Raw genomic sequence first — 52,437 nt, 5'->3', positions numbered from 1 at the left:
GCATGCAGACCTCGAAGACCATCGTGGCCGTCAACAAGGACCCCGAGGCCCCGATCTTCGAGCTCGCCGACTACGGCGTGGTCGGCGACCTCTTCCAGGTGCTGCCGCAGCTCACCGCCGAGGTGAAGGCCCGCAAGGCCTGATCCCGCGGGAAGGTTCGGAGGGCGTGGCGCCGGGTGCTCGGTGCCACGCCCTCCGTCGTTGCCGGTTGTCCGCCCTCCCTCCTCGGAGCCACCCCGTCGTCCCCGTCCGGTCGTCCCCGGAGCACGGCGGGTGGAGCGGCGGCCCGTAGAGTCGGCGCCGGCGCGTGACGCGGAGGCGGGGCGCGCGGATCGAGCGCGTGGCGCACGGGCGCGGCGCGGTGGCGTGGGACGAGGCGAGGACGGTGGCATGGCACTGCTGACGGCACTTCAGGGCGGTTTCGGCGACACGGCGGAGGCGCTGCGGATCGACGGTCGGGCGCTTTCCCGGGAGGACCTGCTGGGCGCGGCGACCGCCGTCGCCGACCGGGTGGCCGGCGCCCCGGCGCTCGCGGTGCTCGCCCGGCCCACCGTCGAGACCGTCACCGCCGTGGTCGGAGGCCTGCTGGCGGGCGTCCCGGTGGTGCCGCTGCCGCCCGACTCGGGGCCCAAGGAGCGCGAGCACATCCTGCGGGACTCGGGCGCGGCACTGCTCGCGCACGCCGTCGGGGAGGCGCTCCCGCAGGGCACCTCGGTGGCGGGGCTGCCGGTCGACCCCGCGCAGCGCTCCGCCACCACCCACGCCGAGCCGGACGCCGCGTCGACCGGCTTCGTGCTCTACACCTCGGGCACCACCGGCGCGCCCAAGGGCGTGGTGATCCGGCGTGAGGCGATCGCCGCGGACCTGGACGCCCTCGCCGCCGCCTGGCAGTGGACCGCCGAGGACATCCTCGTGCACGGCCTGCCGCTGTTCCACGTGCACGGGCTGCTGCTCGGCGTGCTCGGCGCCCTGCGCACCGGCAGCGGCCTGGTGCACACCGGGCGGCCCACCCCGGCGGGGTACGCGGCGGCCGGCGGCAGCCTGTACTTCGGCGTGCCCACCGTCTGGTCGCGGGTGGCGGCGGACCAGGAGGCGGCGGCCCGCCTCGCCGCGGCCCGGCTGCTGGTCTCCGGCAGCGCGCCGCTGCCCGTCCCGGTGTTCGAGAAGCTGGCGGCGCTCACCGGGCACGCCCCGATCGAGCGGTACGGGATGACCGAGTCGCTGATCACCGTCAGCATCCGGGCGGACGGCGAGCGGCGCCCCGGCAGCGTCGGGCTGCCGGTGGACGGGGTCCGCACCCGGCTGGTCGGCGAGGACGGCGCGCCGGTGCCCAGTGACGGGGAGAGCGTCGGCGAACTCCAGGTCTGCGGCCCGACGCTGTTCAGCGGTTACCTCAACCGGCCGGACGCGGACGCCGAGGCGTGGACGGCGGACGGCTGGTTCCGCACCGGCGACGTGGCGGTGATCGGGGCGGACGGCTTCCACCGGATCGTCGGCCGTGCCTCGGTCGACCTGATCAAGAGCGGCGGCTACCGGATCGGCGCGGGCGAGGTGGAGGCCGCGCTGCGCGACCACCCGGCGGTCGCCGACGCGGCGGTGGTCGGCGTGCCGGACGAGGACCTCGGACAGGCGATCGTCGCGTACGTCATTCCGGACGGCGCCGTGACGGGGGACCAGCTGACGGCCTTCGTGGCGGAGCGGCTCTCGGTGCACAAGCGGCCGCGCCGGGTCGTCCTGGTGCCCGAACTGCCCAGGAACGCGCTGGGAAAGGTGCTGAAGAAGCAGCTGCTGGCGGAGGCCGGCGGCCACTGACGAGGGGGGCTTCGGACGCCCCCTCCGATGACGGCCGTTCACCCTGATGCGCCGTCGGTGCTCACCACCGGTGACCCTTCCATTGGCGCACTCCACTGCGCGCAGTGAGCGGACGCGTGCCTAACGTGACACGCAGGCAGAACCGAATCCCCGGGCGGCACGCCGCGGCTTCCGGTCGCAGGACCGGAAGCCGCGGCGTGCCGGACGGGGACTCTGCCGACAAGCACGGCCAGTCCTGGCCGGTCACAGCAATCCGCTGCAGTCCGCAGCGACCCGCAGCAGTGAAGGAAGTCAGCACGATGACCACCGTCAACACCGGCGCGCCGGAGGCCGCCGGCGAACCGACCGGGCAGCAGCACGCTGCCACCGTCCGCACCTCCCGTCCGTCCCGCTCCGCGCGGCTCCGTCGGGGGATAGCCATGGTGGCCGTGATCGCGACCGGCGCGGGCGTGATCGGCCTCGGCGCCGGCGTCAGCCCCGCGGCCGCCGAGCCCGCCCCGGCGCACGCCGGGTGGGACGGCTCCCGGTACTGGTTCAAGAACAGTCAGGGGCAGTGGCGCTGGACGTCGCACTACAGCGTGTACGTGGCCCGCACCGGGGGCGGCTCGCCGTCCGCCGCCAAGGCCACGAGCAAGTCCTCGGGCGGGATCAGGCAGGGCTGGGACGGCTCGCGCTACTGGTTCCGCAACAGCAAGGGCGAGTGGCGTTGGACCTCGCACTACGACATCTACCTGGACCGCACCGGCGGCGGCTCCTCGTCGGATTCCGCGGGCTCGGGCTACTCCGACGACTCGGTGGCGGAGGACCGGAACGTCGAGACCGCCGTGCAGTTCGCCCTCGCCCAGCTGGGCGTACCGTTCCGCCGGGCCGGCAACGGGCCGGACGGCTACGACTGCTCGGGCCTGGTGCAGCAGTCCTTCCGGCGCGGCGGGATCGACCTGCCGCGCGTGGCCAACGACCAGTACGCGGCGACCACGCCGATCGGGGCGAGCCAGCTGCGCCGCGGTGACCTGCTGTTCTGGGCGCCGGACGGAACCGCCCGGGGCATCCAGCACGTGGCGATCTACCTGGGCGAAAACCGGTACGTCGAGGCCGCGCGGCCCGGGACCAACGTCCGGATCTCGGGGATCAGCAGCGGCTACTACCCGGCGTTCATGGGCCGCCCGTAGCGGGGGCGGACGTCCCCCGTCGGGGGCGCCGGGGCCGCCCGGTGCCCCCGACGGGGCTGTGCGGGCGAGGGCCGGGTGCTTCCCGACGGGCGCCGTGCGGGCGCGGCACCTCGCGTGCGTGCTTCGCGACGAGGGGTCAGAGGTCGTCCGGGCGGGGCAGGGCGCCGCGCGCGCCGAGGCCGGTGACGGCGAAGGCCCCGGCGGCGACGGCGGTGGCGACCGCGTCGGGCAGCGCGGCGCCGCGGGCGAGCGCGGCGGCGAGGGCGCCGCAGAACACGTCGCCCGCACCGGTGGTGTCGACCACCCGGACCGCGGGGGCGGGCAGTCGGGTCGACGTGCCGTCCACGGCGACCAGAGCACCCTCGCCGCCGAGGGTGACCACGGCGCCCTCGGCGCGTTCGGCCAGCACCCGGGCGGCCTCGGTGACATCGGTGGCGCCGGTGAGCTGGCGGGCCTCGACGGCGTTCGCGACGACCAGCGGGAGGCGCCCGGAGGGGCCGGCCTTCGGCAGGGCTCCCGCGGGGGCGGTGTTGTGCAGCCAGCGGGTGCCGCCCGAGGGGCCCGCGGCGGGAAGGGCGGCGGCGGTCGCGCGGACGCACTCCGCGGGGACCTCGTTGCTGGTCAGGACCACGTCGACGGGGAGCAGGCGCAGGCGGGTGAGCGCGGCGGTGACCTCCTCCGGGGTGAGCCGGGCGTTGGCGCCGGGCACGACGACGATGCTGTTCTCGCCGGACGGGTCAACCATGACGATCGCCTGACCGGTGGGCGCGTCCGGATGGGTGAGCACGGCGCCCGTCTCGACCTGCGCGCCGTGCAGATCGGCGCGCGCCGCCTCGCCCTCGGCGTCCCGCCCGACCTTGGCGACCAGGTGCGTCGCCGCTCCCAGCCGGGCCGCGGCCACCGCCTGGTTGGCCCCCTTGCCGCCGAAGCCCCGGGTGGCGCCGGTGGCGAGGACCGTCTCACCGGGGGAGGGGAGCACGGGGCAGCGGAGGATGTGGTCGGTGTTGACCGAGCCGATGACGACGACCCGGCCGGCGGGAAGCAGTTTCATCGTTCCTCTGTACGCGGCGGGGCACGGGCGGCGCAAGGAGGCGGGCGGGAACGGGCGGGGACGGGCGGGAACGGGCGAGGGTGGAGCGAACGCGGGGGCGAGCAGGGGGCGCGCGCAGGGGCGCGGGAGCGTACGCGTGGGGGCGTGCGGCGCGTACGAGCGGGGCACGTGCGGCAGGCCGACCCACCGGACGCCCTGTGCCCCAGCCGTGGTGAAGGGGTGCAATTTTGATGTAGACCGGTCTGCATATTTCCTTCCGTGGCCGTCTGACCTGGGCACATGCCGCTGTCACGGGGCGGCCCGGGGCGTGGCGGCGGGCGCACCGGGGAGGCATGGGGAGCGGCGTCACGCGGGTACCACCACGGGTGGCGCTGGTTCGACCTACGGGGGCGCTGCCCGGTGCGAACGGCATCGGGGGAAGTCGAGGGCAGGGGACGTTGTGATCGTCTGGGTCAATGGCACATTCGGGGCGGGCAAGACGAGCGCCTGCCGCGAGCTGGTGGAACTGCTGCCCGGGAGCGTGCTCTTCGATCCCGAGCTGGTGGGCTTCGGCCTGCGCCGGATGCTTCCGGCCGACCGGCTGGCGACGGTGTCCGACTTCCAGGACCTGGCGGCCTGGCGCCGACTCGTCCCCGAGACGGCGGCGGCGCTGCTCGGTGAGGTCGGGGGCCCGCTGGTGGTCCCGATGACCCTGCTCAGGGAGGACTACCGGGACGAGATCTTCGGCGACCTGGCCTCGCACGGGATCGCGGTGCACCACTTCGTGCTGGATCCTGAAGAAACGATCCTGCGCGACCGCATAGCCCACCGCGAGGAGTGTCCGGGCGATCCGGAGGGCAGCGAGCGGGTCCGCGCCTGGTGCCTCGAACACCTGCCCCGCTACCGCGCCGCCCGCCGCTGGCTGGTCGGGGACGCCCGGATGATCGACACCAGTGAGCTATCCCCGCGGGAGACCGCGCACCGGATCGCCGAGCTGGTCCGGGTCGGCGCCGCCCGCTGCCCGATCGTCCAGACCCCGGACCCGACCGGGGACACCGTGGCCTCCGCCGTGCTGTTCTTCGACGAGCAGGACCGCGTGCTGCTGGTCGACCCGGTCTACAAGCCCGACTGGGACTTCCCCGGCGGCGTGGTCGAGCGCGGCGAGGCCCCCACCGACGCCGCCCTGCGGGAGACCGCCGAGGAGCTGGGCCTGCGCCCGGACCCGTCCACGCTGCGCCTGCTCGCCGTCGACTGGGAGCCGCGCACCGGCCCGCGCCGAGGCGGGCTGCGGCTGATGTACGACGGCGGTCTGCTGGACGCGGAGGGCCGGCAGAACCTGCTGCTCCAGCAGGAGGAGCTGCGCAGCTGGCGCTTCGTCACCCTGGACGAGGCCGGCGAGCTGCTGCCCCCGGGGCGCTACCGGCGGCTGGCGGCCGCGCTGGACGCCCGGCGGAGCGGCGAGCTGCGGTACCTGGAGGCGGGGAGCCGGGTGGCCGTCGGGTTGGCGAGCACGGCGGACGCGGCGTAGGCGGCGAGGGAGGCGAGGACGACACGGGAGGCGAGGGAGGCACGGGCGGCGCACGGCCGCCGCCCACACCGTGGCGCGTACGCGGCGATCGGCCGGGACGGGGCACGGTCGGTGGTTCGGGCGGTCCGGGGCACCCCTCCGGTTCGCCTCCCGCCGTGACCGCCGATGCGTCGCGCCCCGGTCGCGGGCGGGAGGATGGGGGCATGCCTTTCACGCTGAGCCATCCCGCCGCCGTCCTGCCCCTGCTGCGCGCCGCCGGTGCGCGCGGGCCCTTGGTGGCGTCGGCGCTCGTCGCCGGGTCGATGGCGCCGGACGTGCCGTTCTTCGCCGAGTCCCTGTTGCCCGGGGTGTACGGCCACGGCGGGCTGACGCACCGCTGGTGGGCGGTACCGACGCTGGACGTGGCGATCGCCGGCGCGCTGGTGGCCGGCTGGCACGGGCTGCTGCGGGGGCCGATGGTGGCGCTGCTGCCCGAGCGCTGGGCGGGCGGCGCCGAGGCGCTGACCGTACGGCGGGCCGGGGGTACCGGAGGCGTCGGCGCGGCCGGAGGCGCGGTCAGTGGCGCGGCGTGGTTCGCGGGCTCGGCGGCGATCGGCGCGGCCACCCACGTCGGCTGGGACGCGTTCACCCACGGGGACCGGCTGGGGGCGCGGCTGCTGCCCGTACTGGACCGGCCGGTGGCCGGCGTCCCGCTGTACGAGGCGCTGCAGTACGGCAGTTCGGCGCTCGCCCTCGCGGCGCTGGGCGGCTGGGCGGTGCGAGCGGTGCGGACCGTCGAGCCGGTGCGGCCGGCCGTGCGGCTCGCGCCCCGGGCCCGGCGGGCGGCCGTCGCGCTGCTGGGCGCGGCGACGGCCGCCGGGGTGGTGCACCGGCTCAGCCCCCTGCGGCGGAACCTGGTGCCGGAGGTCTGCTTCGGCGCGGGGGCCGGGCTCGCGGTGGGAGCGGTCGGATACGCGGCGGTGCTGGCGGCCGCCCGCCGGTTGCGCGGCGCACGGCCCGACGCCGTGGGCGAGGTCCCGAGGGACCTCGCCCCGAAAGTCCGTCAGACGGAGCGCAGTTCGGCGTAGCGGCGGAGGAACAGCGCCTCGGTGAGGGCCATCCGCTCCAGCTCCTGCGGGTCGACGCTCTCGTTGACCGCGTGGATCTGGGTGGTCGGCTCCTCGACGCCGATCAGCACGATCTCGGCCTTCGGGTAGAGCGAGCGCAGCGTGTTGCAGAGCGGGATCGAGCCGCCCTCGCCGGAGGCGACCATCGGGACGCCGAAGGCCTCGGCCATCGCTTCGCCCATCGCCTCGTACGCCGGGCCGCTGGTGTCGGCGCGGAACGGCGAGCCGCTGCCCTGGCGCTCGACGGTGAGCCGGGCGCCGAGCGGGACCTGCGCCTCCAGGTGGGCGATCAGCGCGTCCTGGGCGGCGTGCGGGTCCGACCCCGGCGCGACGCGCACGCTGACCAGCGCCTTCGCGGTGGCCTGGACGGAGGAGGTGGCGCCGATCACCGGCGGGGCGTCGATGCCGAGGACGGTGACGGCCGGGCGGGCCCAGAGGCGGTCCGCGATGGTGCCGGTGCCGGTCAGGGTGACGCCGTCGAGCACCTTGGCGTCGGCGCGGAACTGCTCCTCCGAGTACTGCACGCCGGTCCAGGTCTGGTCGGTGGTCAGGCCGGCCACCGCGACGTCGCCGTTCTCGTCGTGCAGCGAGGCCAGCATCCGGACCAGGCACTGGAGGGCGTCCGGGGCGGCGCCGCCGAAGGCGCCGGAGTGCAGGTTGCCGGCCAGCGTGGTGACCGTGGCCTCGACGACCGTCATGCCGCGCAGCGAGGCGGTCACGGTGGGCAGGCCGGGGGCGAAGTTGCCGGTGTCGCCGATGATGATGGCGTCGGCGGTGAGCAGCTCGGGGTGGGCCTCGGCGTAGCGCTCCAGGCCGCCGGTGCCCTGCTCCTCGGAGCCCTCGACGATGATCTTCAGGCCGACCGGGTAGGCGTCGCCGTGGACCTGACGCAGCGCCCGCAGGGCGGTCAGGTGCATCAGGATGTTGCCCTTGCAGTCGGCGGCGCCGCGCCCGTACCAGCGGCCGTCGCGCTCGGTCAGCTCGAAGGCGGGGCTGAGCCAGCCGTTCTCGTCCAGCGGGGGCTGGACGTCGTAGTGCGAGTAGAGCAGGACGGTCGGTGCGCCCTCGGGGCCGGGCAGCTCGCCGTAGACGGACTGGGTGCCGTCCGGGGTGTCCAGCAACCGGATGTCGGTCAGGCCCTCGGCGGCGAAGGCGTCGGCGACCCAGCGCGCGGCCTTCTCGCACTCCTCCACCGGGAACTGGCGCGGGTCGGCGACCGACGGGAAGGCGACCAGTTCGGCGAGGTCGGTGCGGGCACGGTCCATCAGGGACCGGACGGCGTCGGCCAGGGGCTGTGACATCGGGGCTCCGAGGAGACGGTCCGCCCTGGGGTGGAGCGGGCGGAGGTGGTGGTTTGCGGTAGTGCCGATCATAGGCGGAGCGGAGCGGGGAGTTCCGAGGGTTCGGTGCGGGAACCTTCGGATCCCCGGGCGACCGGGTGGCGCCGGTGCGGGGGCGGCGCGCTCGACGGGCGAGGCCGGACGCATAGGATTGCTCGACGTGACTGACTCCGGAAGCTCCGATTCCCGCAGCCCGCTCGACAGCCCGGCCGAGGACGGTCCGACCGACGAGGCGGCAGCGCCGCTGGACGGCGTCTGGGACGTCGTGGTGGTCGGCGCCGGACCGGCGGGCTCCTCGGCCGCGCACGCCGCCGCGGCCCAGGGCCGCCGGGTGCTGCTGCTCGACAAGGCCGAACACCCCCGGTACAAGACCTGTGGCGGCGGCATCATCGGCCCCTCCCGGGACAGCCTGCCGCCGGACTTCCGGCTGCCGCTGCAGGACCGGGTGCACGCCGTCACCTTCGCCTACGACGGGAAGTACACCCGCACGCGGCGGTCCAAGCGGATGCTGTTCGGCCTGGTCAACCGCGACGAGTTCGACCTGCGCCTGGTGCAGGCGGCCAAGCAGGCCGGCGCGGTGCTGGTCACCGGAGTGACCGTCACCGGTGTCGAGCAGCGCGGCGGCGAGCACCGGACGGCCGTGGTGACGGCCGCCGACGGGCGCACCTTCGAGGCCCGTGCGGTGGTCGGCGCGGACGGCAGTGCCAGCCGGATCGGCCGGCACGTCGGCGTGACCTTCGACCAGATCGACCTCGGCCTGGAGGCGGAGATCCCGGTGCCGGCGCAGGTCGCCGCCGACTGGGCGGGCCGGATCCACCTCGACTGGGGCCCGCTGCCCGGCAGTTACGGCTGGGTGTTCCCGAAGACCGAGACCAGCAGCCTGACCGTCGGCGTCATCTCGGCCCGCGGCGACGGCGAGCGAACCAAGCAGTACCTCGCCGACTACATCCGCCGGCTGGGCCTGTCCGGGTTCACCCCCCAGGTCGAGTCCGGTCACCTCACCCGCTGCCGGGCCGAGGACTCGCCGCTCTCCCGCGGCCGGGTGCTGGTCGCCGGGGACGCGGCCGGACTGCTGGAGCCGTGGACCCGCGAGGGCATCTCGTACGCGCTGCGCTCGGGCCGGCTGGCCGGCGAGTGGGCGGTGAAGATCGCCGAGTCCGGCGACGCGGCGGCGGTGCGGCGCGAGGCGCTGAACTACGCGTTCGCGGTCAAGGCCGGACTGGGCGTGGAGATGCGCGCGGGCAAGCAGCTGCTGGGCGCCTTCGAGCGGCGGCCGTACCTGTTCCACGCGGCGGTCTGCCTGGTGCCGGCGGCCTGGCGGGCCTTCGCCCGGACCACCCAGGGCCACACCTCCTTCTCCCAGGTGCTGCGGCAGTACCGGGCCGCGCGGCGGCTGACGGCGATGGCCTCGCGGTAGGGCGGCCGTCGTGACGCGGGGCCGGTGGCCCTCCGCGGTGCGGGGGCGGGGCCGGCGCCCCTCCCCAGCGCGGGGAGGGGCACCGGCCCCGTTTCCTCGGTGGCGCGGGCGAACTACTTGAGCCCGGTGTCCAGCGCGGACATCAGGGTGCCGGTCGGGGTGTCGCCGGACATCTCCCAGATCATGCCGCCGAGCAGGTTCTTGGACTTGAGGTAGGCGGTCTTCTGCGAGATCGACCAGGCGTCGTCGAAGGACCACCACTGGCCGCCGGCTCCCGTGTAGCCGTACGTCGCAACGGACTTGGGGTCGTGGTAGACCTTGAGGCCGGAGAGGCCGGTGATCAGGTTCTGGTACCCGCGGGTACCGGCCTCGTCGGTGAACTGGCCCGGGGCGGCGCCGTTCGCGGACTGCCAGGCGCCGTTCGCGCCGCCGTCCGCGACGCTCTGCCAGCCGCGCCCGTAGAACGGGAAGCCGATGGTCAGCTTGCGCGGGTTGACCCCGGCGTTCAGGTACGTCTGGACGGCCGTGTCCACGCTGAAGTGGGTGGTGTAGGGGTCGTTCGGGTCCTGGTAGAGGTTGGAGGCGTGGCCGGTGCGGTTCGGCTCCCAGGAGTTGTCGCTGCCCGAGCCGTGGAAGTCGTAGCCCTGGACGTTGGCGATGTCCAGCGAGCCGAAGATCTTCGAGAGGTCCCAGCCGGCGGCGACCTTCGCCGGGTCGGCCGGGGTGAAGGCGGTGAGCAGCTTGTGCGAGCCGCCCGACGCGTCCAGCTGCCGGCGGAATTCGGCCAGCAGCAGGGTCAGGTTGTCCTTGTCGTTGGGGCTCCAGTGGTTGCCGGGGTGGCCGTCGCCGGAGCCGGGCCACTCCCAGTCGAGGTCGATGCCGTCGAAGATGCCGGCGGCCACTGCGTCGCCGCCGGCGCCGTTGTAGACCGGCAGGTTGCCCTTGATCCAGGTGTCGACGCAGGACTTGACGAACTTCTTCCGGGACGCGTCGGTGGCGGCGGCGTCGGAGAAGTACTTGGAGTACGTCCAGCCGCCGAGCGAGACGACCACCTTCAGGTTCGGGTACTTGGCCTTGAGCTTCTTCAACTGGTTCAGGTTGCCGCGGAGTTTGCCCCAGCCGTCGTCGGCCACGCCGTCCACCGACTGGTCGGCGCTCATCGCCCGGCCGTAGTCCGCGTCGGCGTCACCCGCGCCGGTGCCCTGGTCCGGGTCCTGGGGGTTGCCGCTGGTGCCCTTGGTGACGCCCGCCATGCAGGTCAGGTTGACCGGATCGATGTTCTCGAAGGCGTAGTTGATGACGTCGAGCTTGGCGGCGGCGCCCGAGGTGTCCAGGTTCTTGACGAAGTACTGGCGGCCGTAGATGCCCCACTGGACGAAGTAGCCGACCCGGGCGTACGTCCCCGCGCCGACCAGGTCCGAGGTGGTCACGGTGAGCGGGGCGGACGCGGGTGAGGCGTTGTCGGCGGCGTCCCGGGCCTTCACGGTGAACGTGTAGGTGGTGGACGGCGAGAGGCTGCCGACGGTGGCGCCGAGCGTGCTGCCGGTGACCGTGGCCGCCAGCGTGCCGCCCTGGTAGACGTCGTACGCGGCGACCCGGACGTTGTCGGTGGCGGCGTTCCAGGCGAGCTTCACGTCCGTCGAACCGACCGCGGTCGCACGGAGGTTGGCCGGTGCGGTGGGCGGCGAGGTGTCGGTGGACGGGTCGAAGGTGGAGGCGGTGACGGACGTGCTGGGCGGGCCGGTGTTGCCGCGGCTGTCCTTGGCCCGGACGGTCAGGGTGTACGAGGTGGCCGGGGCGAGGCCGGTGACCAGGACGCCGGTGGACGGGCTGGAGGCGAGCACGGTGCTGCCGCTCAGCACGTCGTAGGAGGCGACCGGGAAGTCCCCTCCGGTGGCGGCCGCCCAGCTCAGCGCGAGCGTGTGCGCGGTGGACTCGGTGACCGTCGGGGCTCCTGGTGCGGTCGGTGGGACGTCCGCGGTGCCGTCGCACTTGTCGCCGTTGATCCGGCAGTTGAGCGGGGTCGAAACCGGTCCGTTGCCGACGAACCAGAAGCTGTACGGCTCGGTGGTGCTGTGGGCGTTGACGGTGGAGTTGTAGAACGCGGCCGTGGCGGTGACGTGCCGGCCGTTGACGGCGGCGGTGCCGTTGTAGCTGTTGCCGATGGTGACGCCGGCCGGGAGGTCGAACTCCAGGGTCCAGCCGCTCACCGCGGTCGCGTTGTCGTTGTGGACGATGTAGGTGCCCTGCCACCAGGAGCCGTTGTCGGCGGTGGTGAAGGTGGCGGTGAGCTTTCCGGCGGCGTTCGCCGGGGCGGCCAGCGCGGTGAGCGCGGCCAGGGGCAGGAGCAGGACGGAGAGCAGTGCCAGCAGTCTGCTGCGCACGCGCGGGCGCCCGGCCCGGGATCGAGCGGACATGGTTCTCCCTGTGGCTGTGGGGGTTGAACAGGGTGATGTAGAACCTTGGTTGATCCGTGTGCGATCGATGCCTGCGCCGTGGGGAGGCGAGGCATGGGAACTGTAGGAGGACTGGACCAATGCGTCAACAGGTCTGTACCACTTGGGGCTGCTCTGCCGTGATCCGCCGGGGCCGCACCTCCCGGATCCAGGTGATGGGCGGCCCTCAGCGCACCACTTCGGGCAGCTCGCGCAGGAACGGGCGGTCAGCCGCGGGGAGCAGGGTCACCGGACCACCCGAACGAAGCACCACGTCCAGGACGGCATCCGGATCGGCGGCGTAACCGCCGCTGGCCCAGGCCGCGTTGGCCTCCACCACGGCCCAACGGCCGTCCTCCGTACGCCCGACGTCGACCACGGTGGCACTGGGCAGGGGCGCGTCCGACGCCGATGCGGCCAGGACGTCGGCGGTGAACGCGAGCACCTCGACGGCGTCCCGGTCGGGTGCCCCGGTGGTCTCCAGCGGGGCGACGGACAGCCCGCCGTCCACCGCGTAGCGCGAGCCGGTCCGCACCGCGCCGTCCAGCACGAACAGCCGGTACTCCGCCACGAACCGCACCACCTCGCTCACCAGCGCCGGCGTGTCACCGTCCAGGACACCGGGCCCCGGCAGCGCGTCGCCGTCGGGGTAGACCCGGGCGGCGAACAGCTTGTCCGCCGGCGGCTTGACGAAGGCCGGGTGACGCAACCGGCGGGCCTCGGCCAGGGTGGTGGAGACGACCCGGCGTCCGGTCAGGTCGTGCGGCAGCCGGGTCAGCCAGTCCGCGGCGGGTTCCAGCAGGCCGAGGCCGAGCTCCCGTCCGACGGCGTCGCCGAACAGCGGCCCGCTGTACACGTGCACCGCCGAGCCGAGCAACTCGGGCGGTGTCCGCCAGGACCTCGCGGTGCATGCCCGAAGGCCCCGGCGTCCGGCGGCGTTGCGCAGCTGGAGGCCCGTTTCGTTGATGCGCGGCGCGAGCAGCAGGACGGGATCGGCGATGGTCACGGCGACGATGCTGCCCTGGAAACGGTGCCCGTCACCACCGGATTTCGACGGGGTGGCGGACGGGCGGCTCCGGAGGGCCGACAGTCGGCTCTGGCCGAGGGGCGGGTGGGCGTGCCAGAGTCGTCCGGGCGTCGTCCGGGCACCTCCCGGACCGCACCCGCAGTCCGACCCACCCTCAGCCGGAAGGCAGGCCCCGCCGATGACCAGCGCAGCGCCCCTCGTCCACGTGAGCACCGCCGACGCCGTCACCACGCTCACCCTCGACTCGCCGCACAACCGCAACGCGCTCTCCACCCGGCTGATGGCCGAGCTGCACGCCGGGCTGGCCTCCGCCGCGGCCGACCCGGAGGTCCGCGCGGTGGTGCTCGGGCACGCCGGCAAGGTGTTCTGCGCGGGCGCCGACCTCTCCGAGGCGACCGGCGCGGACCCGACGGTCGGCCCGCGCGGCCTGGTCGAGCTCCAGCGGGCGATCGTGGACTGTGCGAAGCCGGTGATCGCCGTGATCCAGGGGCACGTCCGGGCCGGTGGTATGGGCCTGGTCGGCGCGGCGGACCTCGCCATCGCCGGACCGGCCTCCACCTTCGCCTTCACCGAGGTGCGGCTCGGCCTCGCGCCCGCCGTCATCTCACTGCCGCTGCGCCCGAAGCTGGACCCGCGTGCCGCCTCCCGGTACTACCTCACCGGCGAGGTCTTCGACTCCGCCGAGGCCGCCCGGATCGGGCTGATCACCAGCGCCACCGACTCCGTCGAGTCCACCGAGGTGGCGCTGAAGGGCGTGCTGGACGCGCTGCGTCTGGGCTCCCCGCAGGGCCTGGCGGAGTCGAAGCGGCTGGCCAATGCCGAGGTGGTGCGCTCCTTCGAGCGGGACGCGGACGAGCTGGTGGAGCTGTCGGCGCGGCTCTTCGGCTCGGAGGAGGCGCAGGAGGGGATGCGGTCGTTCCTGGAGAAGCGGCCCGCGCGCTGGGTGCGCTGACGGCAGGGCGCCCGGGGGCGCTCGCTCGCCCGGGGGCGGCGCCGCCCCCGGGCGTCACGGATGTTCGCGCGCGTCACCGTCACAGGCGTTCGCGCGCGTCATGGGCGTTCGCGTGCGGCGGCGTCACGACCAGCGGATCGCCGCCGCCTCCTTCCAGAGGTCGAGCAGCTCCTGGTCGCCGATCGCCTTGGTCTCCCCGGCCCGCTCGGCGGACAGCCGGTTCCACAGCAGCAGGTGGAGCTCGCGGGCCGGGCCGGTGAGGGTCAGGTCGGCCGGCTCGGAGCTCTCGCCGGTCGTGACGGTCGGCGGCTCCTGGGTGATCGTCAGCCGCCAGGAGCCGGCCGCGTCGGTGGCTCGGACCTGGAGGGTGCGCGGCCGGTCGCTGCGCAGCGCGGAGCGGCTGCGGGTCATGAAGCCGCGCACCAGTTCGTCGATGCCGTCCACGGCGAGGGCGGTGTCCACGACCGGGCCGGGCACCCCGGCGGCCGCGTCGGCGTCAAAGCGGTGGATGGCGGTCTCATGTGCCTGGCGCCGGGCCCAGAAGGCCAGCGGGCTGGGCGCGGGCAGGAAGCTCCAGCACTCGACGTCGGCCGGCGCCGAGGTGAGCACGTCCACCACGGTGGCGTGGCTCTCGCGGTACCAGTCGAGCAGCGCGGCGTCCGAGGGCATCGGCCCGATGGCGGCCTGCGCGTCCGCCTCGTCCAGCGGCGCCCGCAGGCCCCGGGAGGGAATGGTCGCGGCCCAGCGGTGGACGTAGCCGAGGTGCCGCAGCAGGTCCGCCAACCGCCACTCCGGGCAGGTCGGCACGGGGGCGGACAGCTCGGTACGGGCTGCGGCCTCGGCGAGCCGGGCGCCTTCGAGGCGCAGCGCGTCGATGTGCTCGGTGATTTCCATGGACGGAGTCTTCCACCGCGATCGGCCGCCACTCGCGGATTTCGGACAGTTCTTCGAGGTGCCTCCCGGCGAACGGGAGGATGCTACGGGCCGGTAACGTGAGCGCATGCCGATAACCCGCTCCCTCGTCTCAGCCGTCCGGACCGGTGGCCGCCGTGCCGCCGGACGCCTCGTTCACCGGGGCTGGCGCTGGGTGCAGCGGACCGGCGCCGTCACCAACCGCAACCCCGGTCCGTACCGGTTCGGCGAGCTGGGGGACGGCACGACGCTCAGCTTCCCGCTCGGGGCGGTGTTCAACGAGCAGTGGATCACCATCGGGCCGTTCTCGATCATCGGCGAGCGGGTCACCATCAGCGCCGGGTTCCTGCCCGGGCTCGACCTCGGGCCGGAGCCGATCGTGCGGATCGGCGGCGGCTGCGTGATCGGCCGGGACAGCCACATCGTCGGCCACCAGTCGATCGTCATCGGCGACGACGTGTGGACCGGGCCGGGCGTGTACATCAGCGACCAGGCGCACGAGTACCGGGACACCGAGCTGCCGATCGGCAAGCAGTGGCCGCGCAACGAACCGGTGGAGATCGGCGCGGGCAGCTGGATCGGCACCGGCTCGGTGATCCTGCCGGGGGCGCGGATCGGCCGCAACGTGGTGGTCGCGGCGGGGGCCGTGGTGCGTGGCGAGGTGCCCGACCACAGCGTGGTCGCCGGGGCGCCGGCCAAGGTGGTGCGCCGCTGGACCGAGGCCGAGGGCTGGCAGCCGCCGCTGCGCCACGACGCTCCGCAGCCGGTGCCGGACGGCGTGACAGCGGAGCAGCTGCGCGCCCTGGTCGGCTGGGACCTGCGGCTGCCGGGGGAGCAGGGCTGAGGGCGTGCGCGGGGGAGCCGGGCTGATGCTGCCCGTCGGGCACGAGGCCCGCGTTGCCCCGTAGGTGCGGTGCCGTGAGGCGGCGGACGGCCTGGACTACCCTGCGAGGGAGGACTGTTCGGCCGTCCGGGCGGCGATGGCGGCGGTGATCCGCGGGACGTCCGCGGGGCGTGTCGGATCCAGACCGGTCAGCGCGGCGATCCGGCGCAGCCGGTAGTCGACGGTGTTCGGGTGCAGGTGCAGGGCGCTCGCGGTGTGCCGGCGGTTCAGGCCTCCGGCCAGGTGGGTGCGCAGGGTGATGAGCAACTCCCCGCTGTCGGCGAGTGGTTCGAGCAGTGCGGCGAGCCGCGAGCGGGCCTGGCTGGCCCGGGTGAGCTGGTACTCCAGGAGGATGTCGTCCAGCCGGTGCAGCCCAGGAGGGCGTCCGAACGCCCGTGCCACGTCCAGGACTTCGTAGGCCAGGGCGGCGGCGCCGGGCACCTCGACGGGTGCGGCGGAGGCGGCCCCGGCCAGGACGGGTGCACCGGCCGCCCGGGCCGCCGCGGCGAGGGTGGTGGCGAGCAGCGGCCAGGGTGCCGCGTCGGTGTCGTCCTGACCCGGACCGGATGACGGCCCGAACGGGATGAGTGCCAGGCCGCCCGTGGAGGTGAGCGCGGTGAGTGCCGACTGCCGGGTGCGGTGGTCGAGTTCGGCCTCGAACCGGCGGAGCTTGCGGCGGGCGGCGATGCCCGGGTCGACCTCGGGGGAACGCTCGTCGGGGTGGTCGGCGATGGACAGGCAGAGCACGGCGTACCCAGTGGGCAGCCGGAGCCCGGCGCGGCCGGCGGCCTCGTCGGCGGGGGTGCCCGCGAGGAGTGCGCCGAGCAGGGAGTGCCGGGCCGCGCCGCGCCGGTCGGCGGCCGGCCGCCGGCCGTCGAGATAGCCCGCCCCGGCGGCGGTGGCCGCCTGGCGGAGCTGGTCGAGCAGCAGCCGGTTGAGGACGAGCAGGTCGGCGGCGTCGCCGTCCCGGGCGTACCGGGTGGCGAACTCCCAGCAGACCTCCAGGCCGAGGTGGTGGGCGAGCAGTACGGCGTCCAGCGGCAGGCCTTCCTCCGCGCGCCGGGCGGCGGCCTCCCGGACGGCGGTGAACTCGTCGGCGGGGGCGGGGATCCCGGTCCGCACGGTGAGGGCGAGGGCACGGACGCGACGCTCGGTGTCCCGGGTCAGCTCGCCGGTGAGCTGCTCGCGGGGCATCCGGCGGTAGGCCGGTACCCGCTCCACCAGGGCGGCGACCACGGTCTCGGCCAGCTCCCGTGCGCCGCCGAGCAGTCGCTGGTCGGCCGGGATCCCGCCGATCACCGGGATGCGCCAGTCCGGCGGCCGGTCGGAGGTGTCCGGGGACGTGCAGTGGGGCGCGTTGTGACCGGTCACAGAGAACACCGTCCAGGTCTGGGGAACGCCCAAGGGCCGGGCCGGAGGGGCGACCGCATGATGGAGCCCTCGGGTTACCTGTTGGTAACAAACTTCCGCTGTGGAGGCAACAGTTGAGAACCCCACTTCTCCGCTTCTCCGCAACTCCCGTGCGTGGCAGGGCCGGCGGTGCGCTGGGCACCCTGCTGCTGGCGGGGGCGCTGCTGGTCGGTGCGACGGCTTCGCCGGCGAGCGCCGCCGCGGCCCCTTCGAAGGCCGCCACGGCCGGGGCCGTCGCGCCTGCTGAGGTCGTCGCGCCTGCTGAGGTCGCCGCGTTCGTCGAGTCTGCCGGGTCCGCCGGAGCCGCTGCCGGGTCCGCCGAACTGCCGCCCGACGGTGACACGGTGGCCTCGCCGCCCGGGGCCAACGACTGGACCTGTCGGCCGAGCACCGCGCACCCCGATCCGGTCGTCCTGGTGCACGGCACCTTCGCCAACCGCTACGAGAACTGGCTGGCGCTCTCCCCGCTGCTGAAGAGCCTCGGGTACTGCGTCTTCGCCCTCGACTACGGGACCATCCCCGGCATCACCTCCAGCGGCAGCGGACTGCTGCTGCCGATCGGCGGCCTCGGGCCGGTCCCGGAGTCGGCGGCCCAACTCGCCCGGTTCGTGGACCTGGTGCGGAACGCGACCGGTGCGGCCAAGGTCGACATCGTCGGGCACTCCCAGGGCGGCATGATGCCGAACTACTACCTCAAGTTCCTCGGCGGCGCCTCCAAGGTCGGCAGGATGGTCGGGCTGGCGCCGTCCAACCACGGTACGACGCTCAGCGGGATCACCAACCTGGTGCCGTACTTCCCGGGCGTCGCGGACCTGATCTACACGGTCTGCCAGGCCTGTCGGGACCAGGCGGTGGGCTCCGACTTCAACAAGCTGATGGCCTCCCGGCCGGACACCGTGCCGGGTGTGAGCTACACCGTGGTCTCGACGGTCCTCGACGAGGTCGTCACCCCGTGGCGGACCCAGTTCCTGAGCGGCCCCGCCGTCGACAACGAGGTGGTGCAGGAGCACTGCCCGGTCTCGCTGGTGGAGCACGTCGGGATCGCGTTCTCGCCGACGGCGCTGCACCTGGTGACCAACGCCCTGGATCCGGGGCACGCCACGCCGGTGTTCTGCGGCTGAGTCCCGCGGCGGACCGGTGACGGCGCTCCTGCCTCCTGGCGTCACGGGAGGCGGGAGCGCCGTCTCGCGCCGGTGCGCGGGTACGTGGGCTGGTCGGCCGGTCCGCGTGGCCCGCGGTCAGAGGGCGGGGCTGAAGGTGACGACGGCGGTGGTGCCGATCGGGTGCAGCTCGTACGTGCCCGGGGTGTGGAGCAACGCGGCGTCGTAGCGGGTGAGTTCGGTGCCGTCGACGGAGGCCGTGCCGGCGAGGCAGACCAGGAGGCCGGTGCTCCGGGCCGGGACGTCGACCGTGGTGGCCGTGGCGGTCAGGTCCACCGCGGCCTCGACCCGCCCGCGGCGCGTCATCACGTTGAAGTCCACCACCGGGCCGGCCGGCAGTCGGCAGTCGGTGGTGGCGTCGCCGGAGAAGGCGAACGGCCGGAACGGCTCGTCCACCAGGCGCTCGGTGCCGTCGACGGTGAGTGCCATGCCGGGGCCCTCGACCAGGGTGATCACCCGGTCGATGCCGGGAAACGGGGAGAACGGCCCGGCCGAGGCGACGTCCGCGAGGCTGACCCGCCAGTCGAAGGTGTCCAGCCCGGCTCCGGCGGGGAACCCGGCGACCTCCCTGGTCACCCCGCCGCCGTTGAGCCACGCCGTCGCCGGGCGCTCGCTCGCCCGCAGTACCTGGAAGCCTTCGCTGCTCGTCATGGCCCCGCATCCTGTCACACGGCGGATGAGGGACAACGGATGACAGCTGACAGATTTCATCAGCTGTCATCTGTCATGTGTCAGCTGTTATCCGTCATCCGTTATCCGTCGGCTGTCATCTGTCACCTGCCGCCCGTCACCCGCCGCCCGACCGACAGCGGCAGGAGCGCCGCCACCGTGGCCGCGAGCGCGACGGTCGTGAGGGCCAGCGGCAGTCCGGCCGCGTCGGCGAGGAAGCCGATCACCACCGGGCCGATCAGCATCCCCCCGTAGCCGAGCGAGGAAGCGAAGGCGACGCCCTGGGGCCCGCCGGCCTCGCCGGCCCGGGCGATGGCGAGCGGGAAGAGGTTGGCCAGCCCGAGGCCGACCAGGACGAACCCGCAGATCGCGACCGGCACCACCGGCGCCAGGGCGGCGATCAGCATGCCGACCGCCGCCGTCAGCCCGCCGAGCAACATCAGCCGGTTCTGGCCGAGCCTGATGGACAGCCAGGTGCCGCCGACGCGCCCGCCGGCCATCGCGAACGCGTAGGCGCCGTATCCGGTGGCGGCCACCACGGAACTCGCACGGACGTCGTCGGTGAGGTGGAGCGTGGTCCAGTCGGCGACCGCCCCCTCGCCGTATGCGGTGCAGAGCGCGGTGAGGCCCAGCAGCAGGACGAGCAGCCGGGTGCGCGTGCGGGCCGAGCCGGCGTCCGCCGTCGCGGTGCCGGACGGCTCCGCGGGGCGGCCCGTACCGCTCGTACTGCCCGCACTGCCCGCACTGCCCGCACGGCCACTCCGGCTCGGCGCCACCGGTGCCGCCGCCGGGCTGCGCAACAGGACGATGCCCGCGCCGACGGTGACGGCCATGCCCAGCGCGGCGCTGAGCGCGAGCGCCCAGGCGGTGCTCAGCGGCCCGGCGAGCAGTCCGCTGACTCCGGTGCCGACCAGTCCGCCGAAGCTGTACCCGGCGTGGAAGCTGGGCATCACCGGCCGCCGCAGCTGCGCGACCAGGTCGACGGCGGCGCTGTTCATCGCGACGTTGGCACCGCCGTACCCCGCGCCGAACAGCAGCAGCACCCCGCCGAGCGCGGTGACCGAGTGGGCGTGGGCGGGCAGCGGTACGGCGAGGCTGAGCAGGGCGAGCGAGCCGACGGTGACCGGGCGCGAGCCGTACCGCAGGCAGAGCCGACCGATCATCGGCATGGTGAGGACGGCGCCGATGGACAGGCAGAGCAGGGCGAGCCCGAGGGCGCTGTGCGAGGCGTCGACCTGTCGTCGGACGTCCGGGATGCGGACGACCCAGGCGGCGAAGAGGAAGCCGTCGATGGCGAAGAACGCGGTGAGGGCGACCCGGGCGGGGCCCCAGGGGCTGTCGGTCACCGGGGGTGTGCTGCGAGACTGGGAAGAGGGATGATGGTTCGGGCGAGTGAGTGAACCGATTTTGTTTCGAAGCGACACAAAGTCACAATAGGGGCGTGCAGCTCTCACCATCAAGCCCGAGGCCCGGCGCCGGGGCCGACTCCGACGCGCAGCGCGACAGTCACCGCCGCGCGGCGCCCGACCGGGGTCGGACGCTGCTGGGCCCCGCGCTCTCCCTGATCCACACCGGCCAGACGCCGACCCGCTCGGCGCTCACCCGCGCACTGGACGTCACCCGGGCCACCGCCGGTGCGGTCACCGCCGAACTGGAGGCGCTCGGCCTGATCACCGTCGACTCGCGCCCGGCCGGCGGAGGCCGTGGCCGCCCCTCGCACCGGCTCGCGATCGACCCGCAGGGCCCGGTCGTGGTCGCCGGGCAGATCCACGCCGACGGACTGAGCGTCACCCTGGCCGGCCTCGGCGGACTGCTCGACCCGCCCGTCCACCTGCCGCTGCCCGCCGCCACCGACCCGGTCCGGATGCTGCGCGCCGTCGCCGTGGCCGGCGCCGAACTCGCCCGGGCGACCGACCGGCGCTGTCTGGGCGCCGCCCTCGCGCTGCCCAACCCGGTCACCGAGCCGGACGGCGCTGCCCTCGCCGCGCTGCACTTCGCCTGGCCCAGCGGCACCCCGGTCGCCGACCTGTACGACGTCGAGGTCGGGCGCGCCGACCACGGTCCCAGGGCGATGCGTCCGCTGCCCACCGCGATCGCCAACGACGCCAACCTGGCCGCGCTCGCCGAGTACCGGCACGGTGCCGGGCGAGGCGCCCGCCACCTGCTCTTCGTCACTTCCGGCCACCGTGGCGTCGGTGGCGCGCTGGTCATCGACGGTCACCTGCACACCGGCAGCGCCGGTCTGGCCCTAGAGGTCGGCCACCTCACCGTCGACCCGCAGGGCCGGCCGTGCATGTGCGGCAACCGGGGCTGCCTCAACTCCGAGACCGACCCCGACGCGCTGTTCGCCGCCGCCGGACTCACCCCGGAGCCGGGGCGCCCGCTGCTCGACCAGGCGCGCGAGCTGTGCCAGGCGGCCGCGACGGACGACCGGGCGAGGGCGGCGGTGGAACACGTCATCGACCGGCTCGGGCTCGGCCTGGCGGGCGTCGCCAACATCCTCAATCCCGACCGGGTGGTGCTCAGCGGACTCCACCTCCATCTCCTGGAGGCCGCGCCCGACCGGCTGCGGTCGGTGGTCGCCGAGCGCAGCCTGTGGGGGCGCAGCGGCCGGGTGCCGATCGTCGGCGCGGAGCTGGCGCACGGCGCGCTGGCGGGCGCGGCCGAGCTGGGCTGGGGGCCCTACCTGGCGGACCCGCAGTCGGTGCCGGTCCTGCCCTGACGGCGGGGATAAGCGGAAGCTGGGTTGCCAGAAATGGTCACTTATCGTGATTCTCGTACACTCGTAGTGAGCAATGGGGGGTCACCACGAGGGAGACAGCGACCATGAGCACCCAGCCCGGCACTCAGCTCGGGATCAGGCCCGGCGCCGAGCCCGGCACCGAGCCGACCGTCGACGTCGACCGCTCCGACCCGGAGTACCGCGCCTGGCTCAAGGAGGCGGTGCGCAAGGTCCAGGCCGATGCCAACCGCTCCGCCGACACCCACCTGCTGCGGTTCCCACTGCCCGCGGAGTGGGGGATCGACCTCTACCTCAAGGACGAGTCCACCCATCCCACCGGCTCGCTGAAGCACCGCCTGGCCCGCTCGCTCTTCCTCTACGGGCTCTGCAACGGCTGGATCCGTCCCGGCAAGCCGGTGATCGAGGCCTCCAGCGGCTCCACCGCCGTCTCCGAGGCGTACTTCGCCCAGCTCGTCGGGGTGCCGTTCATCGCCGTGATGGCCAAGAGCACCAGCCAGGCCAAGATCGACCTGATCCAGTTCCACGGCGGCGAGTGTCACCTGGTCGAGCGATCGGACGAGGTGTACGAGGCCTCCGCCCGACTCGCCGAGGAGACCGGCGGGCACTACATGGACCAGTTCACCTATGCCGAGCGGGCCACCGACTGGCGCGGCAACAACAACATCGCCGAGTCGGTCTTCGCCCAGCTGCGCCTGGAGCCGAACCCCGAGCCGGCCTGGATCGTGGCCACGGCCGGTACCGGCGGCACCTCGGCGACCATCGCCCGGTACGTCCACTACATGCAGTACGACACCCGGATCTGCGTCGCCGACCCGGAGAACTCCTGCTTCTTCGACGGCTGGGTGCACCACGATCCGGACGCCCTCTGCGAGAGCGGCTCGCGGATCGAGGGCATCGGACGGCCGCGGATGGAGCCGAGCTTCGTCCCGGGGGCGATCGACCGGATGATGAAGGTGCCGGATGCCGCGTCGATCGCCGCCGTACGGGTGCTGGAGCAGGTGCTCGGCAAGAAGGCCGGGGCCTCCACCGGGACGGGCCTGTGGAGTGCGCTGCGGATCGTCGCCGAGATGCGGGAGGCCGGGCGGACGGGCAGCGTGGTCGGCTTGATCTGCGACCCGGGGGACCGCTACCTGGACAAGTACTACTCCGACGACTGGCTGGCGGCCGAGCGGATCGACATCGCGCCGTACCGGGCGGCGCTGGAGTCCTTCCTCGCGGGCGGTGCCTGGACGGGCTGACTCCGGCGGCGCACAGGCGAACAGCCGGGGGCGGACGGATCACAGAGGACAGCTGACAGATGATGAAATCTGTCAGCTGCCCTCTGCTATCTGTCGTCTGTCGTCTGTTCGCCCTCAGTCGTCAGCCCTCAGCCCTCACCGCCGGATCACCGCCCGACCGCCCGCGAGGTCGATCCCCGTACGCTTCGGCGCGCCGTCGTGCTCGTCGTCCCGCAGCACCAGTTCGACCCGCCGCTGCTCCAACTGCACCCGCTTGCTCGGATAGAGCAGCGCGTGCAGTTCCTCCGTCGCGGTCGCACCCGCGCCGCGTCCGCCGCCCGGTTCGACCGCCGGGCGGGCGCGCAGCCGGCGCACCACCGCGCCGAGGAAGAACACCACGACCAGTCCGGCCGGCAGCAGCAACCCGCCCGCCGCGCCCGTCAGCAGCACACCCATGTCCACCTCAACGGCCCGGCGTGGCCGACGAGTTCCCTTGCCGCGCTGCTCCCCCTGCCGCGCCGCTCCCCCCGCCGCTACGGAAGCGACGCCGCTACGGAAGCGACGCCGTCGGCAGGTCGGCCGGGACGAGTAGCTGGAGCTCCTCCGTGGACGGGTTCGCGAGGTGGGCGACCCGTACCGCGTGCCGCTCGACCATGGTCTCGAAGACCTGCCGCGCGGTGCGCCCGTTGCCGAAGTTGGGCCCGCGCTCCAGCCCGCCGAAGTGTTCCAGCAGTGCCTTCTCCGTCTCCTCGGAGAGCGCGTACTCGTGTTCGGCGCACTGTGCCCGGGCGATCTCCAGGAGCTCGTCCGCCGTGTAGTCGGGGAACCCGATGGTGCGGGAGAAGCGGGACGAGACACCGGGGTTGGCGGAGAGGAAGCGCTCCATCTCGGCGGTGTAGCCGGCCACGATGACGACCACCTCGTCCCGGTGGTCCTCCATCAGCTTGACCAGGGTGTCGATCGCCTCGCGCCCGAAGTCCCGCGCCCCGTCCTCGGGCGCGAGCGCGTACGCCTCGTCGATGAAGAGCACCCCGCCGCGGGCCCGGTCGAAGGCGGCGGCCGTGCGGATCGCGGTGGAGCCGATGTGCTCGCCGACCAGGTCCACCCGGGCCACCTCGACCAGGTGCCCGCGCTGGAGCACGCCGAGCGAGGCGAGGATCTCGCCGTAGAGCCGGGCGACGGTGGTCTTGCCGGTGCCCGGTGCCCCGGTGAAGACCAGGTGTCGGCGCAGCGAGGGCGCCTTGAGCCCGGCCTGGCGTCGGCGCCGGCCGACCGAGATCAGGTCGATCAGGGTGCGCACCTCCTGTTTCACCGTGGCCAGTCCGACCAGGGAGTCCAGCTCGGCGAGCGCTTCCTCGGCCGGCCGGCAGTCCGGGATCGGTGCGATCGCCGCCGAGCCGCTCGCCGCGGGTGCTGCCAACACCGCGGCTGCCGCCGATAGTTGGGCCGTCCGGGGCGCCGGCACCTCGGGAGATCCGAAGGGTGCCCCCAGCCCCGGGCCGCGTCCGGACGCCGGCCCGGACCCGAGCCCGGGACCCGGTCCCGGCCCTGCCCCGCCACCGGGGGCGGCGGGAGCGGCCGGCACCGGAGCGGCCGCGACGTCGTCCGAGATGCACCCCTCGGTGACCGGCCCCGGCTCGGAGAACTCGAACCCGGCCCGCTGGTTGTGCTCAGCCCGGCACCGGGTGAGCTGGGTCCGGCAACCGTCGATGATGTGGAAGCCGAAGCCCTTGCCCTGGGAGACTCGGCAGTCCTCGAAGGTGCCCCGCCCCTGCGCCGAGACGTACACCCCGGCGTCCGTGCTGGCCCGTACGGTGCAGTCGCGGAGCACCGGGTCGGCGCCCTTGGTGACGATCACGCCGGTGGCCACGTCGGAGATCTCGCAGTCGGTGAGCAGTCCGCCGCTGCCGTGGTCGCGGAACCAAAGCCCGGTGCCCGCCTCCTGCACCCGGCAGGAGGCGAGGGCGACGGTGGCCCCGCCGCTGACCGAGACCGCCGAGCTGCGGATCCGGCTGAACGAGCAGCCCTCGGCGGTGGCGGCGGAGTCACGGTCGAGGACGAACAGGGCGTCCGGCAGGTCGTGCAGCGAGCAGTCGGTGAGGGTGAGCCGGGCGCCGTCGCTGACCCACAGCGCGGGATACTCGCCGGTCGAGCCGTGGATCTGGCAGGACTCGGCGACGGCCTCGGTGCCCTGGTCCCAGATCGACAGGGCCCCGCGCCCGAAGTCCCGGACGGTGCTGTTGGCGAGGCTCAGCCGGGCGCGTCCGCGCAGGTCGGCGCCGTTCTCCGGCAGGTCGTGCACCCGGCAGCCGGTGAGCACCAGCTCGGCCTCGCCGTCCAGGGTCAGCCCGTTGCCGGTGACCCGGTGGATCTCGCAGTCGATCAGTCGCCCGCCGGCCTGCGCCTCGGCCTGTACGCCGCTGCCGCGGATCTCGTAGATCTCGCAGCCGGTCAGCTCGGCGGCGCTGCCGGGGTCGGAGAGCAGGACGCCTGCGCCGGAGGCGTGGTGGACGCGGCAGCGGTCCAGGACGGCGGTGGCCCCGCCGAGGACGGCCAGTCCGGCCTGGCCGGCGGCGGCGACCTCGCAGTCCTCGAAGGCGGCGGCGGTGTCCGCGCCGCGCAGCCGCAGTCCGAGCCCGCCCGGGTTGGCGACCACGCAGCCGCGCAGGGTCGGCCGGGCGCCGCCGGTGACCTCGATCCCCGTGGCCGAGCGGGTCTCGATCCGGCAGCCGCTGAAGGAGGGTCGCGCCTCCGGCCCGGTGACCAGGACGGCGGGGGTGGAGCTGTCGCCGCCCTCGACGACCAGGTCGCGCACGGTCGCGGCGGCGGTCACGGTGAGCGCCACCCCGGAGGGCGGGTCGATCCGGACCGTCCCCGGGCCCTGGGCCGGGACGATCGTCACGGGCTTGTCCAGGACGACGTTCTCCCGGAAGGTGCCCGGACGAACGGTCACGGTGTCGCCCGGTTCGGCGGCGGCCAGGGCCTCCGCGAGCGTGTCGTACTCGCCCGCGCGGCGACGCCAGCGGGATGCGCTGTCCTGGGTGACCCGGACCCTGTGCTCAGCCATGACGGTCTGTCGTCCCCACCTTCGTCGAGCCGGCGATCAACGGGCCGAACGCGCGGGGGTGCGCGGGCCGCCCGCCCACCGTAGCGCGCCCAGGTGGGTGGTCCGGCCGCCCGCGGTCGCGCGGACACCGGTAGCGTTCAGCGCCGCCACAGGTTCCGACCACTTGTTTCAACGAGCGCGCACAGCGGTGGTTCCGCCCGGGACGCGCCGGTTCCGGAGCGCGGGGCGCGCCTGGCGTCGGTCGGCGGATGCCCCGCCCCGCCGAGCGGCCCGGGAAGTCGGCACGGGCGGTCGGTACGCGAGGTCGGTGCGGCGGACGGTGCGGCGGTCGGCACGGGCCACTCCGCCGAAGCCGAACCGGTTACGGTTCGCCCTCCCGGAGAAGTCTCCCGGTGCCGGTCGCCCGCCGCCCGGGTGTTCGCCGCCCCCCCCACGCACTCAGCCCCCGTTCACGCACTCAGCGCCCGCCCACGCTCAGCCCCCGCCCACGGTCAGCGCCCGTCGGCCGGCCAGTGCGCCCCGGCCTCCAGCACCTCGACCGCGTCGCCCACCCGCAGCGTGCCGAGCTCGTCGCCCTCGACGCCGGCCGGTCGCTCGGGGATCAGGTTCTGTCCGAACGAGGCCTTGCGCAGCAGCCGGTGGTGGCGGGCCAGGGTGCGCAGCGGTTCCTTGCCCCGCCGCTCGCCGGTCTCCTGGTCGGTGGTGGTGACCACGCAGCGGCCGCAGGGCTTGACCACCTTGAAGGTGACCGTGCCGATCCGGATCCGGCTCCAGGTGTCCTCGGCCCACGGCTCGGCGCCGCCGACCACCACGTTCGGGCGGAAGCGCTCCATCGGCAGGGTCTCGTGGCCGTCCGGGTTCTCCGCGGTGATCAGCTCGTTGAGCCGGTCCAGCGACGCGGTGGTGGTGAGCAGCAGCGGGAATCCGTCGGCCATCGAGACGATGTCGCCGGGCCCGCCGTACTCGGGGTCGACGGGCCGGGCGCGCGGGTCGTCCAGGTGCACCAGGCGGTAGTCGCCGAGGTGCTCGGCGATCCACTGGTGCGTCTCCTTGTCGGCCTCGGCGGCGCGGAAACGGGTGCCCCAGACCTCGACGTCGGCGAGCGGGTCGCCGGCCGCGGCGGTGGGGGCGGCGACCTCGATCCGGGAGCCGTCGGGGGTGGTCAGGGAGAGGGCGCCTTCGGGCAGCACTCCCGCGCGGACCTGCCCGAGGGCCGGGTTCTCGCGCTGGCTGACGAACCGTCCGGTCGTGTCGGCGAGCATCCAGCGGCGGTCTCCGGCCAGGCCCCAGGGGTGGACCACGGCGGTGTCCGGGCTCAGGCGGTACATCGACTTGACGGGGTAGACATGGAGTCCGGTGAGCTGCATCCCCCCATCCTGCCAGCCGGTCCCGGCCCGCCGGGAAGGGCCCCGTACGCGCACGGACCGCCCGGACGCCGTGGGGGCGTTCCGGGCGGTCCGTGGATGACCCGTTTCTCCGTTCGCCCGGCGCGCGGGGCGCCGGGTGGTGCTCAGGTGGTGCGGGTGTGGGCCGTGTGGGGGACGGCCTCGGGGAGGTGGTTCAGTAGCCCTGGCCCTGCGGCTGGTAGCCGCCCTGGAACTGGCCGGGCTCGCCGTACTGGCCCGGGCGCTGCGGCTGCATCGGGCGGACCGGCGCCATGGCGGGGCGCAGCTGGGCGCCACCGAAGGACTGGTCGCCGCCCTGGCCCTGGGGGCCGGGGCCCGCGGCGCTCGGCCCGCCGAAGGACTGCTGGCCGCCGAAGCCCTGCGGACCGGCGGGCTGTCCCTGGGCGAAGCCACCCTGGCCGCCGGCCGGCTGCGCACCGAAGGTCTGTGGGCCGCCCTGGGCGCCGATGAAGGTGTTCTGGCCGCCGAAGCTCTGGCCGCCGGTCGGCTGGTAGCCACCGCCGGTGGCCTGGGCGAAGGCCGGGGCGCTGGGCTGCGGTCGCTGGTACGGCTGGGGCGCGCCGTAGCCGGGGACCGGCGGCTGGGGGGCGGCGTACGCCGGCGCGGGCTGCGCGGGGATGTACGCCGTGGCGGGGCCGGCGGAGGGACCGCTGCTCGGGCCGGGACCCAGGGCGAGGCGGGCGGGCGGCAGCGCGGGGAGGTTGCTGCCGGCACTCTCGTACCCGTTGCCGTACCGGTTCTCGTAGGACTGGCCGAGGCCGGATCCGTAACCGGACGACAGTGCCGGCGGCAGGGCGGCCGGCACGTTGATGGGCGCGATCTGGGGGACGCCGCGCTCAGCCACGAGGCTGTCGTAGATCGGCGTGCCGGAGGAGAAGGACGGAGAGGGGTAGCCGACTCCGTCGTAGGAGCGGGGCGAGGTCATGGGCCATACGGTAAGCCCACAACGAGCCTGCTGAGGAGAGCGGGAGGGGGAGCAGTTCGAGTGTTTACACAGTCTTCGCTCGCACAAAGGTTTCGAAAGTCGTAAAGACGGACATTCCGGCGTCCGGTTCCGGACAACCTTGGCGCCCCGTCAGTGGTCGAACGGTGGCCGGACGGAGTCCCCGGAAGCCCTTGTGGTGACCGGCCGGTGGACGGTCGGGGGTCCCGCGGAGAAACTTTTCCCGGACGGGGCGTGCGCGGGCGCATTCGAGCCCCCGCCACGGGGGCGGCGAGGGCTCGTGAATGTTTCGGGAATAAAGTCCCCGTCAGTTCTCCGGGCGTTCGCTCACAGGCCTGCGACCTGCGCTCTCGGCCCGGTGCTGACCTGCGCTCTCGGCTCGATGTCGCCCGATGGCGCCGGTCAGTGCGACTGCAGCGCCTGGGCCTGTGCGGGCAGGCCCGGCTTGCCGACCTCGGAGGTGCAGAAGGAGCACCGGGTCGCGGCGGCCGGGATCGAGCTCAGGCACTCCGGGCAGTCCACCTTCGCGGCCGGCGCCGGCTTGGCCGATTCGAAGCGGGCCTGGAGCTTGCCGACGGGCAGCACCACGACGAAGTAGATGACCGCCGCGGTCAGCACGAAGCCGATGACGGCGTTGACGAAGACACCGTACGGGAACCGGGCGCCGGCCACCTCGAAGGTCTTCTGGGTGAAGTCGCCGACGGCACCGGACGCGACGCCGACCAGCGGGGTGAGGAAGGCGCTGACGAACCCGGTGACGACGGCGGTGAAGGACGCGCCGATCACGATGCCGACCGCGAGGTCCACCACGTTCCCGCGCAGCAGGAAGCTGCGGAATCCCTTGAACACCGGGTGACTCCAAATCCGTACGAAGAAGGGGGAGATGGGGCGGCACGGCGGGTGCCGCCCCCGGCTGGACATCCTGCCGAGCGGCCCGGGCCGAGGTCCAACCGCGTTCACCCGAACCGGGTAACCGCCGCAGGGCCCGGCGCCGACTGGCCGGGCTGGGCGGGGGCGCTCCGCGTACCGGCCTTTCGGCGGTCGAACGTCCGGTCCAACTGTGCGGCACGACACCGCATTTGACAGGGGCATACGCATGACGGAGGCGGCGCCGACCCGGCGCGACGGGGTGAACCGGAGCGCGGCAGGGGGCGAGACGGGGCGCACAGCGGTCGCATCCGGCGCACGACGGAGGCCCTGTGGCGCACATCGGGTGTACAAGCGCGGGCGGATGGGCCACCATCAGGTTGCGCGAAGGGGATGTACCGGACGGAGCACTGTGCCAAGGTCGGTCCATGCCCGACCATTTGTCGGCCGATCCGGCCGGAAACCGTCCGCGTGTCCTGCACCTGATCAGCGACTCACGCCGTGGCGGCGCACAGAACTTCGCCCGTGACCTCCACCGGGAACTGATCCGTCGGGGGCAGTCCTCCGCACTGTGCGCTCTCGCCCCGCACCTGGCCGTCCACTGCGGCCCCCTCGAGTCGGGGCGGGACTCCTCAGGCCCGGGCCCCGGCTCCGTCGGCCGGGACGCCGATCCCTCGGGCCAGGGTCCCGACTCCGCCGGCCTGGACGCCGATTCCGCGTCCCGGGCCTCCGGCTCCGCGGGCCGGGGCCCCGTCGACTGCGCTGCCGCCGGGTTGCGCTCCGCCGCCGTGCTGGGCCCCGGCCGGCTGCACCCGAGCACCCTGCGGGCGCTGCGCGCCGCCTCCCGCGCCGCCGACGTGGTGCTCGCCCACGGCTCGGACACCCTGGCCGCCTGTGCCCTCGCCCTGGCAGGGACCCGTACGCCCTTCGTCTACGTCTCGGTCGGCCACCCGCGCTACTGGACCGCCAACCGGTTGCGCCGGGTGCGCGGTGGCGCTCTGATGCACCGCGCGGCTGCCGTCACCACCCTCACCGACGAGGCGCGCGTCGTTCTGGAAGAGCAGTTCCGGCTGCCCGAGGGCAAGGTTCACGTGATCCACAACTCCCGTGCCGCAGAGAGCTATCCGCCCGCCGACGGCCGGGACGACCGGCGTGCCGCGCGGCACGAGCTGGGCCTGCCGGCCGACGTGTTGCTGGTCGCCTGGATCGGGGCGATATCCCCCGAGAAGCGGCTCGACCTCGCCCTCGACGTGCTCGACCGGCTGCCCGACGTCCGGCTCGCCATCGCCGGCGACGGACCGCTGCGCGAGACGCTGGCCCGCCACCCGGCCGCCGCCCGTGCCCACTTCCTCGGCCCGCTGTCCGACCCGGCCCCGCTCTACCGCGCCGCCGACGCGCTGCTGCTGACCAGCGACAGCGAGGGCGTGCCCGGTGCGCTGATCGAGGCGGCACTGGCCGGGGTCCCCGCCGTGGCCACGGACGTCGGCTGGGTGCGCGAGGTGGTCCGCGACGGTGCGACCGGTGCGGTGGTCGCCCCCGGGGACCCGCTCGCCCTCGCCGAGGCGCTGGGCAAGGTGCTGGCGGTCAACCGGGCGGGCCTGGGTGCGGCGGCCCGGGCGCACGCCCTGGAGCACTTCGAGCTGGGGGCCGTCGTGGACGCCTGGCAGCAGCTGGTCGCCGAGGTGTGGACGGCGGGCGCGGAGGCGGCCCGCTGACCCTGTCGGCCCTGTCGGCCCTGTCGGCCCTGTCGGCCCTGTCGGCCTTGTCGGGTGGTCCGGCCCGTCAATGGGCGAGGGCTCGGATACGCCGTTAGGGCGAATCCGGCCCTGCGTGCGCCGCAGCAACCGGTCGGTAGCGACCCTTCACCAGCACACTGCCCGATGTGAACTCGAAGTCGCTGCTGCGGTCCACCGTCCTGCTCGCCGTCGCCGTCGGGATTGCCGCGTCCCCCGTCCAGGCCGGCGCGATGACCCACCAACCCCCGGTAGAGGGAGCCAAGTTCGTCAAACTCGACCACTCCCAGCCCGTGCGCGAGAGCGCCCGGACCGAGGCGGTCGAATTCTTCTGGTACGACTGCAGCCACTCCCAGGCGCTCGAACAGCCCTTGCAGGCCTGGGCGGAGAAGCACAGCGCCGATGTCGCCTTGCGCCGGATCCCGGCCATCTGGCCCGGCAGCCAGGACGAGGCCGCGCAACGCGGCCACGCCCGGCTCTACTACGCGCTGGATCGGCTCGGCCTGGTGGGCCGCCTCCAGACCGGCGCGTTCCGGGCCGTGCACACCGAGGGCCTCGACCTCACCACCGAGTCCGCCGCCACCGCTTGGGCGGTGCGCAACGGCGTCGACGCCCAGGCGTTCGGCCGCGCCTACCGCTCCGCCGCAGTGAGCCGGTCGGTCAACGAGGCAGCCGCCGCCTTCACCCGCTACGGCGTCAACGAGCTGCCGACGGTCATCGTCCAGGGCGAGTACCGCACCTCGCCGACCCAGGCCGGCGGAGTCGAGGCGATCCCCGAGGTGCTCGACCACCTGGTGCAGCAGGAGCAGGAACACCGCCACTGAGCCCCGTGCTCCCGGTCACCGCGGTGACATCGGATCGACCATCCCATGTGCCGTGTCCGGCAGGCGATTTGCCGGACAAGCGTCGTTCCGGACCACTCGGCTGGCGTTCGATAGCCGGTGTGAGCGAGCTGACGAACCCGCACGTCCACCACCGCCACGTGGCATCGACGGTCTGCGCTTCTGCCACCGCGAAACCGGCCCGGGGCCGAGCTGCACCCCTTCGGCGCCGGGCACCTCGCGTCGGAGGGGGAGCTGCCCGAAATCGCCCCACTGATCGACGACTTCCTCCCGCGGATCCGGAAGCAGCCGATCGCTGCAGGGGCCGTTTGAGGGTGACGCGGATTCGGCCGTGTCAGTCGCGGCGCAGCAGGTAGGTGACGAAGCCGAGCGTCCCCCGGTAGCCGTGCAGCCACTCGGTGCGGTGCCGGTCCGCGGCTTCGCGGGCGGTCGCCGCGTCCGGGTGGTCCGGGTGGTCCAGCGCCCACTCGGCCAGCGAACCCGTCCAGGAGAACTCGTAGTCGTCCCACTCCTGTTCGGTGCTGACATGACCGAACACCGGTGTCCAGCCGTCCGCGAGGACCCGGTCGGTGGTCGTCGCCAGATCCACGAAGTCCTCGCGGGTCGCGCCCAGCCCGTCCAGTGCCGCCTGCGACGGCTCGCGCTGCCAGAACCCGTCACCTACCAGCAACCGGCCACCCGGGGCCAGGAGTTCGCGGGCTGCGGCGAGCGTCGGCAGCAGGCCGTCGAACGCGTGGGTGGCGCCGACGCACAGCACCAGGTCGAACGGCTCCCTCGCGGTGAACTCCCGTACGTCCAGGTGGTGCAGGCCGATCCGGCGGACCGCACCGAGCGCGGTCGCGGTCTCCCGGGCCCGGGTCAGCGCCGCCGCGTCCAGGTCCACGCCCACCGCCCGCCAGCCCGGGTGGGCGGCCAGCGTCCGGAGTAGCCAGGCGCCCTCACCGCAGCCCAGGTCCAGGGCCCGGCCCTGCTCCGTCCCGGCCGTGGCGCGGTCCAGCAGCCGGGCCACGGACTCGTCCGCCAACGGGGCCGCGATCGGGTGTCGGGCATGGGCGAGGCGGGAGATCTGCTGACGGTCCATTCGAACAGTATGGAACGGGGCGGGCCCACCGTGCAGGGGGTTTCGGCGCAGGAGGTTCCGGCGCAGGAGGATTCGGTGTAGGAGGTTTCCGTGTACGGGGCTCCTCAGGCCCGGGAGTACGTCCGGCCCTTCCACGCCGCACCCCGGCCGCGCCAGTGCTGCACTGCCGAGTCCACCGTCATCAGCAGGTACAGCCCCGCGGTGAACGGCAACAGCAGCACGGCCGCGGCCGGCTGCCCGTAGTACCGAACCATCGGTAGGTACGTGCCCGCCATCAGTGCCCACGCCGCCCCGCCCGCGGCCGCCACCGCCGGCACCTCCGCCACCAGGCCGGCCACCGTCGCCACCGGCGGCACCAGATAGACCAGCGCCAGCCCCAACACCGTCCCGAGCAGCAGTGGAGGCGAGTGCCTGAGCTGGGCGTAGGCGCTGCGCGAGACCATCCGCCAGAGCTGTTCCAGCCGCGGGTACGGGCGCACGCTGTCCACGTCGTCGGCCAGGCCCAGCCAGGTCCGGCCGCCGGTGGACTTCACCGCGCGGGCCAGCGACACGTCGTCGATCACCGCGCCCCGGATCGCGGCCACGCCGCCCGCCCGCTCCAGCGCCTCGCGCCGCACCAGTGAGCAGCCGCCGGCCGCGGCCGCCGTCCGGGAAGCCGGGCGGTTGCTCCGGCGGAACGGGTACAGCTGGGCGAAGAAGTACACGAAGGCCGGCACGATCAGCCGCTCCCAGCCGGTCTCCACCCGCAGGCGGGCCATCTGCGACACCAGGTCCAGCCCGTTGCTCTCGGCGGCGGACACCAGTTCGGCCAGCGAATCCGGGCCGTGCGCGATGTCGGCGTCCGTCAGCAGCAGGTACTCGACGTCCGGACCGGCCAGCGCCACGCCGTGCCGCAACGCCCACAGCTTGCCGGTCCAGCCCGGCGGCAGCGGGGGAGGGGTGGTGACGGTCAGCTCCAGCCCGTCGATCGTCCGCAGCTCCGCCGCCAGTGCGCCGGTGCCGTCCGAACTGTGGTCGTCCACCAGGATCACCCGGGCCCGCCCCGGGTACTTCTGCGCGAGCAGCGTCGGCAGACTCACGGGAAGCACCGAGGCCTCGTCCCGGGCCGGCACCACGATCGCCGCCTGCGGCCAGCGGACCGGCGGGCGGCGCGGCGGCAGTCGCACGTCGGTGCGCCAGAACGAACCGTGGCAGCACGCCAGCCAGAGCCAGACCAGCAGGGAGAACGCGGCGATCCACAGCAGGACGGTCACCCCGGCAGTCTGCCGCAGAACCGGGCCCGGCGGGCGGATCGACTAAAGTCTTGACCCGTGAAGATCGCACTGATGGACTCCGGAATCGGCCTGCTGGCCGCCGCCGCCGCCCTTCGGAAGCTGCGCCCGGACGTGGATCTGGTGCTCTCTTCCAACCCGGCCTCGATGCCGTGGGGGCCGCGTACGCCGGAAGAGGTCACGGAGCTGGCCCTCGGCTGCTGCCGGGCCGCCGCCGCGCTCGAACCCGACGCGCTGGTGATCGCCTGCAACACCGCCTCCGTGCACGCGCTCACCGCACTGCGGGCCGAGCTCGAGCCCGGGCTCCCGGTGATCGGCACCGTCCCGGCGATCAAGCCCGCCGCCGCGCAGGGCGGCCGGGTCGCCATCTGGGCCACCCCGGCCACCACCGGCAGCGCCTACCAGCGCGGGCTGATCCGCGACTTCGGCGGTTCGGCGGACGTCACCGAGGTCGCCTGCCCCGGACTCGCGGACGCGGTCGAACACGGCGACGACGAGGCCATCACCGCCGCCATCGCCGATGCCGCCGCCCGGACGCCGGTCGGGACCGACGTCATCGTGCTCGGCTGCACCCACTACGAACTCGTCGACGAGCGCATCCGCGCCGCGGTCGCCCCGACCGCCTCGCCGGGGCTCACCCTTCTCGGCTCCGCGGGTGCCGTGGCCGCCCAGGCCCTGCGTCGCGTCGCCGACCCCACGCGGACGGGCACCGGCACGCTCACCGTCCTCCACGCCGGAGCCCCCGCCAACCTCCCCCCGGCCGCCACCCTCTACCCCCAGGGCAACGCCCTCGCCACACTCATCGGCTGACCCCGAGCAGCCGTCGACCAGCGCGTGAGAAGTCGGCCCGGCCGACTTCTCACGCTTCGCTCGCTCGTCTCTGCGTGTAGAGCGAGGGTGGGTGCAGGCGCCTCTCCTCTGCCGGCGCGCACGGGAAGTCGACGTGGCCGACTTCTGGCGCGCCGACGATCCCGGCTTCCGGACAGCGCGCGAGCGGCCGACCCGGTCGACGTCCCGCACCGCACCCGGATGCGACCGCAGCGCAGCACGCCTCCTCTCAGTGCGCGGAAAGTCGGCCCTGTCGACTTCCTGCGCAGCGACCGGCCGAGTCTATGCGCATAGAATTCGCCCTCGAGTGAGCGTGCATGAGAAGTCGACCCGCCCGACTCCCTGTGCAGTGTCGGGGTGGCCGGGGCTCCGGTGCCCGTTCGCTGGGGTCTTCTGATTGCCGGCCCGGGTCCTCTCGCTACACGGGAAGTCGATCTGGCCGACCTTCCGCGCGGTGGCGGCTGCGGGCTTGGCTCGGGTTGCTGCGCGTGGGGCGGGTGTCGGGTGATCTATGCGCATAGAGTCGCGCTGCGCGTGAGGCCCGTGGCGTGGCGCGCATGGGAAGTCGGCTCCGTCGACTTCCTGTTCCGTGTTGCGGCGCTGTGGCTTCACATCTTGCCCTCCCGAGGCCTTGCGATCGCCCGCCCCGGATGCTTACGGCGTGCAGGAAGTCGATCCGGTCGACTTCCTGTGTGGCGTGGGGGTCGCCAGGGTTTCGCTGCCTGGTCGCTTGGGGCTTGGGAGGCCGCCGGTCCGGACGCTCCCGCTGTGCGAGAAGTCGATGTGGCCGACTTCCTGGGCCAGGGGTGGCCGGGGGTGCCAGCGGTCCCGTCGCCGAGTTCCTCTGATTGCCGGCCCGGGCGCTCTCGCTGCGTGGGACATCGATCCGGCCGACTTCTCGTGCTGGGGCTGTTGTGCGCGGGGTGGGCGCCGGGGCGGGCACCGGGGTGGTGGATCTACGCGCATGGATTCGCGCTGGATGATGGGCGGCTGGCGTGCCGTGCGCGAGAAGTCGGCCGGGCCGACTTCTCGCGGTGAGGGATGTCTGCCTGCGGGGGAAGCTCGTGGAGTTGGCTTTTTGTTCGGGAGGGGACGTGGGCTGGGTCGGCAATTTCTGGGGGCGGGTGCGTGAGAAGTCGATCTGGTCGACTTCTCACGCGGGGCGATGGTCTGGATTGAAAGCCGGCGTGGCTGATTCTTGGTGCGCGCAGGAAGTCGATCTGGCCGACTTCCTGCGCGCAGGTGGTGCCTGCTGCCCCCGCTAGGCGACGGCTTGGCGGCGCCAGCGGCGGTAGGCGGGTTCCAGGCCGGAGAGGATGGTGTCGAAGCGGCGGGTACTGGTGGTGGAGTCGACCTGGAGGCGACTGATCTGGAGGGGATGGGAGGGGAGCCGGGGGCCCAGGCGGTGGTCGGAGAGGAAGCCGAGGCGGTAGCCGAGCTCCTGCAGGACGGTCTCGGCACGGACGTCGTGGCCGCCGTCCGGGTAGGCGAAGGCGATCGGTTGCTCGCCCAGCCAGCGGGTGAGGGCCTCGTGCGCGCCGGTGATCTCGGTGCGCACGGTGTCGTCGTCGCAGCGCCCGAGGCACGGGTGCCCCTGGGTGTGGTTGCCGATGGCGACGCCCCCGTCCCGCAGGGCGAGCAGGTCGGCGGGGGTCAGCTGCTCCTGGCGGGGAGGCCGACGGTCGGCGCTGACCCGCAGCTCGTGCAGGCTGCGCCGACGGTCCGGGTCCGGCATGGCCTTGAGTCGCCGGAGCAGCTGGGACGGGTGCCCGCATTCGAGCGAGCGGGCCCGGCCCCCGTGCCGGGCCAGGAAGTCGGCCTCGTGCCACCAGAACGGCCGCTCGGTACCGATGAGCTCGGAGATGACGAACGCGGTGGCCGGAATGCCCCGGGCGTCGAGGGCCGGCAGGGCGTGGGTGAGCACGCTTCGGTCGGCGTCGTCGAACGTGACCAGGACGCTCCGGGGTGGTAGCGGCCGCCGCTCGGTCACGGCCTGGAGGACCGCGCCGAGCGAGACGGGTGTGGCGAGCCGCTGGAGGCGGTCGAGCTGGGCGCCGAAGGAGCGGTGGTCGGTCACCCCGTGGTAGGCGAGCACGGCGAGCCGCTGGGCCGCCCGGGCCCGGAACAGCGGCTGGACGGGGGCGAACCGCAGCCATTCGCCCCGAGCGTCCTGCTGTTCCGTGTCGACGGCCGCCCGGTAACGGCCCCCGCCGTCCCGGTGCCCGCTGTCCCGGTGCCCGCCATGCCGTTGCTCGCCATGGCGGTGTTCGCCGTGAAGATGCCCGTCGTGAAGATGCCCGTCGTGAAGGTGCCCGCCGTGCAGGCGGTCGGCGGCCGGGCAGTCGGCGGGCCGGCCGGTATCTCGCCGGTCCGTGGGTCGGACGACGGGCGGGGGCAGCGCGCGTACGCCGGGTGCCGGCCGGGCGCGGGCCACGGAGGTCGGTGTAATGGACTGGGACTGCGGCACGGTTCCCCCTCGTTCGCCGAGCGGCGTGGCGGTACCGCCGGAGGACGGAGCCCGGCCTCCGACTCCAGGGGCGGCGGCTCCGCTCCTGGATATTCCTGTTCTCGGTGGGGGTTCACGCCCGCCCTCGAACGGCTCCTGGATCACTCAATGCCATTGAGACCGCTGCACCGGACGGATGGTTGTACCGGGGGGACGAGGATTTTTCGTGGACTGATTGTGGAGCCGGAATGCCCGCGCCGACGTCTCGATCACACTCCGTGGCAACCCCGCCGAGGTCCTGACCAGCCCCGATCCGCCGGTCGCACAGCGTGTTCGGGTCTTCACTCCCTGCGGGCTGCCGCCCGCGCCGCCCCGGGGTACCTTGGGCTCATGGCAGATGCGGACCGTGACCCCTTCCATCTCCACGGGGCCTCCCGAATGGCTCGCGCGTGCAGCGGCGGAGCCCTGGTCACCCACCAGCTCCCGCTGACTGTGGTGGGCCTGGCCTGCCTGGCGCTCGGCATCGTCGTGGCCGTGTTCGTTCCGGACAGTGACGGGCCGGCCTGGGCGATGGCGGTGGCCGGCTGCCTGGCGGCCGGCGTCCTGCTGCTCGGCCGGATCGCCTTCGGCGTGTTCCGCGACAGGCGCCGCGCCGCGCTCTGACGGCTCCGGCCGGTATGCCGGCGGTACGGCGGGCGGGTTCCGTCCGGGCGTTGCCCCCACCCGATATGTCGATCGCTCTCGGCATTTCGAAAGGGCGGATCGAGCGAAATTGGTCAGACCGACTGAATATCGTCCAGTCGGACAATCTTGACCCTCTTCTTTCACCATTTCCGGACAGCGGGTTCATCTCGCCTCTACTGTGAATGCGTTCTTCCGGCTCGACTCGAAGCGCCGCAGGAGGGGGAGCGATGGGCGGCAGACCGGATCGTGCCGTGGCCACCTCATGAGGCGCGTCGGCGACCTCGCCGTCATCGCCCTGGCCGCGATCGCCGCACTGCCGCTGGCCCTGCTGATCGCCGTCCTGCTCCGCTGCACCACCGGCGGCCCGGTCCTCCAACGGCAGACCCGGACCGGCCGGTACGGCCGCGAGTTCCAGATCCTGCGCTTCCGGACCGGCGGGGACGGCCGGCTCACCGCCCTGCTGCGCCGCACCGGCCTGGACGAGCTGCCGCGGCTGTGGAACGTGGCACGCGGCGACATGGGGGTGATAGGCCCCCGGCCGGCCGGCCCCGACCAGGTCGTGGGCTGCTCCGGCCGGGAGCGGGACCGGCTCTCGGTGCGGCCCGGCCTCACGGGCTGGGCCCAGCTGCACGCCCTGAGCCGCGCCCGGACGCCCCGCCCGCTCAGCCGTCCCGAGTGGGCCGAACTCGACCTCTGGTACGTCGAGCACCGCTCGCTCGGGCTCGACCTGCACATCCTCGGGCTCACCGTGCTCGCCCTGCTGCGGTCCGACGCGGGCCGGGAGCACCGGGTCGGTCCGGACCTGCGCCGATAGGCTGCGGCCCATGGCTATCCCTCCCTTCCTCGCCGAACTCCGCGCCGTCGTGGGCAACCGTCCGCTCTGGCTCAGCGCCGTCGTCGCCGTCGTGCTGGACGACCGCGACCGGGTGCTGCTCGCCCGGCGGGTCGACGACGGCCGGTGGGCGCCGGTCGGCGGCATCCTCGACCCCGGCGAGCAGCCCGCCGACGGCGTGGTGCGCGAGTGCGAGGAGGAGACCGGGGTGGTGGTCGTGCCCGAGCTGCTCGCCTCCGTCACGGTCTCGCCGCCGGTCACGTACCCGAACGGCGATGTGACGCAGTACCTGGTGCTGACCTTCCGCTGCCGCGCGGTCGGCGGCGAGGCGCGGGTGAACGGCGACGAGTCGTTCGAGGTCGGCTGGTTCGGGCTGGACGAACTGCCGCCCATGATCGAGACCGAGCAGGAGCGGCTGCGCCACGCACTGGAGTGCGAGGGCCCGGCGGTCTTCACCTGGGAGGGCAAGGAGCGCCCCTGAGCCCGGGCGGCACGTCTGCCGCGCCCACCCCGCCGACCGAACCCGCGGAACCCACCACGCCCGCCGCACCCGCCGCACCCGCCGCAACCCTGCCCCGGCGAGGTCAGCCCTTGTGCTGCCGGTAGGCCTCCTCTGCCGCGTCCAGCACCGCCGCCAGGTCCCCGCCGGCCGTGGCGGTCGTGGTGGCGGCCACCGCGCCCTCGACGAACGGGGCGTTGGCGAACCTGACCGGGAACGGCAGTCCGTGCTCGTCCGCGTCGGCCAGCAGCGCGCGGACGGTGGTGACCGCCCCGCCCAGGTCGGCGAGCACCACCACCCCGTGGCCCTGGTCCACCCGGCGGGTCGCGGCGGCCACCAGGACGGCACTGATGCCCGGCCCGTCCGACGGGTCGCCGCCGGTCGCCGCGACCGGCGCGGGGGAGTCGGATCCGGTCAACGCGAGCGCGAGGGAGCGTACGGCGGTGGCCAGTTCCTGGCTGTGCGAGACCAGGACGATCCCGACCCGCCCGTGCACGGGGGGCCGGGCCGGGGTCGGCCGGGGCAACGGGGTGGGCGAGGGAGGCGTACGGGGAGCCGGGGGATGGGCCGAGGGGGCGTCGGAGATGGGGATGACGTCGGCGCGAGTGCCGTCCCGGCGGCTCATCGGCTGCTCCCTTGAGCGGATCGGTGGGTGGATCGGCGGACGGATCGTTCGAGTGGCGCGGGCAGGCAAGGCGGTCGGGCAGGCAAGGCGGTCGGGCAGCGCGGCACGGCACGGCGGTGCCGCGGTGGGGCGCCGAGGCGGGGTGACGCCGCCGCCGATGGCTCCAAGGACTCCCGAATCCCGGACTCCTGGACCCCCGGACCCGCCGACGCCCGGCCGGCTCGCCCACCCGTGCCGCCCGTGCCACCCGCGCCGCCCGGGCCGGAGGAGCCGGAGAGGCCGCAGAGGCGGTCGTGCGGCGCCCTGGCAGCACTCTGGCAGCTGCCCGCCGCCCCCGCCGGTCGGGACACGCCTCAACCCGTTCTCCAGCGGTCCGCGTCCCGGCCTGGAGGAGTCCTCGTCAACCCGCTGACCGGGGCCCGGCGGTGTGGCTAGGCTGGCCCGGGAAAGTCGTCGGGAGGAGATCGGTCAGTGGGATCCAGCAGCGGGACGAACACGGAGTCCGGCGTGGCGCAGCCGGAGTTGGCGCCGAACGGGAAGCCCAAGGTGGACTTCACCGGGGCGGAGTGGCTGTGCAGCAGCCAGGGCGTCGGGGACGTGCAGATCGCCTTCGTGGACGGCTACATCGGGATGCGGGACGGCCGCCAGGAGGACGGGCCGGTCCTGGTCTTCACGCCGGGCGAGTGGCGGGCCTTCGTGCTCGGCGCCCGGGACGGCGAGTTCGACCTCACCTGAGGCGGCGCGCCGGGCGATTCACCACGGGAGCGGGCCCCCGGTCGGCGGGGTCCGCTCCGCAGGCGATCTTTCGGGTCCGAACATCACAAGTGATGATCTATTGAGCGTGCCCCGTCAGAATTTCTGTTGACTGTTAGACAAACGCAGCTCAGAGTATGAGCACGGGCAGACGCCGTGCCCACCGCCCCCACGCGGCCAGACACGGCGCCTGCTGTGCGGCCCGGCAGTACTGCCAGGCCATCCTCCCAGTCATCCCCTGCGCACCGGGGTGCGTCGGCCGGTCCCGGCCCCACGAGGGGCCGGCAGTCGCCGGGAGGCTGGCGCCGAAGCCGAGAGCGACTCGGATGACGGCACCGATGCTCGGGACCCGCACGCCCCCACGCGGCGGCGTCCCGAGCAGATCCACGGGAGCGACGGGCCGGGGCCCCGCGGATCTGGCTTGTGATGCATGGAACTGTTGGCTTGTGTGTTTGTGCTGTCTGCGATGACGAAGATGACGAAGCTGGGTGCTCGGCAGTTCGGCACGACAAGTGCACAGTGAGGGAAACGCGTGTAGGGCCGCGTTGCGACATGCCGTCCCCCCGAAGGGTGAAACCCAGAACGGCTGTCGTGCTGAACCGAACGTAGCCCGGACGGTTGCTCAGAGTCAACATTGGTCTCTGAGCGTCGATCTCCCGCTCGTCCCCCGGCGGCGCCCGACCCACCTCGCGAGCGCGGTCTGCCGGACACGTACGATGTTCCCATGTCTTTTCTCCGCCGTCGCTCCGGACAGCCCGCCGGCCCGGACTTCGACGTGCTCGCGATGGACCCGGGCGACTGGCCCGGCGACTTCGGTGCGGCCATGATGACCGGCCCGGACGGCTCCTGCCAGGGGATTTTCCTGCGCTACGACCTGTTCGGCGGCAGAGGCCCGGCGATGTTCATCGGCAACCTCCCCGAGGGTTCGCCCGCCCGGGAGACCGGTGACGACGTGCCCTTCGAGGTGCGGCAGCTGCTCGCGGCGCTGGAGAACGACGAGCCGGTCGAGTTCGTCTCGGCCGAGGACTTCCCGGTGATGCTCGGGGACGACCTGCTGATCGTGAAGAAGGTCAAGGTCAGCGAGGAACGCGTGTTCTGCGCCCAGTTCGGCCGCAGCGACGGCGTCCTGGTCACCATCGCGTCCTGGGACCGACCGATTTCGGACGACCTGTATCAGCTGCTGAAGCCGCTGCCCGCGGACATGTTCCAGCAGGGTTGATCCCGGCGGGGGCGACCGGCTCCGCCCGGGGGAGCGACGCTGCTTGACGTTATCGATCAACGGTTCGTACAGTCGCGAACATGCCGTGCCCTCTTCCGCTGCTGACCCGTCGCAGGCATCTGGACCTGCGGCGCACCGCCAGCGCGGCGTGTCCGGGCCGCTGAGGGGGCTTCGTCCCCCGGCGGAGGGCGGTCGACCGGGTGTCCGGTCGGCGCCGACACCAGGGGGCGGGCCTTGAGCCGACCTTCGGGGCCGCCAATCGGTACCGCGCGCCCGTGCGGCGTGCCGCCCGCATTCGCCGAGCCCACGCTGCCGCCCGGAGGCACCGCATCATGACGACCCGCGCCGCCAACCGTTCGAGCGTCGATCGTACGTCCGAGGGCGCTTCCGCCGGGCGCCGCTCCCGCCCCGCCCCGCCGACGGCGGATTCCGACCGGTCCGATTCCGGCCATCTCGAATCCACCGGTTCCACGCCTGCCGGCTCCACCGGTTCCGCTCCTTCGGCCGCCTCCGCCGCCTCCGCCGGTCCCGCCGGCCCGGTGCGCACCGGTTCCGCGGGCCCCGAGCCCGACCGCACCGGCATCGAGGCCGCCCTCGCCGGGCTGCCCCGGGTGGTCGACCTGCTGGCCGCCCGCGCCGAGGAGCACGACCGCGACGCGACCTTCCCCTATCAGGGGATCGAGGCCGTCCACGAGGCCGGGCTGCTCACCCTCACCGTCTCCGCGCGGTACGGCGGTCCGGGCGGAACGCTCGCCGACACCGTCCGGGTGCTGTCCCAACTGGGCCGCGGAGACGCCTCGGTGGCCGTGGTCACCGCCTTCACCCTGCTCCAGCACGCCGAACAGGCCCGCCGCGCCGACTGGCCGGCGGCCGGATACCGGCGGCTGCTCACCGAGTCCCGGCGCGGCCCGGCGCTGGTCAACACCCTGCGGGCGGAGCCCGGTGCCGTCGCGGGCGGGCTGCCCGACACGGTCGCCCGACGGGACGGCGACGGCTGGCTGTTGACGGGCCGGAAGACGTACTGCACCGGTGCCGAGGCGCTCGCCTGGATGGCGGTCACCGCGCGGACCGACGAGGAGGAGCCGAGGGTCGGTACCTTCCTGGTCCGCGGCGAGAGCGAGGGCCTGGAGATCGATCCGACCTGGGACCAGCTCGGCCTGCGGGCCAGTGCCAGCCACGACGTCGTGCTGGACGGGGTCCGGGTGCCGGCCGACCTCGCGCTCGGTCTGACCGGCGGCCGCCGGACGGCCCGTCAGGATGCCGACGCGGAGGCCGAACTCTCGCTGGCCTGGCACGACCTGGCGCTGTCCGCGGTGGCGATCGGCGTCGCCCGGGCCGCCGAGGCCTGGCTGATCCGCTTCCTCAACCAGCGCACTCCGGCCAATCTGACCGAGCCGCTCGGCACCCTGCCCCGCTACCGGACCGCCCTCGGCGAGATCGAGGCCCAGCTGATCGGCGCCGAGGAACTGGTCGAGGGCCTGGCCTCCCGGGTGGACCGGGGCGAGCCGGAGGCGGTCGCCCGGACCGGGCCGTCCCACCTGCTGGCCACCCGGGCCGCGACGGCGGTGGTCCAGCAGGCCGTCACCCTCACCGGCAATCCCGGACTGAGTCGGCGTCACCCGCTGGAGCGCTACCTGCGGGACGTGCTCAGCAGCCGGGTGCACCTGGCCGCTGACGAGACCGTCCTGGAGGCCGTCGGCCAGGCCGCCCTGGAACGGGGCTCCCGGACGTAGGCCCCGTCCTTCCGGGCGGCGCTCCGGTGGCGCCGCCCGTCGGTGAGCGACCCCGACGTTCCCCGGCGACGAGCGACCCCGACGCCGCGGCCCGAACCGGCCCGAACCGAACCGGCCCGAACCGATCGACCGGACGGGCCGGGCCGCGGCGCCGAACTCCCGTCGCTCAGCGGGTCCCGACCGCGGCGCGGACGGCGCGGCGGGCGAGCGCCGCGTCGTCGTAGAGCCGGCGGATCATGATCCGCTGCTCCTCGCCGGCGCCCGGCACGTCGTACAGCCGGATCTCCCGCATGAGCACCAGCACCAGGTTCACCAGGAAGGCGTCCCGGGCCATCGTGCCGCCGCTCTGGGCGAGTTGGCTGATCTGGCGGCGTGCCGCGGTGTCCCCGGACAGGACGCTCCAGAGCACCGCCAGGTCGTAGCCGGGCAGGTACCAGCCGGCCTGCTCCCAGTCGACCAGCACCGGGCCGGACGGCGCCAGCAGCATGTTGCTGAGCAGGGCGTCGCCGTGGCAGAGCTGGAGCGGGGTGTGGCCGAGGCCGTGCAGCAGGCCGCGCAGGTCGCCGGCGTCCCGGTCGGTGAGCTGGCCCACCGAGTGGTAGCGGGCGATCTCCAACTGGTAGTCCAGGCGCGGCTGGAAGACGTCGGTCGGCGGCCGCCACAGGTTCAGCGTGCGGACCGCGGTGAGCAGCGCCCGCACCTCGCCCGGGGTGGGCGCGTTGACCGGGTGGCGCTCGCGGGCGGCCGGGCGCCCGGGCACGCGCTCCATGACCAGCACGCACCGGTCGTGGTCGGCCGCCACCAGCCGGGGCAGCCGCACCGGCGGGCGGTGCCGGACGAACGCCCGGTAGACCGCCACCTCGTGGTGGAAGTCGGCCACCAACTGCTCGAAGTACGCACTCCGCACCGCCTGCGGCGCCAGGCACTTGGCGACCACCGGAGCCCGCCCGATGGTGCCCGCCACCAGGATGTGGCGGCTGCCCTCACGCAGGACCTGGCGCGGGGTGAACGCGGGACATATCCGCGAGATGCCGGCGAGCGCCGCGCGGACCGCCGGGGTCTGGAGCGCGGAGGGGTCGATCCGCTCGGGGCCGCCGCCGGGCGGGCCGAGCCGCCGGGCCCGCAGCACCTGGCCGTCGGCCTGCCGGGCCAGCGGCATCCGGCCACCGGCCGGCAGGGCGGTCTCGGGGGCGCGCAGCCCCAGCGCGGTACGGCCGGCGGGGCCCGGCGCCGTGCGGCCGGTCGGGACGACCCGGGGGTCCGTGACCCTGCCCTCGGCGCCGCGCGGGGCCGCAGGACGGCTCGCCGGTGGCACCGCCCTGGGGCCGGTGCGGCCGGCGGCTGCGGCGGGGGGGCGCAGCGCGGGGCGGGTCGCGGTGGGTGTGGGGGTCGTCGCTGAGGAGTACATGGGCTGAGGGTGGTCCCTTCCGGTCCGTCGGCGGGTGCTGCCCCGCGGGGGCGGGGGAGGGCCGGTGCCGTGTGCTTCCTGGCGTGACGGCGGCCCTGCGGGTGGTGCGGTGCGTCGTGCGGTGCGGTGGGTGGTGCACGGGCGCCGGGCACGGACGCGGGGTCAGGGACCCCTGTTCGGCGGTGCTCCGGCCGTCCGCACCCTGGGGAATGCGGTCGGCCGGACTGCCGTGGCCGTGCCCGGCGCTCCCGCGCCACCCGGCCGCGCCACCCCCTCGGGTGAGGGCGGGGAGCGCCCCGTGCCACCGTCGGGGGACAGCCCCGACGCTGGTGGGACGCCGCCCGACCCGGGGGGCGAGGTGGCGCACCTCTACAACACACCCGTCGGGCACTGGCTTAGTAGTCTGGCGGGCCCTGGCGAACGGTGGCGAATGCTCGCCCGGCACTTGCCAGAGCCTCTAGCCTCGGATCAGCCGAGGAACCTGGGGGCTTCGTTGAGCAGGGAACCCAACACCCGACTGGCCGATCTGTTCGTCCTGACCGGATGGTCGAAGGGCGAGCTGGCGCGGCTGGTCAACCGTCGGGGTGCCGCGATGGGTCAGCTGCAGCTGTCCACCGACACGTCGAGGGTACGGCGTTGGATCGAGCAGGGGGAGATCCCGCGCGATCCGGTGCCGAGGGTGCTGGCGGCCGTGTTCACGGAGCGGCTCGGACGTGTCGTCACCACTGAGGACCTCGGTCTGGAACGACACCGGCCCACCAGGTCCGGAGCGGACACGTCCGGAGCAGTGCCGTGGTCGCCGGATCGAACAGCCGCGGTCCTCACCGAGTTCACGGGAATGGACCTCATGCTGAACCGACGTGGATTGGTGGGCGCCGGAGCCGCGCTCACGGCAGGGGCGGTCATCGCCGACTCGCTGAAGGGCTGGCTGGGAGGGGACGCGGTCGCGTACGCGGCCTCCGTCCCCGGGCCGCGACAGGTGGTCACCGGGAGCGGCGTGCACCCGGTGGTGGACGTGTACGACGCGGGCCCGGTCGGGCTCGACGAGGTGGAGTCGCTGGAACACTCGGTGAAGGTGTTCCGGGCCTGGGACGCCGCCCGCGGCGGAGGCCTGCAGCGCAAGGCGGTGGTCGGTCAACTGAACGAGGTCGGTGGGCTGTTGACGCACCGGCACGCGTCCGCGGTGGAGCAGCGGCTGTGGCTGGTCGCGGCCAATCTGGCGGTGCTGGCGGGCTGGATGTCGCACGACGTGGGCCTGGAGCCCACCGCCCAGAAGTACTTCATGATGGCGGCGGAGGCGGCCAAGGAGGCCGGCGACCGGCCGCGGGCGGGTGAGGCGATCTCCCGGGCCGCGCGGCAGATGGTGCACCTGGGCCGGGCCGACGACGCGCTCGACCTGATGGCGGCGGCCAAGGCCGCCGGCGGGCGGCCGATGCCCAGAACGCGCGCCATGCTCAACACCGTCGAGGCGTGGGCGCACGCCTCGCTCGGGCACTCCCAGGAGACCTACCGGCTGCTCGGGGAGGCCGAGGACCTGTTCGGCGAGGAGGCGCCGGAGCCGCCGCCCTCGTGGATGCAGGTGTTCGACGAAGCCGAACTGCGCGGTATGCAGGCCCTGGTGCTGCGCACGCTGTCCGAGCACGACCGGGCGGCCGCCGCCGAGGCCCGCAGGCACGCGGAGCGGGTGATCAGCCTGCGGGAGGGCACCGGGCAGCTGCGTTCGGCGCTGTTCGACCGGATCACCCTCGCCTCGGTGCACCTGATCACCGGCGAGCCGGACGCGGCGCAGTTCCAGGCCAAGGCGGTGCTGAACCTGATCGGCCAGAACTCCTCGCACCGGACCTGGGACCGACTGCGGGAGATGTACCGGCTGACCGCGCAGTACCGGGGGTTGCCGGCGGTGGACGAACTGCGGGAGGAGCTGGGCCGGGAGCTGCGGGCGGCGGACGCCAAGAACCGGCGGCGGCTGACCTGACGGGCGCCGGGGCCGCCCCTGAGGGGGTGCGGGCGTCAGGCCGTGGGTTCAGGTTGGTGGGCGCCGGGCCGGGCCGCCGGGCCGTGGGTTCAGAGTGGTGCGCGCCGGACCGGGCCGCGGGGTCGTCGGTTCAGAGCGGCGGGGCCGGGCGGAGCAGCATGTGCAGTGCGACGACGGTGCCGTCCGTGCCGAGGACGGGTTCGCTCGCGCACTCGACACCGTCGTGCCGTCCGTCGGGACGGCGGACCCGCAGGGTGCCGGCGGCGTGGCGGCCGTGCACCAGGGCGTCGGTCATCATCCGCCGCAGCAGCGGCCGGTCGGTTTCGGGGAGGCGGTCGGGCAGCCGGTCGAGGCTGAGCGGACCGTGTTCCGGGTCGCAGCGGAGGAGGAGGTAGGTCTCCGGGCTCCAGTGGATCCCGTCGGTGAGCAGGTCCCATGCGGCGGAGCCGATCAGGCCGCCGCCGATTCCGCCGTGGTCGCGGCCGCTGCCGAGGTAGCGGCCGGACGGCTCCTGCGCCGTGCCGTCCACTCTGCCGTCCGTTCCGCGGTCGGCGTCGCCCGTGCCGTCGCTGCCGTCCCCGCCCGCGGTGCCGGGCACGTCGGCCGTGGCGCCGGTCACCGTGCCGCTCCCGCCCGTCGGGGTGCCGCCCACCGCGGCGGCGCCCGGCGGGCGGGTGGCGCCTAAGGGCATGTTCATGGCAGACCCATCGCTCGGTACGGCCCGCGGGGAGCGGGCCGTTCGGACAGTGAGAAGACTGTCGCACAGCGTCGTCACCCTTGTGGGCGATTTGGACAGAATGCAGGCAAGATTCCGCTGGCATATGCCACTGTGGCCGGAGCCTTCGTCGCCCTGTGTGCGGACGGGGGCCCGAGGCGGTAACCTTCGGTGATTCCGGCGCCCGGGCGCCCACCGCAGTACCGACCAGAGACCCCCGGCGACGGAAATCCCGTTGCCACTACGACCGCCGCAACGGATGCTGACCTCATGTTCGAGCCAGTGATAGCACCCAGTGCCAGCCTCCTAGGCCTCCTTCAGCGAGGCCGTGGTGACGGGCAGCTCCACGCGCTGGCCGCCGACCGTGCCGAGGCCATCGCCGCGCTGGAGGAGTGCGTCACCAGGGACCCGCGAGCCGACTGGCAGGTCGAGAGCCGGTCCCTCTACTACGCCCGCATCTACATGGACCTGGAAGCCCCCCTGGAGGGCATCGAGGACCACCTCCACTCCGCCGAGGACCTGGTCACCGACGACGAGAGCCGCACCGGCCTCGCCCTTTCCGTCCTGGGCCACCTCGCCGCGTACGGCCGGCGCGACGCGCTGCTGATGCTGCGCGAGTACGCCGCCACCGGTGCCAACTGGGCCTGGGCCCTCGACGAGCTCGCCCTGCGCGACGACGACCGCGGCCTGCTGCTTCTCGGCACCGCCGTGCTGGACCGCTTCGCGCCGGGCCCCGAGGGCGACGCCGAGCTGCGGGAGTTCATCCGCAACGCGTACGAGCCCCGGCCCTGGCGGCTGTGGGCGGCCTACCACCCCAGAGTGGCCGCGGCCAGTGAACAGTCACCCTTCGACCTGTGGCAACGCCAGATCAACCGCAGCGGCGTCACCCCCGGCTGGTCCACCGCCGACGTACTGGCCTGGGCCGACCAGGGCGAGCTCGGCGGCCTCGGGGCCGGGGCCTTCCTCGGCCGGCCCGACGACCGCCCGGAGCCCGCACGCGGCACCGACGCGCCCTCCGGCCCCGACGCGGTGGACCGCCGTGCCGCCGCGGCCGCCCGCTGCCTGACCGCCGTGGTCCGGCCCGAGGACCGCCCGCTGCTGCTGGAAGCGGCCCGCGACGGCCTGCCCGGCGCCCGCCGGGCCGCCCTGCGCCACCTGGTCGAGCAGCGCGACCCGGCCGCCGTCGAGCTGATCGAGGCCGCCGCCGCGGACGTGGACGACCGGATCGTCCGGGCCGCCCTGGAACTGCTCGGCCGGATGCGCGGCCCCGAGGTGCTGGCGCACGCCCGCCGCTGGGCCGACCCGGCCACCGGTGGCGCCGACAGCGCGCTCGGCGAGGCCGCCGTCCAGCTGCTCGCCGACGCCGGGGAGCCGGCCGACGCGCCGCTGGTGGTGGCCGGGCTGCGCCGCTGGGTCTCCGTGCGCGGGGTCGGCGGTACCGGCCTCGGGTCGCTGGTGGACGGTGCGGGGCGGCTGGCCGCCGCCGACGCCGTACCGGTCCTGCGCCACATCTACGGGGAGGCCGCCTCCTCCGAACTGCGCGGACGCGCCGCCCAGGCGCTGGCCGCGACCGACGTGCACTTCCCCGAGGGGCCCGCCGTGGAGTGCCTCTGGGACTGCGAGGAGTCCACGCGCGAGCTCGCCGCGCACCACGTCGCCACCACGGGCGACGCGCGTGTGCTGGAGCGGCTGCGCAGGCTCGCCGCCGACCCGGCCGAGGAGGCCGAGGTCCACGCCGCCGTACGCGGCAGACTGACCGCCGCCCGGGAGTTCGGGCGTTAGGGCTTGTCCGCCGGACAGGCCCTGGGGGTCTGCCGTCGACAGGCCCGGGTCCTCGACGTTCAGTGGGCCGGGACACCGCACAGGTGTCCCGGCCCACTCGTTTTCGCCGGTCCGCGTTTCTGAAACCGGGTTCTCGTTCGACCGGTTTCCGGTCCGACCCGGTCCGACCCGGTCCGCTCGACCCGGGTCCGGTTCGGCCCGGTTCCGCATCCGTCCGGTGCTACTTCACCGCGCCCGCGTCCGGAGTCAGGACACCGCCGATGACCAGTCCGATGATCAGGACGCCGAGCAGGACCCGGTAGACCACGAAGGGCATGAAGCTGTGGCTCGAGATGTACTTCAGGAACCAGGCGATCGCCGCGTAGCCGACCACGAAGGCGATCAGGGTGGCCAGGATGGTCGGCCCCCAGGCCGGTGCCGGACCCTCGCCGATCTTGAACAGCTCCAGCGCACCCGAGGCGAGCACCGCGGGGATGGCCAGCAGGAACGAGTAGCGGGCCGCCGCCTCCCGGCTGTAGCCGAGCAGCAGGCCCGCGCTGATGGTGCCGCCGGAGCGGGACACGCCCGGGATCAGCGCCAGCGCCTGGGCGAGGCCGTAGATGCCCGCGTGCGGCAGCGTGAGGTCGGTGATCGGCCGGGCGTGGCGGACGGCCCGGGTGCGGTCGGCGAAGGCGAGGATCAGGCCGAAGACGATCAGTGTGGTGCCGATGATCCGCAGGTCGCGCAGGTGGGTCTCGATGGTGTCCTGGAACAGCTTGCCCAGGATGCCGATCGGCAGGGTGCCGATGATCACGAACCAGCCCATCCGCGCGTCCGGGTCCGATCGCAGCGCCGGCCGGAACAGGGACAGGGCCCAGGTCTTGATGATCGAGGCGATGTCCCGGCGGAAGTAGATCAGCACCGCCGTCTCGGTGCCGAGCTGGGTGACGGCGGTGAAGGCCGCACCCGGGTCGTCCCAGCCCAGCAGGGCGGAGAAGACCCGCAGGTGGGCGCTGGAGGAGATCGGCAGGAACTCGGTGAGCCCCTGGATCAGGCCGAGGACGGCCCCATGGAACCATTCGATCACCGGGCACCCGCCGGGGATATGCGTCGGGCGTGGGGTATGGGCGGCATGGGCGGGTCCTTGCGGGTCGGAAGGGCGGGCGGGGCCGCCGTGACCCGTCCGGCCCGCGGGCCGCGCGCGAGCCCGGCGCGCGGCTGATGGTACGGGGTGAAGGTGACGGTTCTTTGTTCACCCTTTGTTCCGGCTTTGCGCACAGGCCCACCGCCGGTCCCCCGCGGGTCGGGAACCGGCTCCGCCGGCCGGGCACCGGCCCGGGACGGAGCCTAGGGCACCGGCCGCGCCCGGGCCCAGGTGCGGTCCGCGGTCAGGTAACGCTCGACCACCAGGTCGGCCTCCGCGAGCGCCTGCTCGAACGCCTCCGTGCTGAGCGGGCGGGACAGGAAGGTCTGCGTCCAGGTGCCGTCCGGGAACACGTACTCGAAGCGTACGGAGTCGACGCCGTCACCGACCGGCGTGGCCGAGACCAGCCGGGCCCGCGCGTCCGGGCCGATCACGCTCTCCCGCGGCACGTTCCGGTGCCAGTCCTCGCCCTCGCGCTGCACCAGCACGCAGCCGTCCTCGGTGACGTGCCGGCGGCAGGTCTCCAGCAGGCTCCGGCGGACCGTCACATCACCGGCGTGCACCAGGAAGGAGGCGAGCATGACGACGTCGAAGCGCTCGCCGAGGTCCAGCTCCTCGATCGGGCTGCGCACCGTGCGGACGTCCGCGCGGACCCGGGCCAGCATGTCGGGGGACTCGTCCACGGCCGTCACGGTGAAGCCGCGGTCGGTCAGCGGGTGCGTCATCCGGCCGACGCCGCAGCCGAGTTCGAGGATGCGCGCGCCGGGCGGCACCGCGGCCTCGATCACGTCCGGGGCGTCGCCCACGGGGAGCCGGCTCCACACCTCCACGGCGCAGCCGTCCGGGCTGATCGCGCCCTCGCCCGTTCCGTCGTAACCCGCGCGTCGTTCGTCCGCTGCCATGCCGTTCATCGGATCACGGACGGGCGTGCGGGGGAAGAGGGCGCTGGAAAGGGATTGGCAGATACCCCATGGGGGTATATGTTCGACAGCGACGGAGCGAGGGAAGCGGCGCCGAACAGGGCGCCGGGGTACGTGGAGGACGACATGGCACACCCCGCGCAGCACGAGCACCATGAGCACGCCGACCGGCAGCAGGCCGCTCACGAGCACCACGGGCACGACGAGCAGCACGGACACGATGGGCACCACGGGCGCGACCACGGCGGCCACCACGACCACCGGGCGCACGGCGGCCACCACCAGGGCCACGGCGGTGGCGGAGCCGACTGGCGGACGGCCGCGCAGGCGACCCTGCACTGCCTCACCGGGTGCGCCATCGGAGAGATCCTGGGCATGGTGCTCGGCACCGCCTTCGGCCTGCACAACGGCGCGACCGTGGTGCTCTCGATCCTGCTGGCCTTCGTCTTCGGCTACGCGCTGACCATGCGCGGCGTGCTGAAGGCCGGCCTCGACGTCGGCGCCGCGGTCAAGGTCGCGCTGGCCGCCGACACCGTGTCGATCCTGGTCATGGAGCTGATCGACAACACCGTGATGGTCACCGTCCCGGGGGCGATGGACGCGGGACTCGGCGACCTGTTGTTCTGGGTGGCGCTGGCGGGTTCGCTGGCCCTGGCGTTCGCGCTGACCGTCCCGGTCAACAAGTGGATGATCGGCCGGGGGCGCGGCCATGCCGTGGTGCACGCCTACCACCAGCACTGATCCCGTCCGGGGCACCGGAACCTCTCGCCTGCGGCCCGCGCCGACCGTCGAACGGTCGGGTCCGACGCGACCGCGTCCACCCCCACATCCGCGCCCACCGCCCGCTCGTCGGCCAGCAGCGTGGTCGGCAGCAG

At 74.0% G+C, this 52,437-nt stretch carries 44 protein-coding genes and 1 pseudogene; 24 read left to right on the top strand and 21 right to left on the bottom strand.

From position 1 onward, the window contains the following. The 3 genes and pseudogenes from ABZ449_RS30200 to ABZ449_RS30190 all read left to right on the top strand — a co-directional run. Positions 1–143, top strand: a pseudogene (locus ABZ449_RS30200) (electron transfer flavoprotein subunit alpha/FixB family protein); the annotation flags it as partial. A gap of 247 nt (positions 144–390) precedes the next feature. Beyond that, entirely contained in the window at positions 391–1,812 is a 1,422-nt protein-coding gene (locus ABZ449_RS30195) for an acyl-CoA synthetase (RefSeq protein WP_360352516.1), read from the top strand. A 299-nt stretch (positions 1,813–2,111) separates the two neighbouring features. After that, positions 2,112–2,981, top strand: a complete 870-nt coding sequence (locus ABZ449_RS30190; RefSeq protein ID WP_360352514.1) for a C40 family peptidase — start codon at positions 2,112–2,114, stop codon at positions 2,979–2,981. Positions 2,982–3,117: 136 nt separating this feature from the next. On the opposite strand, the gene ABZ449_RS30185 is transcribed toward ABZ449_RS30190, so the two are convergent. Then, positions 3,118–4,032, bottom strand: a complete 915-nt coding sequence (locus ABZ449_RS30185) for a PfkB family carbohydrate kinase (protein ID WP_360352512.1) — start codon at positions 4,030–4,032, stop codon at positions 3,118–3,120. Between the two features lie 439 nt (positions 4,033–4,471). Between ABZ449_RS30185 and ABZ449_RS30180 the strand changes: the two genes are divergently transcribed. Beyond that, the gene (locus ABZ449_RS30180; protein ID WP_360352510.1) at positions 4,472–5,539 is read left to right on the top strand and encodes an NUDIX domain-containing protein; all 1,068 of its coding nucleotides are present in this window, start codon (positions 4,472–4,474) and stop codon (positions 5,537–5,539) included. 203 nt (positions 5,540–5,742) lie between these two features. After that, the gene (locus tag ABZ449_RS30175; RefSeq protein ID WP_360352508.1) at positions 5,743–6,606 is read left to right on the top strand and encodes a DUF4184 family protein; all 864 of its coding nucleotides are present in this window, start codon (positions 5,743–5,745) and stop codon (positions 6,604–6,606) included. Here ABZ449_RS30175 and ABZ449_RS30170 read toward each other — a convergent pair. Beyond that, positions 6,582–7,946, bottom strand: a complete 1,365-nt coding sequence (locus ABZ449_RS30170) for a dipeptidase (protein ID WP_360352506.1) — start codon at positions 7,944–7,946, stop codon at positions 6,582–6,584. The genes ABZ449_RS30175 and ABZ449_RS30170 overlap by 25 nt on opposite strands. Positions 7,947–8,229: 283 nt before the next feature. Between ABZ449_RS30170 and ABZ449_RS30165 the strand changes: the two genes are divergently transcribed. Then, positions 8,230–9,402: a geranylgeranyl reductase family protein gene (locus ABZ449_RS30165; protein WP_360352526.1), complete on the top strand. Its 1,173-nt coding sequence runs from the start codon at positions 8,230–8,232 to the stop codon at positions 9,400–9,402. Positions 9,403–9,515: 113 nt separating this feature from the next. Here ABZ449_RS30165 and ABZ449_RS30160 read toward each other — a convergent pair whose 3' ends face one another. After that, positions 9,516–11,819, bottom strand: coding sequence for a glycosyl hydrolase family 18 protein (locus ABZ449_RS30160; RefSeq protein WP_360352504.1), 2,304 nt, complete (start codon positions 11,817–11,819; stop codon positions 9,516–9,518). Between the two features lie 205 nt (positions 11,820–12,024). Beyond that, on the bottom strand, positions 12,025–12,843 hold the full coding sequence (locus tag ABZ449_RS30155; protein ID WP_360352502.1) for an ATP-grasp domain-containing protein: 819 nt from the start codon (positions 12,841–12,843) through the stop codon (positions 12,025–12,027). A gap of 199 nt (positions 12,844–13,042) precedes the next feature. Between ABZ449_RS30155 and ABZ449_RS30150 the strand changes: the two genes are divergently transcribed. After that, positions 13,043–13,816, top strand: a complete 774-nt coding sequence (locus tag ABZ449_RS30150) for an enoyl-CoA hydratase family protein (RefSeq protein ID WP_360352500.1) — start codon at positions 13,043–13,045, stop codon at positions 13,814–13,816. A gap of 123 nt (positions 13,817–13,939) precedes the next feature. On the opposite strand, the gene ABZ449_RS30145 is transcribed toward ABZ449_RS30150, so the two are convergent. Beyond that, on the bottom strand, positions 13,940–14,710 hold the full coding sequence (locus tag ABZ449_RS30145; RefSeq protein WP_360352498.1) for a maleylpyruvate isomerase family mycothiol-dependent enzyme: 771 nt from the start codon (positions 14,708–14,710) through the stop codon (positions 13,940–13,942). Between the two features lie 106 nt (positions 14,711–14,816). Here ABZ449_RS30145 and ABZ449_RS30140 point away from each other — a divergent pair, with 106 nt between their 5' ends. After that, positions 14,817–15,572: a DapH/DapD/GlmU-related protein gene (locus ABZ449_RS30140; protein WP_360352496.1), complete on the top strand. Its 756-nt coding sequence runs from the start codon at positions 14,817–14,819 to the stop codon at positions 15,570–15,572. Between the two features lie 96 nt (positions 15,573–15,668). Here the strand turns inward: ABZ449_RS30140 and ABZ449_RS30135 are convergent, their stop codons facing one another. Continuing rightward, positions 15,669–16,982: a helix-turn-helix domain-containing protein gene (locus tag ABZ449_RS30135; RefSeq protein ID WP_360352495.1), complete on the bottom strand. Its 1,314-nt coding sequence runs from the start codon at positions 16,980–16,982 to the stop codon at positions 15,669–15,671. A 149-nt stretch (positions 16,983–17,131) separates the two neighbouring features. Here ABZ449_RS30135 and ABZ449_RS30130 point away from each other — a divergent pair, with 149 nt between their 5' ends. Further along, entirely contained in the window at positions 17,132–18,142 is a 1,011-nt protein-coding gene (locus ABZ449_RS30130; protein WP_360352493.1) for an alpha/beta fold hydrolase, read from the top strand. A 117-nt stretch (positions 18,143–18,259) separates the two neighbouring features. On the opposite strand, the gene ABZ449_RS30125 is transcribed toward ABZ449_RS30130, so the two are convergent. Beyond that, on the bottom strand, positions 18,260–18,832 hold the full coding sequence (locus tag ABZ449_RS30125; protein WP_360352491.1) for a HutD family protein: 573 nt from the start codon (positions 18,830–18,832) through the stop codon (positions 18,260–18,262). 122 nt (positions 18,833–18,954) lie between these two features. After that, positions 18,955–20,196, bottom strand: a complete 1,242-nt coding sequence (locus ABZ449_RS30120) for an MFS transporter (RefSeq protein ID WP_360352489.1) — start codon at positions 20,194–20,196, stop codon at positions 18,955–18,957. A 194-nt stretch (positions 20,197–20,390) separates the two neighbouring features. On the opposite strand from ABZ449_RS30120, the gene ABZ449_RS30115 reads away from it, so the two are divergent. Continuing rightward, on the top strand, positions 20,391–21,572 hold the full coding sequence (locus ABZ449_RS30115) for an ROK family protein (protein ID WP_360352524.1): 1,182 nt from the start codon (positions 20,391–20,393) through the stop codon (positions 21,570–21,572). Positions 21,573–21,676: 104 nt separating this feature from the next. After that, complete coding sequence (locus ABZ449_RS30110) at positions 21,677–22,831, top strand: PLP-dependent cysteine synthase family protein (protein ID WP_360352488.1); 1,155 nt, start codon at positions 21,677–21,679, stop codon at positions 22,829–22,831. Between the two features lie 135 nt (positions 22,832–22,966). On the opposite strand, the gene ABZ449_RS30105 is transcribed toward ABZ449_RS30110, so the two are convergent. The 5 genes from ABZ449_RS30105 to mscL form a co-directional block, all read right to left on the bottom strand. Then, positions 22,967–23,266, bottom strand: coding sequence for a DUF6191 domain-containing protein (locus tag ABZ449_RS30105; RefSeq protein ID WP_360352486.1), 300 nt, complete (start codon positions 23,264–23,266; stop codon positions 22,967–22,969). 94 nt (positions 23,267–23,360) lie between these two features. Next, complete coding sequence (locus tag ABZ449_RS30100; protein WP_360352485.1) at positions 23,361–25,877, bottom strand: right-handed parallel beta-helix repeat-containing protein; 2,517 nt, start codon at positions 25,875–25,877, stop codon at positions 23,361–23,363. Between the two features lie 491 nt (positions 25,878–26,368). Further along, on the bottom strand, positions 26,369–27,244 hold the full coding sequence (locus ABZ449_RS30095; RefSeq protein WP_360352483.1) for an MOSC N-terminal beta barrel domain-containing protein: 876 nt from the start codon (positions 27,242–27,244) through the stop codon (positions 26,369–26,371). Positions 27,245–27,437: 193 nt separating this feature from the next. Then, positions 27,438–28,208 (bottom strand): DUF6643 family protein, encoded by a 771-nt coding sequence (locus ABZ449_RS30090; RefSeq protein WP_360352481.1) that lies wholly within the window; start codon positions 28,206–28,208, stop codon positions 27,438–27,440. Between the two features lie 420 nt (positions 28,209–28,628). After that, positions 28,629–29,075 (bottom strand): large conductance mechanosensitive channel protein MscL, encoded by a 447-nt coding sequence (gene mscL / locus ABZ449_RS30085; RefSeq protein ID WP_360352479.1) that lies wholly within the window; start codon positions 29,073–29,075, stop codon positions 28,629–28,631. Positions 29,076–29,521: 446 nt separating this feature from the next. Here mscL and ABZ449_RS30080 point away from each other — a divergent pair, with 446 nt between their 5' ends. Both ABZ449_RS30080 and ABZ449_RS30075 read left to right on the top strand, forming a co-directional pair. Then, entirely contained in the window at positions 29,522–30,808 is a 1,287-nt protein-coding gene (locus ABZ449_RS30080) for a glycosyltransferase family 4 protein (RefSeq protein ID WP_360352477.1), read from the top strand. A gap of 167 nt (positions 30,809–30,975) precedes the next feature. Then, positions 30,976–31,650, top strand: coding sequence for a thiol:disulfide interchange protein DsbA/DsbL (locus ABZ449_RS30075; RefSeq protein WP_360352475.1), 675 nt, complete (start codon positions 30,976–30,978; stop codon positions 31,648–31,650). Between the two features lie 352 nt (positions 31,651–32,002). Here the strand turns inward: ABZ449_RS30075 and ABZ449_RS30070 are convergent, their stop codons facing one another. Then, entirely contained in the window at positions 32,003–32,749 is a 747-nt protein-coding gene (locus tag ABZ449_RS30070; RefSeq protein WP_360352473.1) for a class I SAM-dependent methyltransferase, read from the bottom strand. A 104-nt stretch (positions 32,750–32,853) separates the two neighbouring features. Continuing rightward, entirely contained in the window at positions 32,854–33,993 is a 1,140-nt protein-coding gene (locus ABZ449_RS30065; RefSeq protein WP_360352522.1) for a glycosyltransferase, read from the bottom strand. A gap of 66 nt (positions 33,994–34,059) precedes the next feature. Between ABZ449_RS30065 and ABZ449_RS30060 the strand changes: the two genes are divergently transcribed. Beyond that, the gene (locus tag ABZ449_RS30060; protein ID WP_360352472.1) at positions 34,060–34,830 is read left to right on the top strand and encodes an aspartate/glutamate racemase family protein; all 771 of its coding nucleotides are present in this window, start codon (positions 34,060–34,062) and stop codon (positions 34,828–34,830) included. 1,279 nt (positions 34,831–36,109) lie between these two features. On the opposite strand, the gene ABZ449_RS30055 is transcribed toward ABZ449_RS30060, so the two are convergent. Continuing rightward, positions 36,110–37,315 (bottom strand): polysaccharide deacetylase family protein, encoded by a 1,206-nt coding sequence (locus ABZ449_RS30055; protein WP_360352470.1) that lies wholly within the window; start codon positions 37,313–37,315, stop codon positions 36,110–36,112. 417 nt (positions 37,316–37,732) lie between these two features. Between ABZ449_RS30055 and ABZ449_RS30050 the strand changes: the two genes are divergently transcribed. The 3 genes from ABZ449_RS30050 to ABZ449_RS30040 all read left to right on the top strand — a co-directional run bounded on the left by ABZ449_RS30050 (position 37,733) and on the right by ABZ449_RS30040 (position 39,291). After that, positions 37,733–37,957 carry a hypothetical protein gene (locus ABZ449_RS30050; protein ID WP_360352468.1) on the top strand — a complete coding sequence of 75 codons (225 nt, stop codon included), beginning with the start codon at positions 37,733–37,735 and terminating at the stop codon, positions 37,955–37,957. Positions 37,958–38,240: 283 nt separating this feature from the next. Then, positions 38,241–38,792 carry a sugar transferase gene (locus ABZ449_RS30045; RefSeq protein ID WP_360352466.1) on the top strand — a complete coding sequence of 184 codons (552 nt, stop codon included), beginning with the start codon at positions 38,241–38,243 and terminating at the stop codon, positions 38,790–38,792. A gap of 10 nt (positions 38,793–38,802) precedes the next feature. Next, positions 38,803–39,291 carry an NUDIX domain-containing protein gene (locus tag ABZ449_RS30040; protein ID WP_360352464.1) on the top strand — a complete coding sequence of 163 codons (489 nt, stop codon included), beginning with the start codon at positions 38,803–38,805 and terminating at the stop codon, positions 39,289–39,291. Positions 39,292–39,394: 103 nt separating this feature from the next. On the opposite strand, the gene ABZ449_RS30035 is transcribed toward ABZ449_RS30040, so the two are convergent. Further along, positions 39,395–39,934 carry a PTS fructose transporter subunit IIA gene (locus tag ABZ449_RS30035; protein WP_360352462.1) on the bottom strand — a complete coding sequence of 180 codons (540 nt, stop codon included), beginning with the start codon at positions 39,932–39,934 and terminating at the stop codon, positions 39,395–39,397. Between the two features lie 507 nt (positions 39,935–40,441). On the opposite strand from ABZ449_RS30035, the gene ABZ449_RS30030 reads away from it, so the two are divergent. From ABZ449_RS30030 to ABZ449_RS30015, 4 genes are all read left to right on the top strand, one after another. Next, positions 40,442–40,669: a DUF397 domain-containing protein gene (locus tag ABZ449_RS30030; protein WP_360352520.1), complete on the top strand. Its 228-nt coding sequence runs from the start codon at positions 40,442–40,444 to the stop codon at positions 40,667–40,669. A gap of 742 nt (positions 40,670–41,411) precedes the next feature. Next, on the top strand, positions 41,412–41,906 hold the full coding sequence (locus tag ABZ449_RS30025; protein ID WP_030058989.1) for a hypothetical protein: 495 nt from the start codon (positions 41,412–41,414) through the stop codon (positions 41,904–41,906). Positions 41,907–41,986: 80 nt separating this feature from the next. Continuing rightward, entirely contained in the window at positions 41,987–42,070 is an 84-nt protein-coding gene (locus ABZ449_RS30020; RefSeq protein WP_360352518.1) for a putative leader peptide, read from the top strand. A 375-nt stretch (positions 42,071–42,445) separates the two neighbouring features. After that, positions 42,446–43,639, top strand: coding sequence for an acyl-CoA dehydrogenase family protein (locus tag ABZ449_RS30015; protein WP_360352460.1), 1,194 nt, complete (start codon positions 42,446–42,448; stop codon positions 43,637–43,639). Positions 43,640–43,805: 166 nt separating this feature from the next. Here the strand turns inward: ABZ449_RS30015 and ABZ449_RS30010 are convergent, their stop codons facing one another. Continuing rightward, on the bottom strand, positions 43,806–45,047 hold the full coding sequence (locus ABZ449_RS30010; protein ID WP_360352458.1) for a phosphotransferase: 1,242 nt from the start codon (positions 45,045–45,047) through the stop codon (positions 43,806–43,808). Between the two features lie 493 nt (positions 45,048–45,540). On the opposite strand from ABZ449_RS30010, the gene ABZ449_RS30005 reads away from it, so the two are divergent. After that, complete coding sequence (locus ABZ449_RS30005; protein WP_360352456.1) at positions 45,541–47,022, top strand: hypothetical protein; 1,482 nt, start codon at positions 45,541–45,543, stop codon at positions 47,020–47,022. 130 nt (positions 47,023–47,152) lie between these two features. On the opposite strand, the gene ABZ449_RS30000 is transcribed toward ABZ449_RS30005, so the two are convergent. Beyond that, the gene (locus ABZ449_RS30000; protein ID WP_360352455.1) at positions 47,153–47,719 is read right to left on the bottom strand and encodes a hypothetical protein; all 567 of its coding nucleotides are present in this window, start codon (positions 47,717–47,719) and stop codon (positions 47,153–47,155) included. Between the two features lie 288 nt (positions 47,720–48,007). On the opposite strand from ABZ449_RS30000, the gene ABZ449_RS29995 reads away from it, so the two are divergent. Next, complete coding sequence (locus ABZ449_RS29995; protein ID WP_360352453.1) at positions 48,008–49,519, top strand: HEAT repeat domain-containing protein; 1,512 nt, start codon at positions 48,008–48,010, stop codon at positions 49,517–49,519. A gap of 220 nt (positions 49,520–49,739) precedes the next feature. Here ABZ449_RS29995 and ABZ449_RS29990 read toward each other — a convergent pair whose 3' ends face one another. Then, positions 49,740–50,585, bottom strand: coding sequence for an undecaprenyl-diphosphate phosphatase (locus ABZ449_RS29990; protein ID WP_360352451.1), 846 nt, complete (start codon positions 50,583–50,585; stop codon positions 49,740–49,742). Between the two features lie 260 nt (positions 50,586–50,845). Further along, positions 50,846–51,544: a class I SAM-dependent methyltransferase gene (locus ABZ449_RS29985; protein ID WP_360352449.1), complete on the bottom strand. Its 699-nt coding sequence runs from the start codon at positions 51,542–51,544 to the stop codon at positions 50,846–50,848. A gap of 144 nt (positions 51,545–51,688) precedes the next feature. On the opposite strand from ABZ449_RS29985, the gene ABZ449_RS29980 reads away from it, so the two are divergent. Then, positions 51,689–52,303, top strand: a complete 615-nt coding sequence (locus ABZ449_RS29980) for a DUF4396 domain-containing protein (protein ID WP_360352447.1) — start codon at positions 51,689–51,691, stop codon at positions 52,301–52,303. Positions 52,304–52,437 lie beyond the last annotated feature (134 nt).

The organism is Kitasatospora sp. NPDC005856, from assembly GCF_040629945.1.
Lineage (GTDB): Bacteria > Actinomycetota > Actinomycetes > Streptomycetales > Streptomycetaceae > Kitasatospora.
Note: the sequence above shows the minus strand (reverse complement) of the source record. Positions and strands in the feature narration are given on the sequence as shown.

What these genes read in the sequence shown, in the direction of transcription:
- ABZ449_RS30195 (WP_360352516.1), top strand. Translation starts at nt 391, where the DNA reads ATGGCACTGCTGACGGCACTTCAGGGCGGTTTCGGCGACACGGCGGAG.
- ABZ449_RS30190 (WP_360352514.1), top strand. Translation starts at nt 2,112, where the DNA reads ATGACCACCGTCAACACCGGCGCGCCGGAGGCCGCCGGCGAACCGACC.
- ABZ449_RS30185 (WP_360352512.1), bottom strand. Translation starts at nt 4,032, where the DNA reads ATGAAACTGCTTCCCGCCGGCCGGGTCGTCGTCATCGGCTCGGTCAAC.
- ABZ449_RS30175 (WP_360352508.1), top strand. Translation starts at nt 5,743, where the DNA reads ATGCCTTTCACGCTGAGCCATCCCGCCGCCGTCCTGCCCCTGCTGCGC.
- ABZ449_RS30170 (WP_360352506.1), bottom strand. Translation starts at nt 7,946, where the DNA reads ATGTCACAGCCCCTGGCCGACGCCGTCCGGTCCCTGATGGACCGTGCC.
- ABZ449_RS30160 (WP_360352504.1), bottom strand. Translation starts at nt 11,819, where the DNA reads ATGTCCGCTCGATCCCGGGCCGGGCGCCCGCGCGTGCGCAGCAGACTG.
- ABZ449_RS30150 (WP_360352500.1), top strand. Translation starts at nt 13,043, where the DNA reads ATGACCAGCGCAGCGCCCCTCGTCCACGTGAGCACCGCCGACGCCGTC.
- ABZ449_RS30145 (WP_360352498.1), bottom strand. Translation starts at nt 14,710, where the DNA reads ATGGAAATCACCGAGCACATCGACGCGCTGCGCCTCGAAGGCGCCCGG.
- ABZ449_RS30140 (WP_360352496.1), top strand. Translation starts at nt 14,817, where the DNA reads ATGCCGATAACCCGCTCCCTCGTCTCAGCCGTCCGGACCGGTGGCCGC.
- ABZ449_RS30125 (WP_360352491.1), bottom strand. Translation starts at nt 18,832, where the DNA reads ATGACGAGCAGCGAAGGCTTCCAGGTACTGCGGGCGAGCGAGCGCCCG.
- ABZ449_RS30110 (WP_360352488.1), top strand. Translation starts at nt 21,677, where the DNA reads ATGAGCACCCAGCCCGGCACTCAGCTCGGGATCAGGCCCGGCGCCGAG.
- ABZ449_RS30105 (WP_360352486.1), bottom strand. Translation starts at nt 23,266, where the DNA reads ATGGGTGTGCTGCTGACGGGCGCGGCGGGCGGGTTGCTGCTGCCGGCC.
- ABZ449_RS30100 (WP_360352485.1), bottom strand. Translation starts at nt 25,877, where the DNA reads ATGGCTGAGCACAGGGTCCGGGTCACCCAGGACAGCGCATCCCGCTGG.
- ABZ449_RS30095 (WP_360352483.1), bottom strand. Translation starts at nt 27,244, where the DNA reads ATGCAGCTCACCGGACTCCATGTCTACCCCGTCAAGTCGATGTACCGC.
- ABZ449_RS30090 (WP_360352481.1), bottom strand. Translation starts at nt 28,208, where the DNA reads ATGACCTCGCCCCGCTCCTACGACGGAGTCGGCTACCCCTCTCCGTCC.
- ABZ449_RS30080 (WP_360352477.1), top strand. Translation starts at nt 29,522, where the DNA reads ATGCCCGACCATTTGTCGGCCGATCCGGCCGGAAACCGTCCGCGTGTC.
- ABZ449_RS30070 (WP_360352473.1), bottom strand. Translation starts at nt 32,749, where the DNA reads ATGGACCGTCAGCAGATCTCCCGCCTCGCCCATGCCCGACACCCGATC.
- ABZ449_RS30050 (WP_360352468.1), top strand. Translation starts at nt 37,733, where the DNA reads ATGGCTCGCGCGTGCAGCGGCGGAGCCCTGGTCACCCACCAGCTCCCG.
- ABZ449_RS30045 (WP_360352466.1), top strand. Translation starts at nt 38,241, where the DNA reads ATGAGGCGCGTCGGCGACCTCGCCGTCATCGCCCTGGCCGCGATCGCC.
- ABZ449_RS30040 (WP_360352464.1), top strand. Translation starts at nt 38,803, where the DNA reads ATGGCTATCCCTCCCTTCCTCGCCGAACTCCGCGCCGTCGTGGGCAAC.
- ABZ449_RS30035 (WP_360352462.1), bottom strand. Translation starts at nt 39,934, where the DNA reads ATGAGCCGCCGGGACGGCACTCGCGCCGACGTCATCCCCATCTCCGAC.
- ABZ449_RS30025 (WP_030058989.1), top strand. Translation starts at nt 41,412, where the DNA reads ATGTCTTTTCTCCGCCGTCGCTCCGGACAGCCCGCCGGCCCGGACTTC.
- ABZ449_RS30020 (WP_360352518.1), top strand. Translation starts at nt 41,987, where the DNA reads ATGCCGTGCCCTCTTCCGCTGCTGACCCGTCGCAGGCATCTGGACCTG.
- ABZ449_RS30010 (WP_360352458.1), bottom strand. Translation starts at nt 45,047, where the DNA reads ATGTACTCCTCAGCGACGACCCCCACACCCACCGCGACCCGCCCCGCG.
- ABZ449_RS30000 (WP_360352455.1), bottom strand. Translation starts at nt 47,719, where the DNA reads ATGAACATGCCCTTAGGCGCCACCCGCCCGCCGGGCGCCGCCGCGGTG.
- ABZ449_RS29995 (WP_360352453.1), top strand. Translation starts at nt 48,008, where the DNA reads ATGTTCGAGCCAGTGATAGCACCCAGTGCCAGCCTCCTAGGCCTCCTT.
- ABZ449_RS29985 (WP_360352449.1), bottom strand. Translation starts at nt 51,544, where the DNA reads ATGGCAGCGGACGAACGACGCGCGGGTTACGACGGAACGGGCGAGGGC.
- ABZ449_RS29980 (WP_360352447.1), top strand. Translation starts at nt 51,689, where the DNA reads ATGGCACACCCCGCGCAGCACGAGCACCATGAGCACGCCGACCGGCAG.